49 protein-coding genes and 2 pseudogenes (2 of these 51 running past the window's edge) are annotated in these 57,671 nt (G+C 37.1%); 38 read left to right on the top strand and 13 right to left on the bottom strand.

Translation table 11 applies throughout. From position 1 onward, the window contains the following. Together MPH60_RS13395 and MPH60_RS13390 are read left to right on the top strand one after the other, a co-directional pair. Window positions 1-1,035, top strand: partial view of a processed acidic surface protein gene (locus MPH60_RS13395; RefSeq protein WP_241592919.1) — the 3' portion only. Its footprint begins 375 nt before the window's first position; the window shows 1,035 of its 1,410 coding nt (coding positions 376-1,410); its start codon lies beyond the left edge, outside the window; it ends in the stop codon at window positions 1,033-1,035. A gap of 1 nt (window position 1,036) precedes the next feature. Next, window positions 1,037-1,672 carry a class D sortase gene (locus MPH60_RS13390; protein WP_241592921.1) on the top strand — a complete coding sequence of 212 codons (636 nt, stop codon included), beginning with the start codon at window positions 1,037-1,039 and terminating at the stop codon, window positions 1,670-1,672. Window positions 1,673-1,857: 185 nt separating this feature from the next. On the opposite strand, the gene MPH60_RS13385 is transcribed toward MPH60_RS13390, so the two are convergent. The 3 genes from MPH60_RS13385 to MPH60_RS13375 all read right to left on the bottom strand — a co-directional run bounded on the left by MPH60_RS13385 (window position 1,858) and on the right by MPH60_RS13375 (window position 5,440). After that, window positions 1,858-2,256 carry a DoxX family protein gene (locus MPH60_RS13385; protein WP_241592923.1) on the bottom strand — a complete coding sequence of 133 codons (399 nt, stop codon included), beginning with the start codon at window positions 2,254-2,256 and terminating at the stop codon, window positions 1,858-1,860. 791 nt (window positions 2,257-3,047) lie between these two features. Continuing rightward, window positions 3,048-3,629 carry a YitT family protein gene (locus MPH60_RS13380; protein ID WP_241592925.1) on the bottom strand — a complete coding sequence of 194 codons (582 nt, stop codon included), beginning with the start codon at window positions 3,627-3,629 and terminating at the stop codon, window positions 3,048-3,050. A gap of 320 nt (window positions 3,630-3,949) precedes the next feature. Further along, entirely contained in the window at window positions 3,950-5,440 is a 1,491-nt protein-coding gene (locus MPH60_RS13375; RefSeq protein WP_241592927.1) for a DHA2 family efflux MFS transporter permease subunit, read from the bottom strand. A 519-nt stretch (window positions 5,441-5,959) separates the two neighbouring features. Here MPH60_RS13375 and MPH60_RS13370 point away from each other — a divergent pair. The 5 genes from MPH60_RS13370 to MPH60_RS13350 all read left to right on the top strand — a co-directional run bounded on the left by MPH60_RS13370 (window position 5,960) and on the right by MPH60_RS13350 (window position 10,936). After that, a complete protein-coding gene (locus MPH60_RS13370; protein ID WP_241593032.1) occupies window positions 5,960-6,778 on the top strand; it encodes a TIM barrel protein in 819 nt (272 codons plus the stop codon). A gap of 24 nt (window positions 6,779-6,802) precedes the next feature. Continuing rightward, window positions 6,803-8,146 (top strand): amino acid permease, encoded by a 1,344-nt coding sequence (locus tag MPH60_RS13365; RefSeq protein WP_241592929.1) that lies wholly within the window; start codon window positions 6,803-6,805, stop codon window positions 8,144-8,146. 135 nt (window positions 8,147-8,281) lie between these two features. Further along, window positions 8,282-9,295, top strand: coding sequence for an SIS domain-containing protein (locus tag MPH60_RS13360; RefSeq protein WP_241592930.1), 1,014 nt, complete (start codon window positions 8,282-8,284; stop codon window positions 9,293-9,295). 62 nt (window positions 9,296-9,357) lie between these two features. Continuing rightward, complete coding sequence (gene frlD, locus MPH60_RS13355) at window positions 9,358-10,140, top strand: fructoselysine 6-kinase (protein ID WP_241592932.1); 783 nt, start codon at window positions 9,358-9,360, stop codon at window positions 10,138-10,140. Between the two features lie 67 nt (window positions 10,141-10,207). Then, complete coding sequence (locus tag MPH60_RS13350) at window positions 10,208-10,936, top strand: GntR family transcriptional regulator (RefSeq protein WP_241592934.1); 729 nt, start codon at window positions 10,208-10,210, stop codon at window positions 10,934-10,936. 55 nt (window positions 10,937-10,991) lie between these two features. Here MPH60_RS13350 and MPH60_RS13345 read toward each other — a convergent pair whose 3' ends face one another. Together MPH60_RS13345 and MPH60_RS13340 are read right to left on the bottom strand one after the other, a co-directional pair. After that, window positions 10,992-11,150 carry a hypothetical protein gene (locus MPH60_RS13345; RefSeq protein WP_241592944.1) on the bottom strand — a complete coding sequence of 53 codons (159 nt, stop codon included), beginning with the start codon at window positions 11,148-11,150 and terminating at the stop codon, window positions 10,992-10,994. 42 nt (window positions 11,151-11,192) lie between these two features. After that, entirely contained in the window at window positions 11,193-11,699 is a 507-nt protein-coding gene (locus MPH60_RS13340; RefSeq protein ID WP_336275419.1) for a DinB family protein, read from the bottom strand. 1,541 nt (window positions 11,700-13,240) lie between these two features. On the opposite strand from MPH60_RS13340, the gene MPH60_RS13335 reads away from it, so the two are divergent. The 5 genes from MPH60_RS13335 (at window position 13,241) to MPH60_RS13315 (ending at window position 18,858) form a co-directional block, all read left to right on the top strand. After that, complete coding sequence (locus MPH60_RS13335; RefSeq protein ID WP_241592946.1) at window positions 13,241-13,837, top strand: TetR/AcrR family transcriptional regulator; 597 nt, start codon at window positions 13,241-13,243, stop codon at window positions 13,835-13,837. A gap of 149 nt (window positions 13,838-13,986) precedes the next feature. Continuing rightward, complete coding sequence (locus MPH60_RS13330) at window positions 13,987-14,694, top strand: aspartate/glutamate racemase family protein (protein ID WP_241592948.1); 708 nt, start codon at window positions 13,987-13,989, stop codon at window positions 14,692-14,694. 141 nt (window positions 14,695-14,835) lie between these two features. Further along, the gene (locus MPH60_RS13325) at window positions 14,836-16,155 is read left to right on the top strand and encodes a purine-cytosine permease family protein (RefSeq protein ID WP_241592950.1); all 1,320 of its coding nucleotides are present in this window, start codon (window positions 14,836-14,838) and stop codon (window positions 16,153-16,155) included. 28 nt (window positions 16,156-16,183) lie between these two features. Then, the gene (locus tag MPH60_RS13320) at window positions 16,184-17,278 is read left to right on the top strand and encodes a DUF917 domain-containing protein (protein WP_241592952.1); all 1,095 of its coding nucleotides are present in this window, start codon (window positions 16,184-16,186) and stop codon (window positions 17,276-17,278) included. After that, entirely contained in the window at window positions 17,278-18,858 is a 1,581-nt protein-coding gene (locus MPH60_RS13315) for a hydantoinase/oxoprolinase family protein (RefSeq protein WP_241592954.1), read from the top strand. Before MPH60_RS13320 ends, MPH60_RS13315 begins: the two co-directional genes overlap by 1 nt. Before the next feature lie 136 nt (window positions 18,859-18,994). On the opposite strand, the pseudogene MPH60_RS13310 reads toward MPH60_RS13315, so the two are convergent. Next, a pseudogene (locus MPH60_RS13310) lies at window positions 18,995-19,186 on the bottom strand (aminomethyl-transferring glycine dehydrogenase subunit GcvPB); the annotation flags it as partial. Window positions 19,187-19,637: 451 nt separating this feature from the next. Between MPH60_RS13310 and MPH60_RS13305 the strand changes: the two are divergent. The 10 genes from MPH60_RS13305 (at window position 19,638) to MPH60_RS13260 (ending at window position 28,280) form a co-directional block, all read left to right on the top strand. Continuing rightward, window positions 19,638-20,750 carry an ABC transporter substrate-binding protein gene (locus MPH60_RS13305; protein WP_241592956.1) on the top strand — a complete coding sequence of 371 codons (1,113 nt, stop codon included), beginning with the start codon at window positions 19,638-19,640 and terminating at the stop codon, window positions 20,748-20,750. Next, window positions 20,740-21,573 carry an alkaline phosphatase family protein gene (locus tag MPH60_RS13300; RefSeq protein WP_241592958.1) on the top strand — a complete coding sequence of 278 codons (834 nt, stop codon included), beginning with the start codon at window positions 20,740-20,742 and terminating at the stop codon, window positions 21,571-21,573. The genes MPH60_RS13305 and MPH60_RS13300 overlap by 11 nt, the downstream gene beginning before the upstream one ends. Before the next feature lie 117 nt (window positions 21,574-21,690). After that, window positions 21,691-22,545: an ABC transporter permease gene (locus MPH60_RS13295; RefSeq protein ID WP_241592960.1), complete on the top strand. Its 855-nt coding sequence runs from the start codon at window positions 21,691-21,693 to the stop codon at window positions 22,543-22,545. After that, complete coding sequence (locus MPH60_RS13290; RefSeq protein WP_241592962.1) at window positions 22,542-23,414, top strand: ABC transporter permease; 873 nt, start codon at window positions 22,542-22,544, stop codon at window positions 23,412-23,414. Before MPH60_RS13295 ends, MPH60_RS13290 begins: the two co-directional genes overlap by 4 nt. Then, window positions 23,414-24,427: an ABC transporter ATP-binding protein gene (locus tag MPH60_RS13285; RefSeq protein ID WP_241592964.1), complete on the top strand. Its 1,014-nt coding sequence runs from the start codon at window positions 23,414-23,416 to the stop codon at window positions 24,425-24,427. The genes MPH60_RS13290 and MPH60_RS13285 overlap by 1 nt, the downstream gene beginning before the upstream one ends. Before the next feature lie 26 nt (window positions 24,428-24,453). Beyond that, window positions 24,454-25,236 carry a DeoR/GlpR family DNA-binding transcription regulator gene (locus MPH60_RS13280; RefSeq protein ID WP_241592974.1) on the top strand — a complete coding sequence of 261 codons (783 nt, stop codon included), beginning with the start codon at window positions 24,454-24,456 and terminating at the stop codon, window positions 25,234-25,236. 126 nt (window positions 25,237-25,362) lie between these two features. Continuing rightward, on the top strand, window positions 25,363-26,235 hold the full coding sequence (locus tag MPH60_RS13275; protein WP_241592975.1) for a Cof-type HAD-IIB family hydrolase: 873 nt from the start codon (window positions 25,363-25,365) through the stop codon (window positions 26,233-26,235). 29 nt (window positions 26,236-26,264) lie between these two features. After that, on the top strand, window positions 26,265-26,594 hold the full coding sequence (locus MPH60_RS13270) for a DMT family transporter (RefSeq protein ID WP_241592977.1): 330 nt from the start codon (window positions 26,265-26,267) through the stop codon (window positions 26,592-26,594). 40 nt (window positions 26,595-26,634) lie between these two features. Beyond that, on the top strand, window positions 26,635-26,955 hold the full coding sequence (locus tag MPH60_RS13265; protein ID WP_241592979.1) for a DMT family transporter: 321 nt from the start codon (window positions 26,635-26,637) through the stop codon (window positions 26,953-26,955). 374 nt (window positions 26,956-27,329) lie between these two features. Continuing rightward, window positions 27,330-28,280, top strand: coding sequence for a sugar phosphate isomerase/epimerase family protein (locus MPH60_RS13260; protein WP_241592980.1), 951 nt, complete (start codon window positions 27,330-27,332; stop codon window positions 28,278-28,280). Between the two features lie 290 nt (window positions 28,281-28,570). Here MPH60_RS13260 and mscL read toward each other — a convergent pair whose 3' ends face one another. Next, window positions 28,571-28,969, bottom strand: a complete 399-nt coding sequence (mscL, locus tag MPH60_RS13255; RefSeq protein ID WP_241592981.1) for a large conductance mechanosensitive channel protein MscL — start codon at window positions 28,967-28,969, stop codon at window positions 28,571-28,573. A gap of 546 nt (window positions 28,970-29,515) precedes the next feature. Here mscL and MPH60_RS13250 point away from each other — a divergent pair. Next, window positions 29,516-29,860 carry a hypothetical protein gene (locus MPH60_RS13250; protein ID WP_241592982.1) on the top strand — a complete coding sequence of 115 codons (345 nt, stop codon included), beginning with the start codon at window positions 29,516-29,518 and terminating at the stop codon, window positions 29,858-29,860. 113 nt (window positions 29,861-29,973) lie between these two features. Here MPH60_RS13250 and MPH60_RS13245 read toward each other — a convergent pair whose 3' ends face one another. Further along, the gene (locus tag MPH60_RS13245; RefSeq protein WP_241592983.1) at window positions 29,974-30,795 is read right to left on the bottom strand and encodes a DUF2935 domain-containing protein; all 822 of its coding nucleotides are present in this window, start codon (window positions 30,793-30,795) and stop codon (window positions 29,974-29,976) included. 288 nt (window positions 30,796-31,083) lie between these two features. Further along, entirely contained in the window at window positions 31,084-32,724 is a 1,641-nt protein-coding gene (gene abc-f, locus MPH60_RS13240) for a ribosomal protection-like ABC-F family protein (RefSeq protein ID WP_241592984.1), read from the bottom strand. Window positions 32,725-33,135: 411 nt separating this feature from the next. Here abc-f and MPH60_RS13235 point away from each other — a divergent pair, with 411 nt between their 5' ends. Further along, a complete protein-coding gene (locus tag MPH60_RS13235; protein ID WP_241592986.1) occupies window positions 33,136-33,906 on the top strand; it encodes a GH25 family lysozyme in 771 nt (256 codons plus the stop codon). A gap of 49 nt (window positions 33,907-33,955) precedes the next feature. On the opposite strand, the gene MPH60_RS13230 is transcribed toward MPH60_RS13235, so the two are convergent. Next, entirely contained in the window at window positions 33,956-34,135 is a 180-nt protein-coding gene (locus MPH60_RS13230; protein WP_034313120.1) for an H-type small acid-soluble spore protein, read from the bottom strand. A gap of 232 nt (window positions 34,136-34,367) precedes the next feature. Between MPH60_RS13230 and MPH60_RS27965 the strand changes: the two are divergent. From MPH60_RS27965 to MPH60_RS13205, 5 genes and pseudogenes are all read left to right on the top strand, one after another. Then, window positions 34,368-35,140, top strand: a pseudogene (locus MPH60_RS27965) (penicillin-binding transpeptidase domain-containing protein). A gap of 234 nt (window positions 35,141-35,374) precedes the next feature. After that, window positions 35,375-36,124 carry a TerC family protein gene (locus MPH60_RS13220; protein ID WP_241592988.1) on the top strand — a complete coding sequence of 250 codons (750 nt, stop codon included), beginning with the start codon at window positions 35,375-35,377 and terminating at the stop codon, window positions 36,122-36,124. 522 nt (window positions 36,125-36,646) lie between these two features. Next, window positions 36,647-37,750 carry an endospore germination permease gene (locus MPH60_RS13215; protein ID WP_241592990.1) on the top strand — a complete coding sequence of 368 codons (1,104 nt, stop codon included), beginning with the start codon at window positions 36,647-36,649 and terminating at the stop codon, window positions 37,748-37,750. Then, window positions 37,722-39,233 (top strand): spore germination protein, encoded by a 1,512-nt coding sequence (locus MPH60_RS13210; RefSeq protein ID WP_241592992.1) that lies wholly within the window; start codon window positions 37,722-37,724, stop codon window positions 39,231-39,233. The genes MPH60_RS13215 and MPH60_RS13210 overlap by 29 nt, the downstream gene beginning before the upstream one ends. Continuing rightward, window positions 39,233-40,372 carry a Ger(x)C family spore germination protein gene (locus tag MPH60_RS13205; RefSeq protein ID WP_241592993.1) on the top strand — a complete coding sequence of 380 codons (1,140 nt, stop codon included), beginning with the start codon at window positions 39,233-39,235 and terminating at the stop codon, window positions 40,370-40,372. The genes MPH60_RS13210 and MPH60_RS13205 overlap by 1 nt, the downstream gene beginning before the upstream one ends. 137 nt (window positions 40,373-40,509) lie before the next feature. Here MPH60_RS13205 and MPH60_RS13200 read toward each other — a convergent pair whose 3' ends face one another. Beyond that, window positions 40,510-41,649 (bottom strand): LuxR C-terminal-related transcriptional regulator, encoded by a 1,140-nt coding sequence (locus tag MPH60_RS13200; RefSeq protein ID WP_241592996.1) that lies wholly within the window; start codon window positions 41,647-41,649, stop codon window positions 40,510-40,512. 289 nt (window positions 41,650-41,938) lie between these two features. Between MPH60_RS13200 and MPH60_RS13195 the strand changes: the two genes are divergently transcribed. From MPH60_RS13195 to MPH60_RS13175, 5 genes are all read left to right on the top strand, one after another. After that, entirely contained in the window at window positions 41,939-42,682 is a 744-nt protein-coding gene (locus MPH60_RS13195; RefSeq protein WP_076368734.1) for an SDR family NAD(P)-dependent oxidoreductase, read from the top strand. Window positions 42,683-43,112: 430 nt separating this feature from the next. Further along, window positions 43,113-44,774 (top strand): amidohydrolase, encoded by a 1,662-nt coding sequence (locus tag MPH60_RS13190; protein WP_241592998.1) that lies wholly within the window; start codon window positions 43,113-43,115, stop codon window positions 44,772-44,774. A 174-nt stretch (window positions 44,775-44,948) separates the two neighbouring features. Continuing rightward, window positions 44,949-46,202 (top strand): MFS transporter, encoded by a 1,254-nt coding sequence (locus MPH60_RS13185; RefSeq protein ID WP_241592999.1) that lies wholly within the window; start codon window positions 44,949-44,951, stop codon window positions 46,200-46,202. 387 nt (window positions 46,203-46,589) lie between these two features. Then, complete coding sequence (gene gloA2, locus MPH60_RS13180) at window positions 46,590-46,976, top strand: SMU1112c/YaeR family gloxylase I-like metalloprotein (RefSeq protein WP_241593001.1); 387 nt, start codon at window positions 46,590-46,592, stop codon at window positions 46,974-46,976. A gap of 194 nt (window positions 46,977-47,170) precedes the next feature. Then, window positions 47,171-48,055, top strand: a complete 885-nt coding sequence (locus tag MPH60_RS13175; RefSeq protein ID WP_241593003.1) for a DMT family transporter — start codon at window positions 47,171-47,173, stop codon at window positions 48,053-48,055. Window positions 48,056-48,152: 97 nt separating this feature from the next. Here the strand turns inward: MPH60_RS13175 and MPH60_RS13170 are convergent, their stop codons facing one another. Next, window positions 48,153-48,839 carry an ArsR/SmtB family transcription factor gene (locus MPH60_RS13170; RefSeq protein ID WP_241593006.1) on the bottom strand — a complete coding sequence of 229 codons (687 nt, stop codon included), beginning with the start codon at window positions 48,837-48,839 and terminating at the stop codon, window positions 48,153-48,155. Window positions 48,840-49,557: 718 nt separating this feature from the next. Here MPH60_RS13170 and MPH60_RS13165 point away from each other — a divergent pair. Together MPH60_RS13165 and MPH60_RS13160 are read left to right on the top strand one after the other, a co-directional pair. Next, entirely contained in the window at window positions 49,558-50,322 is a 765-nt protein-coding gene (locus tag MPH60_RS13165) for a hypothetical protein (protein ID WP_241593008.1), read from the top strand. A 537-nt stretch (window positions 50,323-50,859) separates the two neighbouring features. Beyond that, window positions 50,860-52,272, top strand: a complete 1,413-nt coding sequence (locus MPH60_RS13160; RefSeq protein WP_241593010.1) for a DHA2 family efflux MFS transporter permease subunit — start codon at window positions 50,860-50,862, stop codon at window positions 52,270-52,272. Window positions 52,273-52,445: 173 nt separating this feature from the next. On the opposite strand, the gene MPH60_RS13155 is transcribed toward MPH60_RS13160, so the two are convergent. Then, window positions 52,446-52,871 carry a hypothetical protein gene (locus tag MPH60_RS13155; protein WP_241593012.1) on the bottom strand — a complete coding sequence of 142 codons (426 nt, stop codon included), beginning with the start codon at window positions 52,869-52,871 and terminating at the stop codon, window positions 52,446-52,448. Window positions 52,872-53,387: 516 nt separating this feature from the next. On the opposite strand from MPH60_RS13155, the gene MPH60_RS13150 reads away from it, so the two are divergent. Together MPH60_RS13150 and MPH60_RS13145 are read left to right on the top strand one after the other, a co-directional pair. Then, window positions 53,388-55,088: an ATP-binding protein gene (locus tag MPH60_RS13150; RefSeq protein WP_241593014.1), complete on the top strand. Its 1,701-nt coding sequence runs from the start codon at window positions 53,388-53,390 to the stop codon at window positions 55,086-55,088. Between the two features lie 20 nt (window positions 55,089-55,108). Next, window positions 55,109-57,671 carry the 5' portion of an ATP-binding protein gene (locus MPH60_RS13145; protein ID WP_241593023.1) on the top strand. It continues 1,622 nt past the right edge of the window, so only the first 2,563 of its 4,185 coding nucleotides appear in the window; its start codon is at window positions 55,109-55,111; its stop codon lies off the right edge, out of view.

Raw genomic sequence — 57,671 nt, 5'->3', positions numbered from 1 at the left:
GCTGTTTATTTCTATACAGAAGAGGGCGATTTTGAACGCGATCCAAACTTTGATAAAGAATTAATCAGTTATTTAGCCAAGGTTAGCAAGGAAAGAGGCTTCCAAGTAACAAAGGAAGATATCGAAGCGTCATTGGAACTCTATGATTTTAGCCTGGAAGAATTTGAATCTGTCGAAGAGCTTAGCGAATTCCTAGGTGACGTCATAAAGGCAGATCTAAGCAACTTAGACTATTTTAATGAGAATTATGGAATGGATAAACAAGCCTTGCTTCAAATGTTAGAAGAAAATGGTGAAAATATTAACGATTATATATACATAGATAATCTTGAAGAAACTGTTTGGAACCTTACTGGTGGCGGGATTGATGGCGAAGTTGCCGAAGATCTTCTTCCTATTTTCGAGCAGGAACTCGGTCTAACGGAAGAGGAATTACAGCGGCTTGAAGACCACTTGATGTCTTTGGAAGACCATCTTTCCAACCCGGAAACAGTCAAGCAACTTGAAAAATTGGGCAACCGTATGATGGCTTTCGAGGAATTTGATGTAGCAACCGAGCTTACAGCTGAACAGATAGCTGAAATGGCATCAATCTATGAAGAGTTACTTTCTATCTTTAAGCTTAATGTATCCTATTCCCTTGTGAAAAGTGGCTCGGAATCGCCTGTATCCCTTATGGATTTAATGAAATTGGAAGAATTGAAGGGTGCTAACCTGAAAATAATGATATATAATACTGACGGGAAGTTCTTGGCTGATCTTTTAATAACAGGTGAAATGGTCGATTCTGATACTCTTACCAATGCAGGCGGGCAAATAAAGGAATCTGCAAAAGAGGTGCAAAAAACCATTGAAAAGGCACCAGTTGCTAAACCAGTAAAACAAAAGATCAGTACTCAGAATAATTCAGAACATCAAACCGTAAAAGGGGCTAAACTGCCAAATACCGCTTCCGATTATTTGCCAAGTGCCCTTTTAGGACTATTTCTTGTCTTGTTCGGAAGCTTGATGTATCGAAAAATTAGGAAAGCTTAATATGAAACAATTAAAGAAAAAGCGGCTGCTGCTGCTTTCTTGTACAATAGCCATCATTTTATTTGGGATTTGGTTTTCCACATCCAATATGTATAAGTTTGCAAAAGGCTACTTTCTTTACAAGACTCATGCTACAAGTAGCCAAGTAAATGAAACAGTACAGAAAACACCAAGTGATAAACCACCAAGTAATAAAAAAACAAAGAAAGATCTATATCCTGTCCGCCCTGAAACGGGTGAAGAAATCGGCGAGCTGTATATACCCAAACTAAAAACAAAACTCCCTATTTTCCATGGCACAAACGAGGATGAATTGGAAAAAGGCGTTGGTCACTTTGCAGGAAGCGTGCTACCTGGTGAAAATGATAATTCCGTTCTTTCTGGTCATAGAGATACGGTATTCCGTAAACTCGGGCAAGTTGGCGAAGGAGATTTGTTGATAGTAAGAACATCGGCAGGAGAGTTCACATACAAAGTCAACAAAGTTCGAATTGTGGATGAGGATGATCGAACGGTAATCGTACCAAAGCCACGGGCAACACTAACCGTCAGTACTTGTTACCCCTTTGATTATATCGGGTCAGCACCTGAACGCTATATACTTGTCGCTTATTTGACTTCAAAAAAAGTAAGTTAATCTTCTCATTTCTAAAACAAGAGTCCCAATAAGGAAACCCTATTGGGACTCTTTTAATTTTATGTATCACTCCTATTTACTGATGTGCTGTAAATTTGGCCATAAAGAAACTGCACTCCCATTGTTAGATGTGTCTAACAATGGGGGTGCAGTTCATTATCGGTGTTTTTTCATTGCTAATTTATTTATATTGTTTCGATATCCTTATTACTCACTGAAGCGGATTTTAATATTTTATGATGATAAATATAAGAGCCGGCTATCAAAATATATCCGATAATGAAAAGAAGCCATCCACTGGCAGGATCACCCACTGATATACTTGAATACATAGCACCCGTCAAATCAAATACAAAACCTGCATAAGCCCATTCCTTGATTCTCGGAAAGCCAGGAATAAGTATTGCTACGACACCTAATAATTTGGCAATTCCAATAAAGGGTAGGAGGTAGGTGGGATAACCTAAATGATTAAATAAAGCGACTGCATCGGGAACAGACATTATATCCGGAATAGAGCCCAAAACCATTAGTGCCACTAAAAGTCCTGTGAAAATCCAATATATAATTTTTATTTTTTTCATCTATTCTCATTCCCTCCCTAAGATTGACATTCTAATCATATTCCACTTTCCTTTTATTCATGCATTCTATAAAAAATTATTGAGATTCAACAGTAAAATCACGAGTGCAGCACGAAATCACGAGTAAAACAGCTGAATTCACGAGTAAATAGCCAAAACTCACGAGTAAAACAGCAAAATTCACGAGTAAAACGGCAAAACTCACGAGTAAACGGCGCGAAATCACGAGTGCAGCACAAAATCACGAGTAAATAAGCTGAAATCACGAGTAAATAGCCAAAATTCACGAGTAAAACAGCAAAATTCACGAGTAAAACGGCAAAACTCACGAGTAAACGGCGCGAAACCACGAGTGCAGCACAAAATCACGAGTAAAACAGCAAAACTCACGAGTAAATAGCCAAAACTCACGAGTAAACGTGCGACTGTCTGCCAAGCTGCATCAAAGAAGCGTCTTCGGGGACTCGGCTAGTCAGTTTTTCGTCTGGAGTGTCGCAAATTTTTTAATAGGATTTCCTCCATTTGATCTTTTACATCCTTAAGAGAGAGTTGATCACAAAATCATGAATAAGGATTATCGTTTGCCCAATTTTTCTAGCCTACAAGCTACTGCTTGAAGGTAAATTTGGGGTTTTCTTTAATGTAAAAAGGCAGTGGCTGCTTTAACCACTGCCTTTTTGATGAAATTTCAAGAGTATTCCTTGGTTAGCTTTGCTGCTTTTATCCTTGAATGTGTTGGTGGAGAAGAATAGTGTGACATTGTGAACACTGTATTTGACCCTTTTGCAGCTTTATCTTGTAAAAAAGCTTATTGATTTAAAGGAATTGATAAAAATGACGCAAATCCCGACACAGGATATCGTGATGAGGGAATACATTAACTTTAAGTCTTTCAATATAATAATTCCCGCAATTACTATGAGAGAATCAATGATAAAAATAATAATTCCAGGATTAGTTGCTGTAGCTTTAGAGATTAATAGTGCTAGTAAATCCACTCCACCGGGGCTAATATGTTGTCTCAGCATAAAACCTACACCAATCCCAATCGTCATTCCACCGATAATGGCACTTGTTATGATCGGTAGATGAATCAAACCGTTTAGTGGTGTTAACCAATCGATAATGGTTGATGTAAAAGCTAACCCAAGGATGGCATTAAAGAAATAAGATTTATCGTATAGAAGAGATAGAAGGTATATGGGAATATTGATCATGATCATGGTATGTCCAACCTGGATTCCCCACACATATTTGATTAACAAACTTATTCCAAATATCCCGCCATTTATTAGATGAATGGGAACGATAAACAGGTTAATACCAATTCCAATGCAAAAACTTGAAAAAAGCAGAGTCACTAACTTTTTCATTAATACATTCCCCTTGTCCAAATCATTATCTTAAAATATATGAGAGGAATGTAAATATATACTCAGCATATTTAAAGTCCCAGTGCAATTTGTGAATGGCTGGCTTTGTTCTTCACAAGGTATTCAGAAGAGACATGGGCTTACACTGGATCAAAATATAGGCCGGTTCATAGAGGCCAGAAAAAAGTTTGGGCAAAAAAAGAGACACTCATATAAAGTGTCCCTTTTTTTTGTATTTATATGTCTTCATGGGGCAAGTCAGTTTAATAATATAAGAATTTTTTTACCTTGGAAAATAGGTTGAATTTAGCCTTTTTTATTTAAGCTCTTTTTTTTGATAGGCGATTTGTAATGGTATCTTCTTGAGGTGATGTTTGCCGTATATAAAAGGCCAGTATGAATGCAACTATGGTCAAACCTGTTGCGATCATGAATGCATCATCCACTCCCATTACGCTGCCTTGTTTAATGGCCATCGCCATTTGTGATGTATTATTTGGTGATATATTCCTTTGAGATAAGATTTCCTGTACATGTTTCGTTCCCTGGTTTGTCATGATGGACACAAAGAATGCCATGCCAACAGCGCCTGCTACCATTCTCAATGTATTGACCATTGCTGTTCCATATTTGTTTAGGCTAAGTGCCAATTCATTTAATCCAGCTGTGAAGATAGGCATCATCAGTATCGACATTCCGAACATTCTAATCGTATATACCCACACCACATAAGAATAGGACGTATCTGTTTCAAGCCGCGTTAAAAGGTAGGTTGTAATGATAGTGATGGCAAGTCCGCTCACTGCAAGCCATCTTGCACCAAATCGATCAAACAGCTTTCCGGTGATTGGAGACATGATCCCCATTAAAATCCCGCCAGGCAATAGCATGAGACCGGATTCCATCGGAGTAAATCCACGGATATTCTGCATATAGATTGGCATGATGATCATTCCGGAGAACATACCCATAGTTGCGATGATGTTGATGATTGTCGTTAAAGTGAACATCCGATACCGGAAGATTCTAAATTCCAAAATAGGATGAGATACAGTGAATTGCCTCCAGACAAATAAAACTAAACTGATTCCACCGACAAGGAACATCGTCAGTACTTCGGGACTGCCCCACCCCTTGGTGCCGCCTGTAGCAAATCCATATAGAACTCCGCCGAATCCGATAGTGGATAGAATTACTCCTAGTTTATCGAGTTTAGGCCGGCTGGTTTTCCCAACTTTTTTAATGATGAATATGGCAAAGATGAAGTCAAGCAGGGCGAATGGGAAAATGATAAAAAACAGAACCCGCCATGAATAGTTTTGAATAATCCATCCTGATAATGTCGGTCCTACAGCTGGGGCAAAATTCATCGCGATACCAAATATACCCATTGCAAAACCGCGTCTGTTAGGTGGAAATAAAGTGAAAATTACATTTGTAATCAACGGGAACAAAATCCCCGCACCTGCAGCTTGAACCACACGTCCGATCAATAAGACGGAGAAGCTGGGGGCAATTCCACATAAAAATGTTCCTAATGCAAAGAGTCCCATCGAAGCAAGATATAATTGTCTTGTATTGAATCGTTCCATTAAGAAAGCGGTAATCGGGATGACAATCCCATTGACCAATAAGAAGATTGTAGTAAGCCAATTAGCTGTTGCAGCTGATATGTCAAAATGAGTCATTAATTGAGGCAATGCGATATTGATTAAGGTCTGATTTAAGAAAGCGACTAGAGCACCAGCCAGCATCACCGCAAACATGGGGCCTGTACGAATTTTAGTGATGGCTGTTTTTTCGTGATTCATTATTATGGCACGCCCTTTCCGCTAGGAGTACAAATTGTACTGTCTGCTATTTTTAAAGAAACTAATTCGTCTCACGAAGTATTAGTGTAAACTGACCTATATTTTCCAAATAAAACCCCCATTAAGGAGATTCATCTCAATTTACGCTTTTTTTGAGGTGTTTATTCTTTATTAACCACTGACTTGACAATATTTCTGGATACATTCTCATGGAAATCCCCTAGGCTAACATCCATTCTACAGGTATATCATATTTCAAACAATAATCACCAACATAATACTTACAATGTACCAGAGAAATTTTTGCACTAGGTATAAATACTTTAACATTCTATCATTCGTAGTCACTAAAAAATAGTTAATTGATAAAAAGGTGTGATGAACAGTAAAATCATGCCTTTTCCGCATTTTCCGAATGAGTATTTTTTAAATATTCAAAATAATGATTGCAATCAATGTATTGGTTAATTATAATACAAAGCATAACAAATAAAAAGTCGTTTTAAGGGGGTGAAAGAATTGAATATTGCAGGGATGAATATCACTTTTAGGCATTTCCCTTTTCATTATTTTTTGGATTGCATGGACAACCTTGAGATTAAATGCATTGAATTATGGGGTGGGGAGCCGCATTTGTATGTTTATCGCAACATACTAGGAAATATAAGAAGTTTGAGAAGGGAAATTAAATCCAGAAATATGAAAATCATCTGCTATACTCCAGAACAATGTATTTATCCTTATAACATTGCATCCTCGGATGCTCATTGGCGAAAAAAAAGCATTGAATATTTTATGGAAAATCTTTACGCCGCGCTGGAGTTAGATACAAACATGATGCTTATCACTTCTGGAATAGGGGACTTTTCTGTTTCACAAGAGGAATCATGGAAGTATGCAAGTGACTCAATCTTTCAATTAACCAAAGTATCTGAGAAGGAAGGTTTGATTCTTGCTTTAGAGCCATTGACAAAATATGAATCCAATCTAGTAATTGACTCTAAAGGGCTTAAGAAAATGTTAGAGGAAATCCAATCTCCTTCGCTAAAAGGAATGATAGATACAGTTTCCATGCAACTGGCAGGTGAAACACCTGATGAGTACTTTTCCTTTCTTCCCGAATTAAGCCATTTTCACCTAATGGATGGAGATGGTCAATCAGATACGCATTTGGCACTAGATGATGGTGTTTTAAATTGGAGAGAATATTTAGCGAGCCTTAAAAGCCATCGTTACAAAGGAAGTTGTACTCTAGAGATTATGGGATCAAATTATTATCAAAATCCAAGTGATGCGATCATGAAATCTATTGAAAAAGTAAGGGAATTGGGAATTTAATCATCTAATTTGGAGGAACTCTTTATGAGTAATGGCACACTTACACGAAAACTGGGTTTTTGGTCTGCTCTAGCTATTGCTGTTGGAACTACTATAGGATCGGGTATTTTTGTCTCATCTGGTGATGTTGCAAGGGCTGCGGGTACTCCTTCCATTTCTATTCTAGCCTGGATAATAGGCGGTGTGATTGCCATACCGCAAGTAATGGTGCTGGCCGAGTTATCGACAGCATACCCCCAAAATGGAAGCGGTTACGTTTATTTAAATAAAGCTGGGTGGAGGCCCTTGGCATTTTTATATGGATGGGCCACTTTCTGGGCGTTGGATCCTCCTTCCATTTCGATTATGGCGTTAGCGATTGTTTCTTATTTAGCAACCTTTTTCCCATTTTTCTCAGGAGTTGCCGGGAAATTATTGGGCATCGCGATCATCCTGCTCATCACATCGATTCATTATCGAAGTGTTAAAGAAGGAGGGCTGTTCCAAGTCATTATCACGGCTATCAAAATCATTCCTTTCCTGATCGTCATTGTGCTGGGAATCATGTATATGAACCTTGAAAACTTTGCTTATACTCCAGGACCTGGTGCCCAAAAGTCAAGTTTAATAGGCGGTGTATCTGCAACCACATGGGCATATACGGGGATGGCTGCAATTTGTTTCATGGCTGGGGAGTTCAAAAATCCAGGGAAAATACTTCCCCGAGCTCTTATTAGTTCGGTATTCATCGTGTTGGCTCTATATACGCTGCTAGCCATTTGTGTCATCGGCTTGATGCCATTTGAAGAATTAATCAACTCCAATGCTGCTGTTTCTGAAGCTGTAAAATATATTCCGGGATTATCGGATATTGCATCATCATTTGTGGCCATTACGGCGATAATTGTTATCTTGGGTTCGCTGAGCTCTTGCATAATGTTTCAGCCCCGCCTTGAGTATGCAATGGCAAAGGACGGACTATTCTTTCAACGCTTTGCGAAGGTTCATCCTAAATATGAAACTCCAAGCTTCTCCATCATCGTTCAGGTTACGTATGCATGTATTCTTGTGTGCTTCAGTAATTTAACAGTGCTACTTGGCTATTTTACACTGATTCAATTGGTTATTAACATTATGGACTTTGCCGCTGTTTATAAATGTCGTAAAAGGGATGATTATAACCCAATCTATCGTATGCCAATGTGGAGATTAACGACAGTTTTAGCTATTCTTGGAGCATCATGGCTGGCTTGGGGAACATTTACTTGGGCACCTATCCAAGGAGTGGTTGCGGCATTGGTCGTCATCGCAACAGGTCTTCCGGTTTACTATTATTGGGAAAGAAAATATGGATCAAAGAAAAATAATGACAGCGATATCGTGGCATAGCAGAATGTTAAGGAAAGTTAGATCTTCTCTTGAGAAATGCATTTAAATTTATAATAAAACAATTGTACAAATTATTATGTTTAGGTATAATACAAGACATAACAAATAAACGGAGTTACAGGGAGGAAGATGTTGATGCTAAAGTTTGATGAAGAGTTATTTCTTAATCTTGTAGAAAAAGAGGGTCTTGCTTTTAGAGGCCAGATTGAAGAAATCGTAGATGGAATCACAAATAGGGGCTACAGCAATATATTCCTGATCGGTGCTGGTGGCACCATAGCCATGATGTATCCTTATGAGTACATTTTAAAATCAAATTCTACCATCGATGTCCATGCAGAAATTGCTGCTGAGTTCATGGTGATGAATCATAAGCATTTCAGCAAAGATTCAGTCTGTATTTTTACATCTGTATCCGGGACTACTCAAGAAACAGTTGCTGCGGCTGAATATTGTAAAGAAAAAGGCGCTACTACAATCGCTTTAGTTGCAGAGCCAAATACTCCGTTAACACAAGTTGCGGATTACTGTATAACGACAGGTTCTGAAACGCACTCTTTTGATACTTTCTTTATGCTTTTGTACATGGTCGTCTTCCGTTTCATGCATAACAACAATGAATTCCCGCAATATGAACAATTCACGAAGGAGGTTTCTCTACTTCCGCGTGCAATTCTAGATGCCGTTACATCTTTTGACAAAAAAGCAGAGGAATTTGCCATTACACATAAAGACACGGATTACCACATGATGGTCGGTTCTGGTAACCTATGGGGAAACACTTATTCATATGCCATGTGCATTTTAGAGGAAATGCAATGGATCCAGGCGAAATCCATCCACGCGGCAGAGTTTTTCCATGGTACTCTGGAACTTGTTGTTGAAGATACAAGTGTTATTTTACTAAAAGGAGAAGATGAAACTAGACCGCTGATGGACCGTGTAGAGAGATTTGTAGAAAATATCTCGAAAAATTTAACGGTTATTGATACCAAAAGCTTTGAAATGGAAGGTATCAGCGAAGAATTCAGAAAGCACTTTTCTGTTAGTATTAACTGGTCGGTATTAAGTCGAATCAGCGTTTACCTTGAGCGTGAAAGAAATCATCCATTAACACTTAGAAGATACTATCGCCAAATGGAATATTAAGATATGTGGAGCACTACTTAGTAGTGCTCATTTCTTAAGTTTAAAGAAAGCGGGGGAAAAAGATGAGAACGGTTTCAGTCGGAGATAACTGTATGGATGTATATCAAAGGAAAGGGGAGGTCTATCCTGGCGGTAATTCTTTAAATGTGGCTGTCTATTTAAGCGGGTTAGGTGCTGAATCTGCTTATATTGGCTGGGTGGGCTCGGATCGATACAGTGAAAAAATGGTTAAAGCAATTCAGGAAAAAGGCGTTGATATTTCTCATCTTTCGCGGAAAGAAGGAAAAACAGCTGTTACTTTTGTTGAAATGGTAGGAAATGACCGCAGGTTTGGAGAATATGACGAAGGTGTCATGGAACTTTTCTGTTTAACGACGGAAGAACTCCATTACATTCAAACATATCAGCTTGTACATTCAGGGATTTGGGGGCATGCGGATAAATACTATTCCTTTTTTAAAGAAAAAGGAATGCTCACGTCTTTTGATTTCTCAGATCAGCTAGATCATGATCTGGTGAAGACTTTACCTCAGTTTGTTGATTATCCTTTTTTCTCTTATACGAAGGATGACGCTTTTATTCGCCAGTTTTTAAAGGATGTAAAAAGTCAAGGATCTAAAATAGCGGTTGCCACATTAGGTGAAAATGGTTCACTTGCCTATGATGGCAATCAATATTATCAATGCGGTGTCGTTGAAGCGAATGTGGTCGATACGATGGGGGCGGGGGATTCCTTCATTTCCGGTTTTATTTATGGAATATTGAAAGGTCAATCCATCGGCAATTGTTTAGAATTGGGCACTGAGACTGCTGCGAAGACAATTAGATATTTCGGTGCTTGGTGACTGGGCCTGGAAATAATGTATAATAGATAATAAATAATAAATTTTGACGGATAAGGATGAATTTAATATGAATTTAAATCCTTCAACCCCCCAGCCATTATATATGCAAATAAGGCAAATGTTGAAGAATGATATTCAGAACGGTAAATACAAACCAGATGAACAAATTCCAACCGAAGCAGAGCTTTGTGAAACTTATAACGTTAGTCGCATTACCATACGAAAAGCAATAGAGGAATTGGTGAAGGAAGGAACACTGACACGTATTCCGCGCAGGGGTACCTTTGTTGCATCTAATAAGTTCCATAATGAGTTGTTATCCATAAGTGGATTTTCGGAGTTCAGTCATCAGCTTGGGAAGATACCGAATTCCCGGATTTTAAGAAGTGAGGTCATAGCCGCACCAAAAGATGTTGCAGGTCATCTCCTCATTGAAGAAGGTAGCCCCGTTCTTGAACTTGAGCGACTCATGTATGTAGATGAGCGTCCGCTTTTCTACGATACCGCTCATTATTCGTTACTTCGTTTTCCGGATTTAGAAAAGAAGATTGCAAGGGATGAATCGACTTATAAGATCCTTTTGGAAGATTACCATACAGAAATAGTCAGTAACGATAAAATTATCGACGTGATAGGTGCTACAAAAAACTATGCTAAATTTTTAGAATGTGATATTGGCGCGAATTTATTTAGAATTGTGAAGATTGCTTTCGATGCAAACGACCAACCTGTGCATCTCTCGACGTTCATGTGTGAAACCAACAAGGTCAATCTGACTGTTCATCGGGCAAAATAGGTCATGCCAATAATTTGGCATGACCTATTTAATATCTAGTTTTGATTTTTGTGTTTTACTCCTTCAATCTTTCTTCTTCGGTCATTGCATATAAGATATCCTTACAATTAAAACATAAGATTTTCTTGTTATCTAACAGAATGCCGTTCAGAAAACCAGACGTACAATATACATCACGTGCACAGCGAACACAAGGACCAACTAGTTCATCCATCTATCAATCTCCTTAATCAGGAATCGGGTATAGTTTGGTATTCTATTTTGAATAAAGGTAAAGGCCAAAATCTTGCATAACGGAAGTGTGTCCCATTTGCCGCAGCATGGTTGCTATATTGCCACGGTGATATGATCCGTGAGTGACAACGTGTAATACCGATTCGGAAATGGAAGTTTCAAGCAACCCAGCATATGGGTTATCCACGACAATCACCTTTTCCATATCCTCTGTACTCAGAAGTTCTTTGTTTCTATCGTATAGGTCTAAAAATATTTTTTTCATTTCCCCAATACTTTTCGTTTCCACCCCTTCTCTTAATTGATTAGAAGATTCCATTGCTTCATACATACTTTTACCCGAGATAATGTCAAACCACGCATAATCTGTGAGATAAATGTGAGACAACACTTTTGATACCGACGAAAAACCAGTCTGAAATCCCTTATGGTATATGTGCTTTGGAAGTTCATTTAGCCGATCGATGATGACTCCATTTGCCCACGCGTGATAGTTATACATTTCTAATACTGGGTCAGAATGATTCACTTAAAAAACCTCCATGTATACTAGTTTTTTCGTATTGAACAATTTATGCAGGAAGAACAAAAAAATTCAGGTCAATTCAATAAAGTATAAGTATATTCATAAATATATTGTTCTCTCATATATATAACTAATGCCACCTAACCGTTCGTGTGCTCATCGCTAATATAAAAAGGTTTTGAGATGATATGAACTACTTATCAATCTGATTAGAAAAATGAATAGTTAGTGGAGGCCACATTAGAGTATTTTTTCTTGCAGGAAAATAGCTCCCTATATCGAACTGATAGTAAAGGAGATGGTATTTTTATGAATCTAAGGATCAAATATAGGCTTTATATCCATGTAGACGGAAAACTTATTCCAGAACAGTATGACCGATACGAGATACTAAACGTCAGGGAAGGTATTGATCCAAATGATACTAAGGATTACCAAGAGCTTATTAATAAATTGAGTATGTCGATTAATAGGCCCCTAAATGAATTTGAAATAAAAAACTATGAAACAATGTAAGTGCAGTTACTTATTCTAAAATTTTACGAAATTCAAAGTATAAGAGTGAAAATATTTAAAGGGAACTTCTGATTTTAAAAATGTAGCGTGTTAAATGGGCCTCCTCCTTATATTGTTGAAGGTAAATGTAAGGAGAGAGGATTTAAGATCATGCGCATATTCATTAGTCTTAGTAGGCAGGAATAAAGAAAATGGGGATAAATAAAAAAATCTTTGTCTTCCAAAAGCCTTTTAAATGTTTTTCGAAAAAAGTAATTTGTGGTTTAGGAAAATTGTTTAGCAGCGTTTAAAGCTAAAACAGTCCAATTTATTTAACTCTTCCTCGAAGATTTCTGGGCATGGTGGGAAGGAACCTCAAAGAGTATCTTTTGTTTATTTTGGTATAAACCACGATAGAATATGTAATGAATACAACACCTCCTAATGGCTGCGGTGTTAAAGGGATCCGAATCTGGATGATTTAGACAAGAAATTGTGGCCTATTTTTTCCAAAATACTTTAACGAATTATGTGGGTGTATAACTATAATTTTATAAAAGTTTATTAAAATCCATTTTTCATTTTTAAATGATAAATGGATTTTTTATTATGAGCAATAATTTTCGAACCATGAATCGGCTGATCAACAAAAAGTACATACTAGTGCCGATGCTGCCAAAGGATTGATTTCTTTTGACCAGTGCCGAATCTCTTGAGGCATAAGGAAAACCGTAAATCATTCAAAAACGTAGGTTATTAATAGATCTGCTTTAGGCCAAGAATTTAAGGTGAAAGCTGGAATACCACCTGCCGCCTGCTATTATGATAACTTGTCTAGTAATAAAAAATCGAATGTGGGACCTCTTAAATATTTTTTAAAAAAGGCCCCTTGAGAAAAAAATACAATATTTTCCTTGGGTAGGTCGATGAGTTGATTTCTGTATAACTATTATTATCACATTAATGATTATTAAATAATTTCAGAAAATTGTTGTTTTTCTGAAATCTACACTTTATAATTTACCTAATAAACGTTAGGTGGGGATGAATTGAAAAAGCAAGAATTGATAAATGCAGCCCTTTTGCATTATTCACTACATGGATACCAAGGAGCTACCATGAAGAAAATTGCGGATGAAGTGGGAATAAAACCAGCATCCATTTATTTTTTTTATAAAAACAAAGAGGAATTATTTATCGCTGCTTTTCAACATTTACTTGATAACCATTTAGCTGAAATGAAACGAATTTTAGCTGAAACAAGTTCACGATCTGTTGATCAAATTTTTAGTGAAATGCTTCACGGAATCGTTAAGTATCACAAAGATGATGAGCAAGGGACTATGGCGTATATATCGTTGGTTACGTCACCCATTCCGGAAATTAAATTATATTTACAGAAGTATTTGTTGCATTTTAATGATTGGATGGTTAGTTCACTTGAGGATTTATTGAGGCAGAGTTATCCGAGCCTTTCTACTGAAGAGGTGGACCAAATTATAAAGCAATTTGTTCTACTCGGGAATGGATTATTCTGGGGTATAAACTTGTATGAGGGACAAGATTTAATGGAACAAGTTCAGATTGCCGATCGATTCATCAGCTCCATGTTTAGAGATATAGAGAGGAAATATGGACAAAAGTGAATAATCAAAAGTGATCATAACTATGGCACAAATGGATTAGTTGCTAAAAGGGGGTGATATAAATAATAAAAACATGACAAAGAAATAAAGTTGGTTTAGCAGGTCTAATAAAAATAAAGGAGTGTATTCCAATTAAAATTAAAGTAATCATGCCGGTTATATCGGACATTTTTAATGAGGAAATTAGAAGTGAGATTAAATCTTATGTTTCTGAAAGCACTGAAGTAGGAGTTTGCAATCTTGATTATGGACCTGAATCAATTGAAAGCGAATATGATGAAGCACTATGTATACCGAATTTCCTGGAAAAAGCAAAGCAGGCTGAAGAAGAGGGGTATCAGGGTGTAATTAGTGATTGTTTTGGAGATCCAGGTGTGAAGCCTGCAAGAGAAATATTGGATATCCCAGTTGTTGGACCGTGTGAGTCTTCCATGCTTATTGCGAGCTCATTAGCAAAATCCTTTTCTATTGTAACGGTGCTGCCCAATGTTGTGCCCATGATTGAAAACATAAGCAAAACTCTAGGTGTAGATGGGAATGTCGCCTCCATTAGATATGTTAATATTCCTGTTCTGGAAGTTCAGAACAAGGAAAAGTTAAAAAATGCATTGTTTGAAGAAATGGTAAAGGCGATTGAACATGATAATGCCCATGCCTTAGTGTTAGGATGTACAGGCTTCATGGGTGTTGCAGCGGAGCTTCAAGAACGATTAACACAAAAAGGGTATGATGTTCCGGTTATCGATCCCGCATTTGCAGCTACTAAGATGCTTGAAAATTTAATCGCTATGGGGGTTAAACAAAGCCGCTTGACCTATATGACTCCACCTTCTAAAAAGAGAGTCAAAAGTTCATAAACTTTTTAAAGAAGTAGAAAACACCGCAATTTGAATTAACGGAATATTCAGGATATTAGTCATTCAAGATAGCTTTAAAAAGGCAGGGAAATCTCCAAGTTGATCGATAAAGCTGAGGAGTAATTCATAGGGGGTGAATTTATGGAAGATAATACAAAGTTAGGAGACGATTACTCTCTATCTAGAGTTCCGCTAAATGCGAGATTGCCTATGTGGGATATCATGATTGTCAGGGTAGGTGCCCTAGCTACACTTTCTCAATTTATGCTTGGTGCGGCACTAGGATACGGAATGACTTTTTGGCAGGCATTTTGGGCCATGATGTTTGGAAGTGTCATTTTACAAGTTATAAGTTTTTTAATCGGTTATGCCGGTGCACGTGAAGGACTTTCAACCAGTCTTTTGTCGCGTTGGACAGGATTCGGCAGGTATGGTTCGAGTATCATTGGCGCGGTCATCGCTTTTTGTACAATAGGCTGGTTTGGAGTGCAGAACACTGTTTTTGCTAATGGCTTGGTGGAAGCTGCCGACGGTAAATTGACCCTCCCCATTGCAGCTGCCATTACCGGATTGGGCGTAACTGTACTGGTTATATTTGGTTTTAAACTATTGAGCATGACAGCCAAAATTACCGTTCCTGCCTTTCTATTAGTGGTAGGGATTGGCATTTATCAAGTTCTCAGTGATCATTCCATTTTAAGTTTAATGGGCACGCCTCCTCCGGGAGAAAGTCTTTCTCTGGGCGTCGGTGCAACAATGGTTGCTGGCGGATTCATTATTGGTGCCGTAATCACACCTGACTTCAGTCGGTTTGCCAGAAATGGCAAGGATGTTTTTTGGATGACTACCATTGGTACATTAGTGGGTGAACTTGGTGTAGGGATGATCGCTGTGTTAATGGCCCATGCAGCAAAAACGAGCGATGTTGTCAGTATCATGCTACAAACGTCTGGCTGGCTTGGCGCTGCAGTTGTCGTTTTTTCCACAGTGAAAATTAATAATGTAAATTTATATTCCTCTTCTCTTGGTTTTACTAATATTTTCGATTCTGTTTTTAAGGTCAAGATGAATCGAGGACTCGTTACACTTGTAATTGGTGTTATCGGAACTTTGCTTTCCATTATGGGCATTCTCGATAGATTTGTAGACTTCCTTGTTTTACTTGGAATCATGATCCCTCCAATAGCCGGAATTATGGTGGTCGATTATTTCGTGCTGAAAACGTATCGAAAAGCCCTTGATGAAAGCAGAGAGAAAGGAACATTGCCATCTGAGCCTGAAAAATTGAATCCAGTTACATTAGTTGCCTGGGCAGCGGGATTTGCAAGCGGCTATTTTATTACAGTGGGCATACCGTCTATCAATTCCCTTTTAATAAGCGGCATTATCTATTACGCAGGTGTGTTATTAATTAAATCTATCAAAGGGAAAAAAGAGAATAGAGATCATATCGCATCATAATTTTTTGAAAAACGGGGGTTTTGAGAAAATGAGGAAATTAGGTAAACAGGAAATTGAAGATATAGCAGTAGGTGCGGCTTTACTAGGAACAGGTGGAGGAGGCGATCCTTACATTGGTAAGCTAATGGCTTTACAGGCAATTGAAGAATACGGGGAAATCACATTGTTGGATGTGGATGAAGTTCCTGATGACGCATTAGTAGTTCCTGCCGCAATGATGGGAGCACCGACGGTTATGTTGGAAAAAGCTCCAAGTGGTGAAGAAGCAATAGCAGCTTTCGAAAACCTCGAATCTTATTTGGGAAAAAAGATTTTTGCAACGATGCCGATTGAAGCAGGCGGGGTGAATTCGATGGTGCCCCTTGCACTTGCTGCAAAGCTTGGCTTGCCTGTGGTGGATGTTGATGGGATGGGGAGAGCATTCCCTGAATTGCAAATGGTCACTTTTTATTTGGACGGAATTGCTGCTACTCCGATGGTTCTTGCGGATGAGAAGGGCAATACTTCACTGCTCTCAACCATAAACAATGTCTGGACAGAGAGGATTGCCCGTGCCGCAACGATTGAGATGGGCGGTTCCACCATGACAGCGATCTATCCTATGACAGGAAAGAATATAAAGGAAAGCGGAATTAAAAACATACTGACCTTAGAAGAACAAATCGGCAAGACAATCAGGCTTGCAAAGCAAAATAATGCTGATCCAATAAAAGAAGTGTTGAACAAGGCAGACGGGTTTGAATTGTTCCGTGGAAAAGTGAGTGATATCAACCGGAAGACAGAGTCGGGATTTGCTAGAGGTGTGGCAACATTCGAGGGAATCAATGAGTATAAGGGAGAAAAACTCGAGGTGCGATTCCAAAATGAGCATTTAATTGCACAGACAGAAGAACGCTTGCTTTGTGTCACTCCAGATTTGATTGCCGTGCTTGATGCAGAAACAGGCTTACCGATCACTACTGAAGGAATCAGATATGGGGCAAGATGCGTGGTAATCGGAATGCCATGCCATCCCAAGTGGCGAACGGAAAAGGGAATTGAAGCAGTTGGTCCAAAATACTTTGGCTATGAAGTCGGTTATGTTCCCGTTGAAGAACTAATGAAAAAAGGAGGGCTAGTATAATGGGTGTTTATCGAATAGGAATTGATGTCGGGGGAACCCATACAGATGCCGTGCTTTTAGATCAATATAATCAGGTCATTTCGGAAACGAAATCGCCTACAACGGAGGATGTTTCCGTTGGCATCTATACAGCTATGAGAAAAATAATTGATGACGCAAAGGTTCCGCGGGAGCAAATTAAATATGCCATGCTAGGTACGACCCACTGTACAAATGCTATTGTTGAACGAAAGAGATTAAACAATATCGCCATAATCCGTATTGGTGCTCCGGCTACTCTAGCGGTTAAACCGCTGATCGGAGTACCTGATGACCTTCGCGGAGTCCTCGGAAAATACGTATACCTAATCCGCGGCGGACATGAATTTGATGGCCGGGAGATTGTTGAATTAGACGAAGCGCATTTGTATCAAATTGCCGAAGAAATCAACGGGAAAGTGGATTCCATCGCGATAACTTCTGTCTTTTCACCTGTATCGCAAACACACGAACAAAGGGCAAGTGAAATTTTCAAAGAAGTACTCGGAGTAGGAACCTCAATTTCTTTATCCTCGGAAATTGGTTCAGTCGGTTTACTGGAAAGGGAGAATGCGACGATTCTTAATGCTGCTGTCGTAAATGTTGCTAAAACGACTGCGGACGGATTCATCAATGCCCTGAAGAATGAAGGAATTGAGGCAAAAGTATTCTTTTGCCAAAATGACGGGACATTAATGTCCATTGAATATGCAGTCAAATACCCAATCTTCACTGTAGCTTGCGGTCCGACCAACTCATTAAGGGGAGCATCCTATTTGAGTGAATTAACCGATGCAATCGTTTTGGATGTTGGGGGAACAACAACGGATATTGGTGTTCTCGTTCAATCATTTCCGAGGGAATCTTCTTTGGCAGTAGAGATTGGAGGAGCCAGAACAAACTTCCGCATGCCTGACTTAATCTCGATTGGACTTGGAGGAGGCACAATAATCCGCATAGAAGAGAATGGAGAGTTCACGATTGGACCAGACAGTGTCGGTTACCAACTGCCAGAAAAAGCCTTGATTTTCGGAGGTGATACTTTAACAACAACGGATGTTGCTGTGGCTCTTGGAAAAGTGGAACTTGGAGATGCTTCAAAAGTGTCCCACCTTAATAAGGATCTATTGAATAGAGTCTATTTAAATATGGTCAATCTGGTCGAAGAAGCTATCGATAAGATGAAAACAAGTGCTGCACCAGTGCCTGTCATTCTCGTTGGGGGTGGAAGCATCCTTCTGCCTGAGGAATTAAAAGGTGCATCTGAAGTCATACGCCCATTACATTCAGGTGTAGCAAATGCCATTGGGTCGGCTATCTCCCAGGTTAGCGGGCAGATTGAAAAAGTATATGCACTAGCTGAAATAGGAAGGGAAACGGCATTGGAACAGGCAAAGGAAATAGCGATGTCAGAAGCGATCAGCGCAGGAGCCGATCCACAAACGCTTGTTATTGTTGACATAGAAGATGTACCATTAGCTTATATGCCTGGGAATGCAACTCGTATTCGTGTGAAAGCAGCTGGTGATTTAGCCCAGTTTGAATTGAATGAACGGGTATAGGCGAGGAGGCACGGGTGTAAAGAAGCTATTTATTGTGCAGAGGAAGCTTCACTTTAGTTAAATAAGTGGAAAAAGCAAAGCGCTAAGGGTAGTGGAATGGACGAATTGAAACATGTAGGATCTGATACAGCTGCACTAATGTTGACAAATCCGAATACCCTTGGACTTTTTGGATCGTGAACGTTTGAAAACCAGCAACACTTGCACTTGCAGGATTTGTACCGTGCGCGGAGTCTGGAACAAGTACTTTCGTTCTGGTTTCACCTTTTTGGACATGATACGCCTTAGCCATCATTAAACCTGTCCATTCCCCTTGAGCCCATGGAGCTGAATCCCTGTCGTAATTTTTTGATTCCGGTAAAATTTACCTTGCGGAAAACTCCGTCCAGAACAATTATTATTTATAGCCACATTGATAATTCTATCTGTTTAATAAAATCTATGTAAAACTCTCTTGTATCAAGAGAGTTTTTTGCATGAAAAGTTATTTAGCTAACCGGGAGCTTTGTTAACGACGAGCTAAAAAGAGAGGTAAAAGGGTGCTATGTTTGAATAAAAGTTGTTCACATTCTCTTTTATAGACTTGCATATGCTTGATCCTGTTTGCGGACTGTTGCTAATACTTATGAAGATAAAAGCTGATGAATAGGAGAAATAAAGAGCTGATTTACAAACTCTTAACATTGGATTAATGTGGGATTTATATAGAATGATTATGATTAAACCGTAATAAACAGTAATAAACATTAAAGATTCCACACTAAATGGAGGCACTTTTTATGAATCGCACATTCAAGAAGAATTTTTACAAGTCTATTCAAGCTTTGATGTTAGGGGTGAGTGTACTGGGTTTAGCTGCTTGTGGAGCTACTAATGAGGAGGCTGCTCCAGTGGTTAAGGACCCAAGTTCGTTAACCTTGAAAGAAATTGAAACAAAAGCAAAAGAAGAGGGGACAATTAATAGTGTCGGTATGCCCGATTCATGGGCTAACTGGGGAGAAACGTGGAATGAAGTGATGAAAAAGTATACATTGGAACACAATGATACAGATTTGTCCAGTGCCGAAGAGATTGCCAAAATGGAATCTGAAGGAGAGAATGCAACAGCTGATATCGGCGATGTAGGGATTTCCTTTGGGCCAATCGCGGAACAAAAAAAATTAACGATGCCATATAAAACTTCCTATTGGGACGAGGTACCTGAGTGGGCAAAAGATGACAATGGAGATTGGGTTGTTGGCTACCAAGGAACGATTGCATTCTTTACTAATAAAGAATTAGTAGACAACCCGCCAAAATCTTGGGATGACATATTAAAAGGAGATTACAAAGTAACAGTTGGAGATGTTCAGCGTGGTACACAGAATCAAATGGCCGTACTTGCTGCTGCGACCGCTTACGGCGGTGATGAAACAAATCTTCAACCAGGAATTGACTTTTTTGCTAAGCTTGCAAAGCAAGGCCGCCTTAGCTTAACTGATGCCAAGCCGGCTAACATCGAAAAAGGGGAAGTGGAAGTTGCCCTTGTTTGGGATTTCAATGCTCTTGGTTACGCTGACCAAATTAACCGCGATCAATTTGACGTCACCATTCCAAGTGAAGGTTCAGTCGTAAGCGGCTACGCAACTATTATTAACAAATTTGCAAAGCATCCACATGCGGCGATGGCAACCAGAGAATATATCTTAAGCGATGAAGGACAAATTAACTTAGCTAAAGGATTTGCCCGTCCAATTCGCGATGTAGAACTTCCGAAAGAAGTAGCTGGAAAAATGGTTCCAGAAGAACAGTACAAAAATGCAAAACCGATTGAAGATTACAAAGCTTGGGAAGAAACAGCTAAAGATTTACCGCAGCTTTGGCAAGAAGAAGTGTTAGTCCATGTCAAATAAAGTAATAGCAATTGTTGTTGATGGTATGAGATACGATAAAGCATGTGAGGCTTTAGGATTTCTTCAACATTTAGTTGAAACGAATCAGGCATCCCTTTACAAAGTGAAGTCGGAACTCCCTAGTCTTTCCCGTCCATTATATGAAGTGCTGTTAACGGGTACACCGGCATCAGTGAACGGTATTACATCCAATCAAGCGGTCCGGCTATCTGCCGAGAAAAGTCTCTTTCATCTGACGAAAGAGAATGGTCTAAGAAACGGAACGGTATCGTATTACTGGGTAAGCGAACTTTATAATCGTGCTCCATTCCATTTTATTGAAGACCGTGAGCAAGAGGATCCATCCAAGCCAATTCAATATGGAAAATTTTATTGGGATGATGACTATCCAGATAGTCATGTGCTCATGGATGCAGAAGCTTTGCGCAGGAAGTATGACCCGCACTTTTTATATATCCATCCGCTCGGTGTAGATGTAAAAGGAGAAATCTATGGTTCGGAATCAAAAGAATATCGTGAACAGATATTAAAAATGGGAAGCATTTTGGCTCAGCTTCTGCCAATTTGGATCAAAGAAGGCTACCACATTTTAATAACGTCCGATCATGGGATGAGTGAAACTGGCAATCATGGCGGCATAACTGATGGTGAGCGTGATGTACCGCTCTTTATCATTAGTCCAAAAGTTGAGCCTGGCGTTTACAGTGAAGTGGTTCCGCAATTAGCTTTTGCACCGCTCGTTTGTGAACTTTTAAATATTGAGCCGTCCAATAAAATGATGTCCTATCAATTGCCAGGTTTGAAAGGAAAAACTACCCTTTAAAAAAGACTACACTATTCAACATTAAAATGAAGAATGAAGGTTCACTGGAATTGGTTTAACGAAAGTACTGTTAAACCAATTCCCAAATTGTTAGAGAACATAGAGGAGCGAGAAGTCTTGAGAAAAAGAAAAAAACAAAAAATTTACTTATTAGCTCTTTTACTACCATTTATTTTGTTTGTGATTGGATTTGAAATAGGACCATTAGTGGCAATGATTAAAAATAGTTTTTATGCAGACGATGGAATTAAAGTTACCGTTAATCAATATATCACCATATTTAAAAGTGAATTTTACTTACAAGCCATTAAAAATAGCCTTGTCATTTCTTTAATTTCTGCTTTAACTTCAGTGATTATAGCAATCATTGTAGCCTATTCGTTTACAAAGTTCTCACAAAAAATAAAAAATCGCTTACTGATGATTACCAATATGGCGTCGAACTTTGAGGGGATTCCCCTTTCATTTTCATTTATTATTTTACTTGGAAACAATGGATTGTTTACGTTGCTTTTTTCTAAGATTGGTGGGGATGTGTTTGCGGATTTTAATTTATATTCATGGACAGGCCTCATTCTTGTTTATATATATTTTCAAATTCCGCTTGCTATTATGCTCATCTACCCGTCTTATCAAGGAATAAAGAAACAATGGAAAGAAGCCTCTTCATTATTAGGAGGATCAACATTATCATTTTGGCTTCACATTGGGATTCCAGTTCTTTTACCTAGTATTGTAGGTACATTCAGTATTTTGTTTGCTAATTCGATGGGAGCTTACGCTACAGCCTATGCATTAGTGGGCAGCAACTATAACTTATTGTCATTGCAAATTGCCTCACTAGTTGCTAGTGACGTTGCATTAAAGCCACAGCTAGGAAGTGCATTGGGAGTTCTTCTAGCAGCGACCATGATAGGGGCGATGTGGTTCAATGAACGAATGATGCGCCGCATTAGGAGGGATTTACGATGAAATCTTCATTGACTTTTCATAAAGTGATTGTTGGGTTACTAGTTATATATTTATTAATTCCGCTTGTAGGAACATTTTTATTCTCGATTGCCGGTAAATGGGATCATACCATTTTACCTGAGAGTTATACAATGAAATGGTATATTGAATTATTTCAAGATGAACGGTTTTTCGATGCTTTTCGACGAACGCTGTTTTTAATTGTCATGTCTGTAGGTCTTAGTGTTGTTATTATGCTTCCGACTATCTTTATCATCACGGTATATTTCAGTAAATGGGAAGGATTACTTCAAGCAGCAGCTATGCTTCCTTATGGAATTCCTCCCATTGTTGGAGCTGTTGGATTAATCAAGGTATATTCAGATGGACCGATTCAAATTGCCGGAACACCTTGGATTTTAATAGGTGCTTATTTCATAACGATTCTGCCATTTATGTATCAAGGTATTCGTAACAGTCTTCGTACACTTAATGCTGTGCAGCTTGTTGATGCAGCTGAATTACTCGGTGCTACAAAATTCCAGGCGTTTCGCACAGTGGTGTTTCCAAATATTATATCTGGTATTTTAGTTTCAACCTTATTATCAGTCGCTCTTTTATTTAGTGAGTTCGCTTTTGCCAATTTGCTTGTCGGGGGCCGATTTGAAACGCTTCAAATTTATCTTGCCGACAAACTAAACAGCAGTGGTCACTTAACAAGTGCAATTGTTATTACTTATTATTCAATGATTTTACTTTTAACGGGGACTGTATTAAAACTTACGTTTAAAAACGAAAAAACCCCTGTCGGGTCAAATAAGAAGCGAATTCTTTCATTTTTAAAAAAACATAACTGTAATAAAAATACTGCTTTAGAAGGTGAGAAATAATGAGCTATGTAACCATCGATCAAGTGACTAAGGGGTATGAAAGTCAAGTCGTTTTAAATGACATTTCTTTAACATTAAAAAAAGGAGAATTTGCTACACTTCTTGGGCAAAGCGGATGCGGAAAAAGTACATTATTACGTTCCATTGCGGGGCTTGAAGGTGTTGATGTAGGAAGAATCTTAATTGATGGAAAAGATATTACTCATTTATCACCGCGTCAGCGTGAAGTCGGTATGGTGTTTCAGTCTTATGCGCTTTTCCCGAATATGACCGTTTTTGACAATATTGCGTACGGCCTTAAAATGAAGAAGGTAAAAAATATAAAATCAAGAGTGAAAAAGATGATTGATATGGTTGATTTAATAGGAAAAGAAGAGTCTTATCCTCATCAGTTATCTGGCGGACAACAGCAGAGGGTTGCACTTGCCAGAGCGCTTGTCATGGAGCCAAAAGTACTGCTTCTGGATGAGCCGTTAAGCGCATTGGATGCTAAAATTAGAAAAAGTTTGCAAAAAGAATTAAAGAGAATACAGAAGGAATTAGATATTACAACTATTTTTGTTACTCATGATCAGGAAGAAGCAATGACGATGTCTGATCGGATTTTTGTCATGAATAAAGGAAAAGTTGTACAATCCGGTTCTCCATCAGAAATTTATACTTCTCCAGTCAATACATTTGTTGCAAAATTTATCGGAAATTATAATGTTTGTAATATGGAAGTTTTCCATAAACTTGTTCGCAGCACAGAATTAAAAGGGAATGAAGTCGCCATTCGTCCTGAAGTTTTACAATTAGTTTCTGTTGTTGAAGATAGCTCGGATTTACAAGAGAACTGGGGAATTAAAGGGTTTATTAAAGATATTACTATGACAGGGAATGTTTTAAGATATGAAGTAGAAACAGAGGAGTCCGCTTTCCTTGTAGACTATCTTCACCACCGAGGGAAAATGTTTGAGCAAGGAGCACGCGTTCAAATTCTTGTACCGAAGAAAGAATGCATTATTTTATAAATTATTAATGATCGAGGGGGAGAAATATGTCTGTTTTGCCCGAAGAAAGAAAGAATGAAATTTTAAAAGAACTTAACAAAATGGGAAAAGTAAAAGTTATAGAATTAGTTGATCAATTTAATGTTTCAGAGGAAACGATTCGACGCGATTTGATGATATTAGAGGAGAAAGGAATGTTAAAGAGGGTTTACGGTGGAGCGATTAAAACAGTCTTTGAATTTGAGGAGCCTCCATTTACACAGCGTACAACGGTGAATCAAGAAGCGAAAATCAAGGTTGGGAAAAAAGCAGTGGAACTCATTTCCAATGGAGATGTGATTGCCATTGATGTAGGTACAACCATGCTTGAATTTGCCCAGTGTATTGAAAATAAAAAGGACATTACGATTTTAACCAATTCTCTTCCTGTGTCGTCTGTGTTAACCGAATTGCTCAATCAAAATAAGTTTACAGGACAAATTCTATTACTAGGAGGACAAATTGATCCAAAGCATCAATCTATATGCGGGGGTCTCACTGAACAAATGTTAAATCAATTTAATGTTGATAAAGCGTTCATTTCAGCTGGTGGTGTTTCCATTCAAAGTGGGGTTAGTAATTACCATTTACGTGAAACATTAGTTTCACGCAAAATGGTCGAGGTATCAAAGCAAGTTATATTGCTAACGGATTACTCTAAAATTGGTGTTGACACATTTTGTAAAGTTTGTCCTCTAGAAAAAGTCGATGTGATTGTCTGCGAGCAACCATTTCCAGAGGAATGGAGAAATCATTCAATATTAGAGGAAGTCAATTGGATTCAAGCATAGATAATTAAAGGACATATCGAGATGGAAGAAGGAGTACTCTCTTTTTTGATTAGATTTTTTATGATAGCAGGTAAAAAAGCTAGAAAGAGAATTTAATAGATTGAATGAGAAAAGGAGCTATTTAGCATGAGTTTCATTGCGATAGATTTAGATGGAACATTATTAAACGACCAGAATGAAATTAGTGAAGAAAATATAAAGGCGATTCATTATGCCCAAGATAGAGGCTTTGAAGTAGTTATTTCAACAGGACGAGCTTATTTTGACGTTCAAACAATTTGTGAAAAAGCCGGGATTTCTCCATTTGTAATCGGGACAAATGGAGCAACCATTCATTCAAAAAGCGGAAAGTGCATTTCTTCTATTACGATAACTAAAGATCGTGTCGAATCTATTCTCCAGTGGTTAGACGAACGGAATTATTATTACGAAGTGTTTACTGATAAAGCCATTTATACTCTTAATAAGGGAAGAGAACAATTCCATAATGAGATTAAAAGTTTGAAAAGCGCAGATTTAAATACAGATATGAAAGAATTAGTTGAAGTAGCGGAAAGGCAATTTGACCAGTTTGGATATGTTTTAGTTGAAAACTATCATGATATCCTAAAACAGGAGGAAGAATTCCATAACATTTTGGCATGTTCTTTTGATGAAAAGAAATTAGAGGAAGCCTGGAACCAATTCAAAAAGTTTGATGAGTTGATGGTCGTTTCATCTGCTGATCACAACATTGAAATGACTAGTAAAAGAGCTTCAAAAGGAATGGCCCTTGAAAAATTGGCTTTTTTGATGAATGGCTCCTTAGATCAGGCTATGGCAATCGGGGACAGCAACAATGATTTATCCATGTTTCAGAAAGTTGGATACAGCGTATCGATGGGAAACGCAAAAGATGTCATAAAAACTGTTTGTACAACGACAACCCTTAAAAATGATGAAAATGGGGTAGCTTATGCGATTTATCGATATATGGAGAACTTCGTGGTTCAAAAATAAGTGTCAATGCCAAAGGAGAGAGCGATAAAATGGCATGGATATATATCATAATGGCAGGACTTTTGGAAATTGTCTGGGTGATCGGTCTTAAATATTCACACGGATTCACCAAAATTATACCTAGTATAATAACGGTAGTTATTATAATCTTTAGTTTCTTTTTACTTTCAAAAGCTTTACATTCAATACCCTTAGGAACTGGTTACGCCATTTTCACTGGATTGGGAACGGTGGGAACTGTAGTAATTGGGATGCTTTTTTTGGGTGAGACCATTAATCCACTGAAAGTATTTTTTATGGCTTTAATGATATTGGGGATAATTGGAATAAAAGTCAATCCGGCACAACCTAAACATTAAAGGAAATGAACTGATTTATACAAGGTTAGGGGATGATTCAATGGCTTGGTTTTTTCTAATTATTGCCGGATTTGCCGAGATTGGTAGTGTTATAAGCCTGAAACGTGCAGACGGGTTTAAAAAATTGCTACCCTCTGTAGCATGTCTTTTTTTGGGAAGTTTAAGCTTTTATTTTCTATCCTTGTCATTAACTTCACTTCCAGTGGGTACTGCTTATGCAATATGGACCAGTATCGGTACTGTTGGAAGTGTTTTAGCAGGAATGATCTTCTTTAATGAACCCAGAAGTTTAAGATTAAACCTATTCATTATGTGTATCATTGCAGGGGCTATAGGTATCAAAATGACTTCTGGACATTAATCTAAAAAGACCTTTAATTTAAGAAGCTTATAGATGATTCCCGTATGGTGCGGGAGTCATTCTATTTAGGCTTCATTGGTAACGAATTGTATTCTTCTGTATATTCTTCAATTAATTAGTGTAACTCATCAAAATTAATAAAAATGGTATGTTAAGCGGACCGGTAGAAAAAAGTGGTGCAGCAGTTTCTATAGCCTGCTTAGTTGGATATGCCCCTTCTATGTTTGCATTTATTCTATATGGAAGCATGTTAGGTCGATCATCAGCAAACAAAGGGTTTATTATAAGCAGCTTAGTTAAAATCGCAAACAAGAAAAAAGAAACCAACAAAATTTTCAAAAAAAACTTAATGCTTAATTAAAGGTGGGGGAAAAATGAAAATTGGATTAGAAACAGAAAGCTATCACTTGCAATTTATTACAGGTCGAATGGATATTTTCGGTTTTATCAGAAAAACAGCAGAATTGGGATTAGACGGAGTCATGATCAATATTGTTCCATGGCCAGGGTTGCCAGGATGGGGCACTTTAGAATCATTTGAACCGGAATATTTAGAGAGAGTAAGAAAAGAAATTCAAAAGTATGGATTTTTCGCTGAAATAGACACAAATGGAAGCGATCCGGAACATCTAAAAGAGGTCATTGAGGCAGCACATAGAATCGGAGCGGATGTGATTCGCACGTATACATGCTTAGGAGAGTATGATCCGGAAAGATTGAAAAAAGCACCAGGAGATATCAAACAAATTATACCATTATTGGAGAAATACAGGATAAAATTAGCTGTGGAAAATCATGAGGAAGAGTTAACAGATGAGGTTATTCAAATTATTAAGGAAGTCAACAGCCCTTGGGTTAGGGCTCATTGTGATGTGGGCAATGGAATGATGGCATGGGAAGATCCGGTTGAAGCTGTAAGAAAATTAGCACCATATGCATTCACAACTCATTTTAAAGATCATATTATCATTCATGATGGCGAGGATTATAGGGTATGTGGTGTACCAGTAGGGACAGGCAATATTGATACAGAAGAGTGTTTTAAAATACTGGTTGAGAAATCTACCCTAACTAGAATCAACGTTGAAATGTGTTTTCCATATGCTGTAAATTTCAAGAGAGAGCTTGGTGCTGGCGGAGTCTTTGCGGTTGGAGAAGGAGCTTTCAAAGTTGAACAACCTCCTTATGATTTAAGTGTCATTAAACCATTGGATTACTATTATCCTCCAAAAGAACTTTTAGAACAAATGATTGAAGATCAAGAAATTGGTACAGAGCAATCGGTTAAGTATACCCTTGCTTTACGCGATAAATATTGCCGATAAATAATATGTAGAAGCAGGGTTGTTGTATAATTTTGTTGATATAAAGATGTTTAAAATTATTGCAGCAGTTCCAGCTGATACTTGCGATTGAGTTGATAGAGAGCCTCTTTTGATTGCCAACATTACTGTCACTTTGCTTTACGAATTCCAACACACGGTTCTTTAATAAGAGTCTCATGTCTTGTCAAAGTAAGAGATACGTGGTTTATTATGACATTAACCAGCCCCTCTCAATTAAGAGAGGGGCTTTATCTTATTCACAAGTGATTTTTGACTGATTCAGTATATGCTTATGATGTTTCATCCTGCCGTGAATTTTTTTGTAAAAGATCACGGATTTCCTTTAAATATTGCTCAGATGCTGGTATGGCTTCCAATACCTCTTCCTCGTTTGCTTGTTTTTTTCTAATAAGAGTATTCGCTACCTTCATAAACATGAAAATCGCAAATGAAATGATCAAGAAATCAATCACAGCTTGGACAAATTCACCGTATTGAACAACTGCGTTTCCAACTGTGACAGATAATGAAGAAAAATTGACCCCACCTAATAAAATTCCTATTAGCGGCGTGATAATATTATTGACTAGTGATGAAACGATCTTCCCAAAAGCAGCACCCATTACTACAGCTATTGCAAGATCGAGAACGTTTCCTTTGGTAATAAACTCCCTGAATTCCTTTATCATCTTAACTACACCTTTCTTTTTTCAATTGATAAAAGCATATCAGAAACTTGGTGGAAATTGAATAGTGTAAGAGGCATCCATGATTCCAAAGATAGGACCATCCACCCGTTTAATCATTTGAATCCTTAATATAATGCAATGGCGGCACTCCGATCAAAGGAGATAGGACGCTATTTTTCATTCAATAAACATTAAATAGCGTTATATTAGCACGTCATATTGTAGAAGGATTTAAGTATGGTCATGGGTCAAAGTTAAAAAAGTAATTGAAGGCAGGGCGGGAACGACTCAGGCGTTAATTTTGAATGTCTATAAGAAATTAAAGCCGTTTTCACCAACTTGAGGAAGGGTGTGAATATAAACGTATTCGTTTGGCGATAATTATAGTATTGTACTACCCCCTAAGTGGTACTCCTCCATTGTTAAAAGCCCGTCTCTTAATTGAGAGGGCTTTTTTTGTTTTGGGTTTTGTTAAATGATTTTTGTGTTAATAGGAGGATTTTACGTATCATTTGAAGAATGTTTTGACGAATGGGGGTGGAATCATTGCGACAACATATTGAACAGGATTTATCTAAAGAGGATATATTTAGAATGATTGTTATGCACCTTGATGTTTTTCCATTGACTAGTGTAGAGGCTATCAGAGAAGTGATCAGAAGTTCTTTAAATCAAAGAGGCTTGATAGGGGGGATAACAAAACAAACAAGAACTGCTACATATAACCGGAAAATATCAGACGAGGATATCCAATTCATAAATGATTGTATTTGTGACCTTTTAAATAGCCGCGTTATCCAACCTGGTATTAATGAAGATAATCAGGATTTACCATGGATTTCTGTTTCTGATAAAGAGAAACTTAAAACATTGGTGAACTCCCTGTCTTAACTTTTTACATATAAAAGCCCTTCTCTAAATCGAGAGGGGCCTATTTTAGGTTAGCATTTCTTTATCCGATAATTGCCATTTTCTATATCCTTCATACTCAATTAATAGTATTGTTAACCAGTAAGATGGGTTTCAAACATATCGATGATTTCAAGGAAACGTTCGGCCTCACGGAAAACGTGATCAGCCAATAGTGGATGAATGATGCTCTTGATTTTGCATTCTTCGATTAAATCCCTGGCGGTTTTCTTAAAGTCTCGAAGTGATACGACAGAGACACGGTTCTGGTCTAAAAATTGATCCAGAAGAGGGACCGTTTGAGATTGCGGTTTCATGGACTCTAAGTCTACGGCTTGAAAGACTAATTGATCGAAATCATTACTAAAGTTTCGCGCCATATCCACCAGCTTTCTTTCCGATGGATCAAGAAGATGTCCAATGAATTTTGCATGATCCGCCATTATTCTTAAAAAGAAAACATTTTCTTTGATGATGGCATCTGCAAGTGGTTTCAATTTACCCTCATTTAGTTCTTTTAATCGTTTTCTAAAATAATTGGCTTCTCTGCTTGTATGGTCGACTAAAAGTGGGAAGTTGTTTGCACCAGGCAATTTACAGGTGAGTATTAATCCTAATACCTTCCTTTTAAATAAAAATATGCCTGTAGCAGCTTGCTGCACCTCCGAGTTAAATCTCCTGATCTGTTCTGGATCAGCTTGATTTGTAAATGAATGGGATTGCTGTTCTATCCGTTCAAATATAAGATAAAACTGATTAGCTTCCTCAATTAGCTGTGTATCTTCACATCTAAAGCCTAGTCTTAGAAATAATGAGTGTTCCTTCATTATTCTTGACCAAAAACGAATCTCATCTAAAGAGCGTTCAACAAACATTCCAGAGTTTTTCCTCGTATTTTCCTGTGTGTTCTCACTCATAACTAAGCCCCCCTCTTAAAACATAACCATCATTCAATCTTATTAACAAGGGGGCATTAGTATTCTGCTCAATTTGTAAATCAAATCATTTATTATTATCTTTTTAACACCTTAAACCAACTGGTTCTTGATGGCCAAGGTGTGTGAAAAATTCCGGAACGATCGGAGTCTGTACGTTCTTATATATCTTTAATACCTCGGCAGGACTCCAGGGTAATATCTAAAAAAACCCTTAGAATTAATTCATTCTAAGGGTTATCATCCAGCACATTAAGTTACAGTTGATAGTCATTTGTCACCAAGTTCGTTTATTTTTTTCGTAAGCTCATTAAATTTCTTATCGAGTTCTGTGTACGCTTTATCGTTTGGCGTCATAAAGCTAAGCTTTCCCAAAACTTCCTGTCTTTCTGTTTCAAGTGTTAATCGCAGTTCTTCCAAATCATCTCTTTTTGAGGATGATGAATCATACAATTGCTTTTGTATGCGATTATTCGAAATGACAAGTTTGCTGCTTGTCGTTTTTTCGAGAAAATATCGATCATGCGAAACGACGATTAGTGTTCCAGTATACTGTGCTAAGGTTTCTTCAAGTTGTTCCCGTGAAGCTAAGTCCAGATGATTTGTCGGCTCATCCAAAATAAGCACATCTTTTTCTTCTAGTATATATTCCATTAACTTACATTTCACCCGTTCACCCATACTCATATTCTTAATGGGTTCAGTCCAATGAGAAGCCGTGAAGCCTAAATGCTTCATTAAAGTTTGTACATTCCCTCTCGACTCGAATGTATCTTTATGAAAAAGCTGAGCGGGTGTTAGTTCAAGTGGTAAATCAAACACTTCTTGCGTCAAATAGCCTATTTTTGCAGATGGTGAAATCCATACATCGCCCGCAAAAGTTTCATGTCCAACCATTATTTTTAATAATGTCGTCTTTCCGCTGCCGTTGGGGCCTATAATGGAAATCTTCTCACCATGCTGAATCGTGAAATTGACGTTTTTAAACAGTGTTCGCCCGCTAAAAGTCTTAGTTAAATTCTTAACTTCCAAAAAACGTTTTCCCGTCTTGTTTTTTGTTTTAATTGAAAAGCGTATAGTATATTCTGATTCAACAGGTTCGGCTTTTGCTTTTTCAAGCTCTTTTTCAAGACGCTTTTGTTTAGATTTTACCTGTGCATCCATTCGCTTCGCTTTCACGCGATAGTATTCTTTAACTCCTTCCTTCTTCGTCGATTGGGAATGGGCTTTTTTTGACCAAGAAGTGATTTCATTCATTTGTCCCTCGATTCGTTCCACCATTTTTTGCTGTTTTTCATACTCACGTTGTTGTGTAAGTCTTTTCTGTTTGCGAACCTCCATATAACTAGAATAATTCCCTCTGTGCTCAATTAGCTTTTTATCTTCAATCGACCAAATTTTCGTTGCAACAGCATCCAAAAAATAACGATCGTGCGAAACAAAAATAATGGTACCTCTATAATTTTTAAGTTGTTCATTAAGGAATCCTAAACTGGCCTCATCAAGATGATTCGTCGGTTCATCTAATAGTAAAAGGTCTGCACCTCTAGAAAGTCCTTTTGCTAACCGGGCTTTGAGTTTTTCCCCTCCGCTTAATTGTAGGAAGTCATGGCTTGGTACACGCATTTTATCGAGTAATTTAACTTCGGTAGGGGTCTTATCTTCTGCAGAGAGCGACTCGACTTCTTGTTCAACCATAAAAACTTTCAAGTCTTGCTGCAGCCATTGGATTTGTCCATGTGCAGGCTCTAAGTCCTTGTTAATTAATTGCAGCAACGTAGATTTACCGGCACCATTTTTGCCAATGATACCGATGATTTCCCCTTGTTGAACACTAGCATTAACATTTTCAAAAATGTTATGGTCCAATACTTCAAAACTGATATTGGTTAATTTAAATAGTTCTTTCATATAATTATCCCTCTCCTTAAGGGAGAATAAAAAAAATCCTCCCAGTTCATATGGAAGGATTAGCCGTACCTGTGCATTATCAAATAAGAGCTATTTTCATGATAGCTCTACAATTTATAGAAAATGGGCAGACTAATCCTATTTCGTATGATTTGAAATATGTGATTTCAAATTTTAAAAATAAGATTAGTTAATCATCGGCCACCCATCATCCCTTCTGATATTAATAAAATCAGTATAGCATAATATGATCTTTGAAAACAAAAGGAAGCGGCATAATACTAAAAAGATTTATAATTGTTTTAACTCAATCAATTATTTTATTATAAAGTGGGCAATAGGACTGAATAGTTCCTGTGAAAATCATAAACACCTACCACCATAGGGTTGTTCCTTGAGGAGGTCATTAATATGGAATATATAAAGGGAATTGATGTTTCACATTGGCAAGGTGCTATTAATTGGGAGGAAGTTGCAAAGGCGGACGTGAAGTTCGTGTTCATTAAAGCAACAGAGGGAACGAGTTATTCTAAGCTATCCTATTTCAAAGAAAATGCACCACAAGCATTATCAGCGGGATTGAAAGTGGGGGCCTATCATTATGCAAAGTTTGCAACTGTTTCAGAAGCAAAGGCTGAGGCTGCTTATTTTTTAGATTCTATCAGCTCCATTGCTTTAAATTACCCTGTTGTCCTTGATCTGGAGGAAAATAAAAAAAAGGCAAATAAAAAAACGCTGACCGATGCAGCAATCGCTTTTTTGGAGGCTATTGAAGAAGCTGGATATATGGCTATGCTGTATACTGGTAAATATTTTCTCGAAAATACCCTAGATGAATCAAGGTTGACGAACTACGCTTTGTGGATTGCCAGATACAACAGCAAGTTGGGACGTAGCACGGATATTTGGCAGCATTCTGATTCAGGTAAGGTAAGCGGGATCAGCACAAAGGTGGATTTGAATATAGCCTATAGGGATTTTACAAAAACAATAAATACTCTTAGGACGCACAACTCCCGTGCATTAAAAAGGGAAACAACCACAACTTATACTGTAAAAAAAGGCGATACACTTAGCTTCATTGCAAAAAAACATAAAACAACGGTAAAATCTCTTGTTAGCCTTAACGGAATTAAAGACCCCGACAAAATTTATATCGGTCAAAAATTAAGGTTGAAATAAGTAAAGGCTCTTCTCATTACGAGAGGAGCTCAGTTATTAATGGATATTCCTAGATTTCTTTAAGTTCGTCAATTGCTACGTCTGATCTTTCCTCTAATGGGCCTCTTAGATGTACGGTAGCCGTTCTTCCATCTTCATTTAAATTATCAATCCATACTGAAGTGCCATTATATCTCACCTCAATGTCAGATGAAGAAGAAAGAATCTGTTTTACACGCTTAGCATCCATATAAATCCCTCCCTTATTTAGTCTCCCTATTATTTGGGAAAAGCCTTAATTTTATTCATTTGATTAATATTGCAACGAAATCATATAAGGCGCAATGATGTTTAACCTTCCATGTTATCCGCCGTGACTTTTTTTAAAATTAGGCCTGTAAAGATAAGAATTCTTAATCTTAAAAATATTGAGTTTATCTGCTAGAATGGAAAGGATTGTAAATATATTTTTGAGGTGATGAATTTTAAAAAAACGCAGGCTTCTGGCAGCTTTTTTACTACTTATTGGCGCCTCCGTTCTATTTATATATACAGCAGCCAAGTGGGGCCAATGGCCAAAGATAAACAGCTCGACGTCGATGAATTTTTTTGCTGAACGTGAACGTACTTTTATATTACGTGAAGTGAAAAAAGATAAGACTTATATCTATAATAATGAACGGGCCGAACAAAGATTTGCGCCTCAATCAACTTTTTAAGATGCCTAATGCACTTATCGGATTGTCGTTGCTGTCGAGGATGGGATGGCGTGAAAAGGGAAATTGAGATATGGAACAAGGTCATACGCTTGGGTCTGGTTTAAGGAACTCTGTTGTTTGGTATTATTAAGCAATGGCCCGTGACATTGGAAAGGGTCGAATTGAGGAATGGATTCATAAGATTTCTTATGGCAACCAAGATATTAGTGGAGGGATAGGTCAGTTTTGGCTAAGCAGCTCACTCAAAATTTCTCCTATTGAACAAGTGGGTTTATGGCAAATTTATATGGAGAGAATATTCCTATTGATAAGGATGTCATGAAAACCGTTACAAGGATGATGATCAAGACTGAAGAAGACAGTTATACACTTTACGGAAAACAGGGCAGAAGACAAACATTGGCTGGTATGTTGGTTTTATTGAAATGACTTGTTTTGTAACGAATATCTCCGGCACATCGGCTGAAGCAAGGGATATCACAAGGGACATTTTGCAGAAATTTCATTTAATGGCAGAAAAGGTATGGATTTGGTGATTGCCGAAGTGTGAAGATAATATGCCAATGTGAACTACGGCTAAGCAAATAAGAATATATTATAAAGCTAATGGATGCTTTACTATCAATAGCGGAGTTTCTTCGTTCAAATGGAGCTAATGGGAAGGAAGGGTTGAATAAGGAAGTAGATAAGATGGGACAATATTGGAGGAGAAAGTGTTGTTGGGTTTGAAGTCATATACGCATTCTTATACATGCTTTTAGGGGGGTATCATGGAACTATCGTTATTATTGGAATATGGCTGGGTGTTAATTATTCTAATTTTTTTAGAAGGTTTATTATCTGCTGATAATGCATTGGTTTTAGCCATCATGTCAAAGCATTTACCAAAAGAACAGCAAAAAAAAGCGATTAATATTGGGCTGCTTATGGCTTTTATATTTAGGATTGGTGCAATCTTTATCATTTCGTACCTTTTCCATGTTTGGCAAGTTCAAGCAATTGGGGCTGCATATTTGATTTTCATCTCATTAAAGCATTTACTAAAAAAGGACCACGGTGACAAAGAAAAAAAAGGGAAAAGCTACCGTATGACCGTTGCGCAAATTGCATTAGCTGATATTGCTTTTGCTATTGATTCCATTTTAGCTGCAGTCGCTCTTGTCATTGCCTTGCCTGATACACCAATGGGTGATATAGGAGGTATGGATGGGGCAAAATTCATTGTTATTTTATTAGGAGCAATTGCAGGTTTAATCGTCATCCGATTTGCTGCAGGATACTTCGTCAAGATACTGACGGAGCGGCCTAGCCTCGAAACGGCAGCCATGTTGATCGTTGGTTGGGTAGGGGTTAAGTTATTAATGCATACCCTTGCACATCCAGCCGTGCACATTATTTCTCACGATTTTGTTGAAGGACCGATTTGGAATATAATCTTTTGGTCAGTCATGCTACTTATTGCAATAGGCGGATGGTTTTTATCAGGAAAAACAGTGAAAAATGATAAGCAACATGACTAATGGTTTCAGTGTAAAAAAGAGTTGAAATACCTTAACTTTTAGATAGAACCCTTTTGCCTAAAAACTGAGGAGGCCACAATTAGTGGTCTCCTTTATTTATGTTTAACAAATCCTGTTTGTAAATCATGTATGAAATAAATAACCTTGATTGAAGATTTATGGGAAACGTTCAAAAAGAACAGGGGCAGTCCTGCCGAAATGTAAGAATCAATGAAGAACCTACAAAACTAATTCAAACTAGGGGTTACAGTATAAGGGGTAACTTCCAACAGGCACCAGCAAAAAAACAGCTGGTGCCTGTTGGGCGTTCGATGAAACCGTACAAAACTTTTCTGATTTGTATCCAAAAAAATGTCTCTCTAGATTATTCATCGCAAAGCCGATGATAAATGGTAGTTGATTCAGAGGAGCTTATTGACGGGAAGGGACGTTCAAATACCCATCTGCCCCTTATAGAATTGATGCACTGTATGAATAAAAACAAAAATGCCTCCTCATATTAAAAGAGAGGGGATGTGTCACATGATAAAAAGTATATCTACTTTTCAAGCAACAATGGTGCTGATTCTATCTATTGGGTTGATGAACCATGTCATCGTTTTGCCTTCACTGCTTGGGGCTTCCGGAAGAGATTCATGGATCAGTACTTTAGTGACCGGGTTGCTTTTTCTTTTATGGCTTCCCATGGTTTATTGGATCATAAATAAAACAAAACAACAGCATATCATTGGCTGGCTTCATACTCACAGTCACCCGCTCGCCGCATGGTCCATAAAAATCCTTCTTTTCTTCTATATCTTATTAAACTTGTTTGTCACTTTATTTAGCACATTTTCCTGGGTAAACAGTACTTATATGATTCAAACGCCAGAATATATATTATTTATACCTTTCATCATCCTATGTTTTATTGCTGCCGAGGCTGGTATCAAAACAATAGCGATTGCCGGGGGATTGGTTTTGCCCCTTGTTGTGGCACTTGGATTTATGATTATGACGGCAAATATACAGTATAAGGATTACTCCTTGCTTTTCCCAATTTTTGAAAATGGGATTACACCTGTTTGGGACGGGGTCGTAATACTAGGTGGAGGTTTTACAGAGATATTTCTGCTCGTTTTGATTCAACAGTTTGTAAAGACAGAAATAAAGTTCAGGAGTTTACTTTTTTTAAGTTTATTTCTTTTGTTTATCAGTATGGGACCGATAATAGGCTCCATTACAGAGTTTGGTCCGGTGCAGGCAGCTAAAATCAGCAATCCTGCATATGCTCAATGGCGGTTACTAACCATGGGGAAGTATTTGAACCGGCTGGATTTTTTATCAATATACCAATGGCTTTCAGGTGCATTTATCCGTGTTTCTTTATCGATATTCCTCATGGGGGAACTGTTTCAAATTAAATCAAGGAAAATAAAAAATATTGTATTGCTTGCTATATCAGTCTCCTTGATCATTGCGCTGTGTATACCAATCGACATTCCAGCATACAGGGATTTTACGGAACGATATTATTTTAAATTGAGTGTGATTAGCATTTTGGTTATTACGTTTTTCATAAACATGGTCATTTTTTTGAAAGAAAGGGTGAAAAAGAATGGAGCCTCTATTGAACAAGGCAAATAAGGGGAGTTCTTCGGAGGTCCAACTAAAAACGGAGTATTTCAAAAAAGTATTCGGAATGAGCTCGGATGTGAAATTCAAAAAGCATACCATTACATCTGAAGGGAAAACTGATTCGCCCCTTATTTGCACTTTGATTTATTCAGAGGTGTTGGTCGATGTCAAAAAATTGTGGGAAGCAGTAGCACGGCTTGAAGGTCATGTATTCATAAATTCTAAACTGAAGGAAGAAGATGTTATAGAAGATCCGCAAGACGAATTTAAAGTCAGCAGGGTTTTCCCTTCCTCCACTTTAAAAGAAGATATGGAGGAGAACGTATTCTCCGGGATGGTCCTGATGCTATTTGAAGAATTGGAATTATTATTTATGTTTTCCCTTCCAAGCATCCCGAATCGGAGTCCCGAGGAAACAAGTAGTGAAATTTCCATCCGAGGTCCACGTGATGGTTTTATTGAAGATATCTCTGTTAATTTAGGGTTGGTCAGGAAGAGATATAAAACTGCATCACTCGAAAATCAAGAATTTACGATTGGGAAAAGGAGCAAGACAAAAATCAATTTATTATACGTGAAGGATGTTGTAAACCCAGAAACCATTGTAAAAGTAAAAAGGAAAATCTCCTCAATAAACACAGATATTTTGTTGGGAACCACTGAACTTGAAGAATTTTTATCAGGCAGTAAGTTCAACCTGATTCCGTTTTTTGATTATACAGGGAGGCCGGATTATGTTGTAGCCAGTTTAAATAATGGGCGCTTTGCCATTTTAGTGGATGGATCACCAACTGCCTTAATTGGGCCAGGTAATATTACACTCTTGTTAAAAGCTGCGGAAGATCGTCATACTCCATCTTACTATACAAATTTCGAATATTTCTTTCGCATTATCGGACTGTTGGTATCAATATTTCTGCCAGGTTTTTATATAGCACTAATATCATTTCAATTAGACCAGCTCCCCTTCTCATTTTTGGCGACGATAACCGTATCTAGGTTTGGGTTGCCTATATCACCTCAACAAGAGGCTTTCTTGATTTTGGGTTTATTTGAGCTGTTTCGAGAGGCAGGTGTCACACTCCCAAAAGCAATCGGTCAATCACTGGCTGTTGTGGGTGGATTAATCATTGGTGATGCGGCAATTAGAGGCGGGATTACATCCCCGACGATGTTGGTTGTGGCAGGTACTACTGCGGTAGCCACCTATACATTAATCAATCAATCATTAGGTGGAATTGTAAGCATGGCCAGGTTTTATGTATTATTTCTCTCTTCTGTTTTAGGTTTATTCGGATTCTTTCTCGGTGTTTTCTCCATTGTCCTTTATTTATCAAGGCTGCAGATTTATGGTTTACCCTACTTAGCGCCTATTTCACCAATATCCTTGAAAGATCTTCTAGGGGGCGGTGTCTTTGTGAAGCCATATCTCTTTAGAAAGAAACGAGCCGAAACGCTGAAAACAAAGGACAATACAAAAGGAAATCGCTAATGAAAATAATCCTTAGAATTATATTATCTGTATTGAGCCTTGCTCTTTTAAGTGGCTGTTGGGATACCAAGGATATTCAAGATATCCAATATATAAGTGCAATGGGAATAGATTATCAAAATGGTCAGTATGTCATTTATGTGCAGGTGACGTCTTTTGCCGGTGTTGCTAAACAAGAAGGCTTGGAACCAAAACCAACAACAGTTTGGGTCGCCAAAGGGCGAGGGGAAACAATGAACGAGGCCATGAATGACATTTATAAAAGGTCAAACCAGTATATTTATTGGGCTCATGTTAAATTGATCATTTTCTCAGAAAGCTTACTAAAACATGGGTTGGTCAACGTAAACGATCCCATTTTAAGATTTCAGCAAATCCGGGAAACAACTTGGTTATATGGAACTGATGATTCCTTGGAAAAGATCCTCTTTGTCAATAGTCTATTCGGCTCATCCGTTCAAACAAGCATTTTCAATCCGGATGATATTTATAAATTAAGATCCTTTGTCGAACCCATCCGGATCCAAAGATTTTATACGCAAAATTATGAAACAGGAATGACAATAAAACTACCGAAGATTTCGATAAAAAATGAGGTGTGGAAAGCAAAAGAAAAATCACAGAACACCGTAAAGCTATCAGGGTCCTACCTTATTAAAAATAATAAACTAATGGGGGAGATAGCAAATAAACATCTTGGGGGGATGAGGTGGTTAACAAAATCAACGGTAAGGTCCCCAATTGGAATAAAAATCAACAAAAACAAAAATGTTCAAATATCTCTAATGAGGCCAAAATTCAATATAAAGCCTATCTATGTAAATGATACAGTCGAATTCGATATTTCAATTGAAGTCGAAGGTGCAGTAACGGATATGGAAGAAAACATCTCTTTACCCCACCTTAAAGAAAAAATACAGAGGGCATTAGAGAAAGAAATTAGGGATACGTACAAATATGCTCTTGAAAAAAAAATAGACATCTATAATTTAGAAGGAGTTATCTACAGAAAGGATTTAAAAAAATGGAAAGAAGTTTCTAAAAAGGATTTTAGCCTTAATGAAGAATCCATTCGTAATATTCAGGTGGATATTGCTATTAAAAAAACAGGCGATTATAAATATGAGTACATGAATTGATACCTTAGAAAGTGAATCGTGGGCTGCCATGACAGAATCTTTCTTCAAAGTCGTTTCCAATGATTATGATATGGCAGCCCTTGTAAATGAAATTCAACAACTAACTATGTAAGGATTTATTTTAACTTACATACCGATTACTTTAAAAGACCAAAACGAAATCCATAGACTACGACTTGTGTACGATTTTTAGCTTTAAACTTGGTCATTAAGCTGCTTACATAATCTCTAACGGTATGCTCGCTTAATTGCAACAATTCGGCCATTTTTTTATTGTTATAGCCCTCAGCCAGTAAATTTAATATCATGGATTCACGTTCCGTCAATTGTATGTCGGTACCTATTGATACCTCATCATCCTTTCTTGATAAATATAAACCGAGCCGTTTTCCTACCTGTTCAAGTAAAGTCAGTTCATCTATTGAATAATCGAATTCCTCCCCTAATTGATCAAAGGTCAGCCAGCCGAACACTTGCTGGTCATGAACAATCGGTACAAAAATGACAGAAGAAAGATTAAATAGCTGTATATGTTCCTCTTTAATGTAATTATGGGGATTTTTTATAAATACCGGCTTTTTTGAGTTGAATACCATGGATTGTCTGGAGCTGAGCTGCCCCCTCATGCTTTGAACTTTTGGCAGCTCCAATCCAATGGTGCCGTAAAATTGATTGGACCAAGGAATATAAGCATAAAAAACACATCTTTTATAGTTAAAGAACTCTTCGCATTTTTTTAGAATAAAAGCAAAATCCTTAAATCCTGCTGAGTTAATTAAAAGTTCATCTAATTGGTCCAGCAGCTGCAGCCTTTTAAGTTCTGCATTCTCTTGTTTGATTTTGGGATGTTGCTCTGTTCCGTCGAACGTCCACTTGTTATAACTATGGATGAGATGAGAAAACATGGATAATAAGAACATAAGAATGGATAGGGTTTGGGCATGTTTCAGGTTTACCATTAAGGTAACAATGGACTTTTCAAAGATTAATCGGAACATGCTGAAATCATTATCATTTAAAAGGGGTAAATGTAATTGTAGCCAAGTTTCCAAGTGCTCTTCGTATGTGTCTTTTACGTCCTCGATATTTGGAGACGATAAAAATAGCAAAAATGATTCCAGTAATGTTTGTATCATCTTACGTTCAGGTTCTAATAAGTTGGGTTCTAGGTTCAAATAAATATTGATATTTTCTTCAATCTGTTTGTTATGGCTTTTAATGAATAATATGAATTGCTGCAAGGTTATTTCTTCATATGCATGAAAGGGATGAGCCATGTGAATTACTTCTCCTTAAAACAAAATACCCTATAAAAAGGGGGAACTGACCCTATTATTATACAGCACTTTATAGGATAGTAATTCAAATTGTAAGGAGTAAAATAAAAGTATGAACACAGAATGTAGCTATTTGACGGCATCCTATTACAATCAATGATTTCAACATTTTAGTCAGCTTTTTGCTTGTATAAGAATGGTCGTCTAGGGAGAACCTCTAGGGATGGAGATTTCTGGTGCTCAAGGAATCTGTTGCACAGAAAATTAGAAAAGGAGAACTGGTAATATGATGAGACTTGAAAACAAAGTGGCAATCGTAACAGGAGGAGCAAGCGGGATTGGAGCAAGCACGGCTCAATTATTTGCAGAAGAAGGAGCAAAGGTGGTCATTGCCGATTTTGCTGATCATGGACAGGCTGTGTCAGAAGAGTTAAATGGAAAAGGGTATGATACTCTTTTTGTTAAAACTGATGTGACGAATGAAAATGACGTGAAGAATATGATCGAAGAGACAGTTAACAAATATGGAAAACTGGATATCATGTTCGCAAACGCAGGAATTGCAAGAGACGGAAACATTCATGAGTTAAGCTATGAGCAATGGCAAAAAACAATTGATATTAACCTATCCGGTGTCTTCCTATCCGATAAATATGCAATAGAGCAAATGCAAAAACAATCTACAGGCGGCGCCATTGTCAATACAGGCTCCATCCATAGCCATGCAGGGAAACCGGGGGTAACAGCCTATTCTGCTGCGAAAGGCGGGGTCAAACTATTAACACAAACGTTAGGTTCGACTTATGCCAAAGATGGGATTCGCGTTAATGCAGTTTGCCCGGGATATATTGATACACCACTTATTGCCGAAGCACAGGGTGAGATCAGACAAGGTTTGATCGATTTACATCCAATCGGCCGTTTAGGCAGAGCGGAAGAAGTGGCGAAAGCCGTTCTCTTCCTTGCAAGTGACGATGCATCATTTGTTACAGGCACAAGCCTTATTGTCGACGGGGGATATACCGCCGTCTAAGTTTTAAGGATTATTCGCTCGCTCTCAAACAGTCAAATTCGTTTGAGGTACCAATTAATAGAGCTTCTTCTGTAAGATGAGTGGTATTCGTATACCCAAATCATACTGGAGGGCTCTTTTTTTACATATAACGAAAATCTTCTTAGTTACATAATAATCTATCGTTTTATATGTATTATTATTTTTAGAAAATATTGAAAATTATAAATTTAAATGTTTTAATGTTAATATGCCAATTATACTGGTTCGGACGACATGATGTTAACACCACTAGTAAAATGGGGTAAATCTATTGTTTCATGAAAGAAGGGATGTGTCATTCTACTCCTGATTGACTTGTGAATATTTGCCCTATCTGTCAGTAGTGCCAAGTTAGTGCTATGACGAAATGAAGTGGATTTAAAACAAAAAAAGGGAGGGAGTTTATTTTATGATAAAAATCGATCTTTTATTTAAAAATGCAAATGTGCTGACTCTAGATAACAGGAATCGCAGGGCTAGGTCTATTGCTGTAGCAGATGGGAATATTGTCGGGATTTGGGATGAATGTGAGCCACCTAAAAGTGCAGTGGAGATTACAGCAAGTACTGATGTTGTAGATTTAAAGGGATCCACCCTAATTCCAGGCTTTATCGATACTCATAACCATATTTTAATGTATGGATTAACGATGGGACAGGTGAACTGCAGTACACCGCCAAATCAATCCATAAAAGATATTTTAGAGGTAATTGGTGCAAAAGCAAAAGAAACTCCCGATGGCGAATGGGTAAGGGGATATGGCTATGATGATACGCTTTTGTATGAAAAGCGGCATGTTACACGGAGTGATTTAGATAAGGTTTCGCCAAATAACCCTGTAGTCATCACACACACTTCAGGGCACTTATCCGCAGTAAATTCGCTTGCCTTGCAATTCGCAGGTTTAACTGATGATGTTTCTGATCCCCAGGGCGGACATTATGGACGGGATGAGAACGGAAGACTTAATGGGGTGATTTATGAACCAGCGGCAATGGCACCAATAAATGATCACATACCACAAATGACAATAGGGCAACAGGTTGATATGTTAGGAAAGGCTTCAAAAGATTATGTCGCTCAAGGAATTACCACGAATACAGATGCTGCAGTTGGATTTAATAATTTAGAAGATTTAGAGGTTCATCTTAAAGCGGCTGAACAAAAAATTAATCCGATGCGAACGAGACTGATGATCATGCATCAGCAGCTTCGTGAAGGTCAGCCATTTGGGGGTTATTCTCCAGCTCAACTGGACCTGGAACTCAGGGAAAGGTCTGCGGGACGGGTTAAATTAGATAGCGCAAAAATGTTTCAGGACGGCTCTATACAAGGATTAACAGGAGCTTTACGACTTCCATATTATCAAAATCAAGATGTATATGGAGATCTCATTCATCAGCAGGAAGCATTTAATGAAGAAGTATTAGACCTGCACCGACGAGGATTTAGGATCACAACGCATGGAAACGGGGATCGTGCGATCGGCTCGATATTAGCGGCATATGAATATGCGTTATCCAATAGCCCTCGTAAAGAGCATCGCCATAGAATCGAACATGTCCAAACCGCAACCGCCGAGGACATCATGAAGATGAGAGAACTTGATGTAGCCGGATCCTTCTTCATCAATCATGTATATTATTGGGGAGACAGGCATAAACAAATTTTCCTGGGTCCGGAGCGTGGAAGACGTATAAGTCCGTTAGCTGAAGCTGTTGCACACAATTTATTGTTCACCCTGCATTCCGATTGTCCAATTACCCCAATCTCACCCCTATTTTCAGTATGGGCTGCAGTTAATAGAATAACGAGAGAAGGTCATGTTTTAGGCCCAGAACAGCGCATTGATGTAGAAACAGCTTTAAAGTCGATGACTATTTTTGGCGCAAAACTAAATTTTGATGAGTCACGATCAGGCAGCATAGAAATTGGAAAACAAGCAGACTTTACCATTCTCGAGACTGATCCTACAGCTGTTCATCCAGAAGAAATTAGGGACATAGCAATTCTGGCCACCTTCATAGATGGAAGCCCAGTATATGGACAAGAAAAGGTAAAGACTACTTAATTTCTAACCGGAAAAATATACTGCGTCTAATCATAAAAGGAAATCCTATATGTTTGATAAAGGCACCGATTATCTTTGAACCCGCATCCTCGACATTAGAGACACCACGATCCTGTTTCCTTAGGGTTTATAGACTCGTGATGAAATTTAAAGCTAAATTAGGGGGCTATGCTAGTGAACAAATTAGCATTCGGTCAAAATCCAAAAATGATTTTGTTATTACTTTTTGCAGGTAATTTGTTCTCGGCACTGGATCGCTTTGTCATTAATTATGGGATTGTCCATATATCCGATGACCTCCATTTGAGCGCATCCTCCACAGGTCTGATCTTAAGCATCTTCTTTTTAGGATATGCAATTATGCAGATTCCCGGCGGTTGGATGGCCGATCGTTTCGGCGCTAGAATCGTGCTTATTGTCTCTGTCTTTAGTTTTACCATTTTTACCAGTCTGACGGGATTGGCATGGTCTTTTGTATCGTTGTTGGTCATTCGTTTTATGTTCGGATTGGGGGAAGGAAGTTTCTTTCCTGCTGGGGCCAAAATGATAGCAGTATCCATTGCGGAAGAAAAGCGATCCCGGGCAATGTCTTTGTTTCTTTCCGCGCTCACTGTTGCAGGTGTCATTTCACCCATTCTGGCTGCCACTCTGCTTGTTAATATCGGATGGAGGATGATGTTTGGCATTATTGGGATTTTCGGGTTTACGATCGGGTTGCTATATTTGTTCTTATTAAAACCAAGAGTAGAGAGTCAGGGCTCGCGAGAAGAGGATTCCTTAACGGAAGTTCCTGTCAAAGGTTCTTTTATTAAGCTGTTTAAAACCCCCTTGGTCGTTAGTTTGATGGTTGCCTCGTTTGCATATGGCTTCATCAGCTGGGGAGTGATGTCATGGATGCCGACCTACTTGGTGCAGGAACGTGGCCTGAATTTAATTTCCATGGGTCTTTTACAGATGATCCCTGCAATAGCGTCGGTGGCTTTCTATATTTTCGCCGGTTATGTACTGGATAAAGTGAAAGTTGGAAAGGAAAAATGGATAGGGGGCTTTAGTGGATTAGGTCTAGCATTATTCGTGTATCTCATGTTTCATGCAGAAACCGTAACGGGGGTTATCATCTATCAATCCATTATACCTATGTTTTCCGCAGCCTTATCCACTATCATTTTTAGTCTGCCGCTGAAGTATTTACCGGAAGCAATCGGAGGTTCTGCAGTGGGAGTGGTCAATTTAGGGATGCAAGTGGCTGGCTTCATCGCTCCTTTAACGATCGGTTTTGTCATAGACGCTTTCGATGGATCGTTTAATGGGGCTGTTTGGTTATTGGTTTCATTCGGAGTCGTTTGTTTTATCGCTTTTATGACCTTGAAATCGGGTAAGGAAAATTTCAAATCAGAAAATCCACAAGTAATTCCTGCTGTAAAATAGATGGATATAAAGGCAAAAGTGGGCGTTAGAATTTATAAAAGTTTGTTCGAAATGGTATATAGAGAGTAAAATAATTCTGCCAGCTACTATCTTTACAAGCCTGATGTTACTGATTTTCAGTTAACAGGGCTTTTTATTTTTTATACGATATTATTCATCCAGTATGGCCAGGGTATTTTCAAGATTAAAATATACACATTTTTCTAATGTGCTGCAATTCATCTATTTGGAGGATTGTTAAGACCTATATCCGGTGAAAGGGAAATGGATGTACCAGTATCGTGCAGAGGAGTCCAAAGGATGCGCTGAAATCTAAGTTTTTATTAATGTATAACTTTGGTAAAATTAGATTTTAGAACTATCCAACATCTTTTAGGGAGGAAGCAAATGAAGGTAAAAAAAATACATCATGTAGCAATAATTTGTTCCGATTATGAAAAGTCAAAGAATTTCTATGTAAATATTTTAGGCTGTGATATCGAGAAGGAAACATATCGCTCAGAAAGGAAATCATATAAATTGGATCTTATCGTCGGAGGGGAATATCAGCTGGAATTATTCTCATTTCCTGATAGTCCCCATCGTCCTAGTTATCCTGAAGCTAGAGGGCTTAGACACCTTGCTTTTGAAGTGGATGATATTAATCAAGCAATTGAAGATTTAGAAAATGAAAACATTCCAGTCGAACCTATCCGTGTTGATGAGTTAACAGGAAAAAGGTTCACTTTTTTTTGTGATCCGGATGATTTGCCTCTAGAAATATATGAAAAGTAGGATTACAAGCCTAGAATGATGAGAGAGCTTTAAGGCAAGCTAACTTCAAAAATTGAGGCAAACTCTTTCTAGTTGAATATATCGATACTATTAAAGTCATCTCCACTTGCATTCCATATTTCGATAATAACTGAAATGATCACCAGCTATAATAGCTGTAGATCGGTCATTTAAATATGTCAGGAGATAAAAAAATGAATGCTTTCAAATTTACACTGTTGATACTTTTAACGACATTTTTAATGGGTTCTTCTTTTGCAGTAGTTAAAATTGGTCTGCCTTATTCATCCCCCTTATTATTAGCAGCATTACGCTTCACACTTGCCGGGCTCATAATGGCGATGATCGTGATCTTTTTAAAAAGACCGCATCCAAACTCTAAAGGGGATTGGATGAAAATGCTTATTATCGGAACTTTTCAAACAGCCGGAGTAATGGGGTGCATTTTCCTGAGTTTACGCACTATTACAGCAAGTGAATCCTCCATTCTTACATTCACGAACCCGTTACTTGTTGTTGTATTCGGTACGATCTTTTCTCAAACACGCTATAAACTATATCAATGGATTGGAGTTTCATTAGGATTAGTTGGAGTGATGATAACGATGGGGGCACAACTTGAATTTAAGGTTGGCATTCTTTTCGGCATTCTTTCTGCTGTTTTCTGGGCCATTTCCACTTTATTGGCGAAAAAATGGGGAGCGATTTCCGATACATGGGTATTATCTGCCTATCAGATGCTTTTTGGCGGTTTACTGCTTTTACTTGGCAGCTTTATTCTTGAAAAACCATTTTTCGTAATGAATGGCAATTCGTTGTTCATTTTATTATGGTTAAGTATCATGTCATCGATCGTGCAATTTGCTGTTTGGTATTACCTTTTACAAAAGAGTGATCCAGGAAAAACAAGTGCTTTTTTATTTTTGGCACCTTTCTTCGGTGTTTTATCAGGGTGGGCACTATTAGGTGAACCGATTTACACTTCACTGCTAATTGGCGGACTGTTTATTATTATTGGCATTTATCTTGTAAATAGCAATTTCCAAAAGGAAAATAAATTCGTTAAAAGTGCTTTATAGTAAGCGGATTAATTGTTCTAAGCTGCTAAAGACAGAAAATCCCTCATGGGGAAAAAGAAAAGAGCCCTATACTTTTTCCCCATGAGGGATTATTAAATTATACCTCTACACAAAAAACTTCTTTAAATCCTTCTTTCCCTTTAGGTGTTACTTTTACTGCGCGAATGGATGGAACACGGACTATCCAGCCTAAATCAAAAAAATGTGTAAGAAGACCATTCCCTAAAGCTCCACCAAGATGATGGTGACGTTCACTCCAATCTAAACATGAGTGGGAAAATGAACGGCGTTTTTTTCTTAAATCAAGTAAATCGATGCCGAATTCAGAAAAAAAATGATCTCCTTTGGGTGTAACTGTAAACTCTCTCTCTTCTTTTTTCAAATATCCGGCTTTCAACATCGATTCAGTTAATTGGACTCCTAGTTTTCCTGCCAAATGATCATAGCAAGTTCTGGCTTCCTGAAGCATTTTAACTTGGCTTGATTGATTTAACGACTGAACCCGAGGAGGTGGGGAAATGGCAAGAAACGATTCTAAAATATGTGCAATTTCTCCATTTGCTAGCTGATAGTAACGATGTCGACCGTGTTTTTCAACTTTAACAAGGTTACCTTCCACTAATTTAGAAAGGTGAAAGCTGGCGGTTTGAGGTGTTATTACAGCCATCAATGCTAATTCGCCTGCAGTATGAAAACGCCCATCCAGTAAACTTGCAAGTATTGTTGCACGTGACGATTCCCCAAGAAGGGAGGCTATCTCCACCATATTTGGATTTATACTCAAAATAGTTACCAACCTTTCTACCGATTTTTAGTTTGATTAAACTGAACGCAACGTAAATAGCATAAAAAATATGTGAACTTATTTTTCTATTATACAGTACCGCTGTCCTAGTGATATTTTGTATATTCTCGATTCCTGCTTTAAATATTTTTTAAGTCCAGGACATATTTATAGAAAGCTTTATTAAAAAGGAAGTATAAGCAATAAATAAGAAATAATTAACGTGGAAAATAACCGTTCCCTGATAAAGAAACAGCCGAAATAAGGGCTGAAGTTTTAAGGCTGGATATGTTCATTTTAGTATCTACAGGGCATGACCATTCCCCGTTATTCAATATTAGGAGGAACAAGGGATTCTATATATCCCGAGATTTTCTTATCAGGTAAAGAATACCTGTTTACGGAAGGTAAACACATAAGCAATCGATGCGAACCAGTTGTGTGTGCTGTATTACAAAGGTGAACCTCATAAAATTAAGCTTTTAGACCTTAGGATTTGTTAAGACAACAGGAAATCATAAAGAATATGCTTGTGGAAGCTAAACAGAAGAAAGACTGTCTATCCTTTGAATAAGCTTTTTTAATGAAGTATATTCTTTGTAAATTAGGCATACATTCTTACATGTTCACTAACTTAAACGTTCCTTAATAGTCTTGGAATAAATACCGGTGAATAGTCCCTTTTGTCGAATTTAGTAAATAGGAGGGAACGAAGAGTATGAAAATATCTGAGGTTGGATTTAAAGGTCAAGTTTTTGGATTTATAAAGTTCACACCTTTTGTGGAAAGTTTTTTGTCAGGCGATTTATATATGAATAATTTCAAAAAGTATATTGATATAGAAAGTGCTTCAGGAGAAAAAGGTGTAGGCGACAAATTTGAAGCAACACATGTTTTTACGGAATTAACCATGAATTTCTTTACTCAAGATACCCATGAATTGATCATGTCGGGGCGAACTAAAAAAATGAATTTCAGAAAAAATATAAATGAAAAAAGACCATTATATTGCATGTTTGCAATTGTTGGCGATATGTTAAAAGTGGTTAAGGAGGATGAACAATATTACTATACCAAATTTGATTTACCTAATGAACAAATCGATAAAATGATTAGGGAGTTCGGAGATAGCTTGATTTTTGTTACCCCCTCGCAATTTATTGAAAGAATTACTAGAACACTCAATGAAAAAGGTTATGCTTACAGAGGGGGCTTGGTAAAATATGATGATTATAACATCAATTCCTCAGCTAGGATGAGCTCTTATAAAAAACAAGGGACTGATATTTATTTTTGGAAAGATAAATACTTTGAAAATCAATATGAATATCGCATAGTTCTCACAGATCAAGAAGTTGATGAAGCCTTAATTGTGAACATAGGTGATATTTCAGACATTAGTACTATTTTTAATGCAAATGAATTTTTCAGTGATAAATTTGAAATAAGATTACGAAAGAAAGGAAATCTAAGCATCCATTAAATTGGGTGCTTTTTATTTTCAGGATGGATAAAGAAAATATAGAGCTTTTTAAAGAATTAAATAGAACAGTTAAATTAACCGGGAATTCTAGGGTAATCGGATCATAAATGTTCACTAGTATGGGTTTGTCTTTACCGAAGATTGCTTTCATAACATTGGAAAAATATAAAGATGGAGATATGCAGCAAACTCATGCAGGGTTTTGAATAAAGAAGTATAGTGATTATTCTTTTAAAAGAGGGCGACCAAGTCATCCAAGTGACTAGTTCTCCCTCTTTTGAACCTTTTCTATATAAAGAGTTTTTAAACCATTTATGGATCTTTTAAGAGAGCGATTCAATAGAGTCCAAATTCAGCAATAAACGCTCTGAAACTGACGACTTTCTTCTATTGTTATTCATAAAAAACTATGAATATGACGTGATTTAATGCCAACTTTTTTCTTTTATTTTTAACAGCAAATAAGTGGAAATCTTATGTAAATTCGTGTAATCTACAAAAGTATTTTTTTTTCCTAATCGTAAAGGGGGACCTTAATTGAGTTCAACAAAAAGTAAACAGTCAACAATTGTTGCCCTTTTGCTTGCGGGCACATTTATTGCGATCTTGAATCAAACATTAATGATTACCGCGATTCCACCTGTAATGGAGGAAATGAATGTTACGGCAAATAGTGCACAGTGGCTAACAACCGTTTTTATGCTGGTTAATGGGATCATGATCCCTGTTAGCGCGTTTTTATTGGAGCGCTTTACCACCAGACAGCTCTTCCTTTCAGCCATGGGGATTTTTGCAATTGGTACATTGGTGGCGGGGCTAGCTCCTAATTTTGGAATGCTGCTGCTAGGACGGATGATTCAGTCGAGCGGAGCCGGAATCATGCTCCCGTTAATGCAGACAGTCTTCCTAATGATTTTCCCTGTTCATAAACGGGGTGCTGCTATGGGTCTGGTCGGTCTGGTCATTTCCTTCGCGCCGGCTATTGGGCCCGCTTTGTCGGGCTGGGTTACGGAGACCTACTCATGGAGGGTGTTATTCTTTATCATTCTTCCCATTGCTATTATTGATATCATAGTTGCGTTCTTCGCTTTAAAAAATGTAACAGAAGTTACACGGCCAAAAGTGGATGTGCTTTCGATTGTGTTATCTTCCGTAGGTTTCGGCGGGTTATTGTATGGATTTACAGCTGCAGGTAATTATGGCTGGACAGACGAGAGTACCATCATATCGCTAGGCATTGGAACAATTTCACTTGTTTGGTTTATCAAAAGGCAATTGGGATTGAAGCATCCAATGCTGGAGTTCCGTGTGTTCACGTATTCATTATTCCCGATTGCCATTATTATTGGAGCCATTACCTTTATGGGTCTGATAGGTGCCGAAACACTCATCCCGCTATTTATGCAAAACATGCGAGGATTTACTGCGTTTGAAGCTGGATTAGCCATACTCCCTGGAGCGCTTATTACCGGAATAATGTCACCGTTCATTGGACGTATTTTTGACCGGATTGGGGCCAGGTGGCTGGTTATTGGCGGATTACTCCTCATAACCGCTTCCTCCTTTACTTTTATGGATGTTGGTCCTTCAACAAGCTTTACATTTATAATGGTCATGTACAGTATTCGGATGTTCGGATTAGCCATGGTAATGATGCCTGTTTCAACGGCCGCCTTAAACCAGCTGCCTAAACGGTTACTCGCCCATGGTGCAGCAATGGATAATACGATGAAAATGATTGCCGCATCTGTAGGTACTGCCATACTTGTTACTGTTATGACATCAGCTACCGAAAATGCTCAGCAGCGTCCCGAGATCGTCCATCCTGATATGTATGGCGCGCAAATCTCATTTATTGTCATCGCTGTACTTTCGTTAATTAGCTTCCTCATTTCTTTTAAAATAAAGGATCAAAAATCAGCACGAAAAGAGTTCGGAGAGAAGAATTAAAGATTTGAATCCGATTATTTTATAAGCTTGAAAAGAATCACAATATAGATTTTATCTACTTGTGATTCTTTTTTTTACTAAATATCCTATTGGCGTCAGGTTCCTCACCTTATTGAACTTCCTCAGTTTCTCGCCAATACCCGCTTATTCATAGGTTTCATTTTGAATGTAGGTTAACGGAAAATGAAGTAGGTCAGGGACATTAAGGCATCGTGCTGGTAGGTTACTGAACTCTTGCTGGACAATTCTTGGTCACCTTTTTGATATTTATCCCAGTTTACAATTGTGACAATGCTATATTTATTGGTGGATTTTATAGAAACTGAACCCTTTGATTCTAGTAGTTTTAGCCACCGCCATAGTGTCTTTCCAGAAACAATATATTTTTTAGGAACATTGCGATTGTAATCAACTTCTAGTGAAAGACGACCAGTTAGGAATTGTCCGGGTGATAGATTAATTATTTGGTTTTCAATTAAAAGCTCTGCTTGTTGATGATTTGCTTTCATTAAACACAAAAGCCATAGGCGGAGCTTAGGTGGGTCCTGCCAAATTGGACTTTGTAAAATTTCACGATAAAGTTTGATATAACCTTGCATTTTTTTAATTTCCTTTCCTTAATAAAAATTAAATGTGTTGGCCAATTCGGATATCATAATATCTTGGGATTTTTATATTTCTAGAGAAAGGATGAAATTCATTAAAATTTTTAAAAGGAAATCTAAGAGATACAGATGTACTGAAGTCGGTTCAAGATATTCAAGTAACTGAATTTTTGTCAAAACTTTAAAGTATTGAACATTAATTGGTTAGTCCTGTAAAATAAAGGTATTAGATTGAATCAAAACTTATGTTTATAAATATTATGCTTAAATTTTCAAATATTAAATTCGTTAGTACCTTTATTAAATTGTTCACTTATTAGCAAGTATAAGAAATGACTGTATTTCTATATCTGTCTTGCTAGATCAAGAAAATGGGGCTAAGAAGTATTATAGGAAAATATTGATGAATGGTTTAGCAAGTTACATAATGGACGTTGAAATAAATAATAATTAAGAAATTTATTTATTAGGTAATTACATTCTGGAGAAAGCAAATTTAGAGGTGAAAAAATGTCGACACCGGGAATTGGAGATCCATACTGGTACGAATGGTATGTTGGTTTAGAACGAATTATAGAAATGATTAATCCTGACAGTAATATTACATATGTAATTTTTCAATCAGAAGTTCATAATACGATAGATGACGTGGTTGTTGGAATTGGAGATAAGGAAGAAGTATGCTTTCAAGTTAAGCATGAAGTCGGGGATGCAGGGAAGGGAAATCTTACGTTTTCAAAATTAATTGATTCAACCACTAGGGAAAATGGAAGTACCAAAATGAGTTTAATAAAAGCATTAGCTAGTGGTTGGGAAGAAGCTAGAGAAAATGAGAGCAAGGTTATTACACCAGTTTTATATACTAATAGAAAATTAGGGGTAAATAGAACAACAAGGACCTTTGATGGCGAAAGGTATAAAGCTATATCGTTAGAGGAATTTATACAACAAATAAAATTATATGTAGAACAACCCAACTCTATAGAAGAAATTAATAGATTAATTAATGATAGAGATTTAAGAATCCAGTGGAATGAATTTAAAGCATCAATAGGTGAGGATTCCTTAGTAATAGATTTTCTAAAATCAGTTGTAATTAGAAGTAATGAGGGTTCATTAGAAGAATTAGAAGATTCGATGCTAAGATCATTACAGAATGCTTTTAAATGTAATCTACTGGTAGCAAGGGGATTATTTGATAAGCTTTGTTCTAATTTGAGGATTTGGACAACTACTAGAAGGAAAGATAAAGTAAAAGTAACAATTGAAGATGTATTTGATGCTTTATCACTAAATAATGATAAAGAGCATGGGGAGCATGAATTACCTTATCCATTGCCTTTTTTTAAAAGTCGTCAAGAATTCGCCTACAGTGTGATTCAAAATATTAAAGAAAAGGATCAAAAAGTAATATGGATATCCGGTGAACCGGGAAGTGGAAAAACAAGTCTTATAAGTTATTTGCAATTAAATCATAATCTCTTTAAGGCTAGATATCACACGTTTAAACCTATTTCACCTGAACAAAAATTCTACGATGTTGACTCAGGTTTAAGTAAACCTGAGTTCCTATGGAATGACTTATTGATTCAATTAAGAAAATATTTCAAGGGAGAGTTAAACAAATATAATATTCCTGTTACTAATGCGTTATGTTCTGTTGAGCAAATGAGAAAAGAAGTAATTCGTTTAGCGAAACTTTTAGCTGATAAAACTGGTGAAAAGGTTATCATCTGTATAGATGGTATTGATCATGCAGCGAGAGCAAATAATGAGATAACTTTCTTGCATAGCTTATTCAACCCAGATGAAATTCCAGTAGGTGTAGTATTTGTAATTGTAGGACAGCCTGCTCAATTATATGACCAATATCCACTCTGGTTAAAAACTGGAACGGAAAAAGTAGAACATTTGCAGATACCGCCTCTTTTAAAAGTAGATATTGTTGAGTTGTTGAACAAAAAGGAGATAAAACTTGATATTAATATTAATATTTTATCTGAGTTTATTTTTGAAAAAACAAAAGGGAACAATTTATCAGTAGCATTTGCAGTTGAAGAAGCTAAATATTGTAATACAATTGAAGACTTTAAAAGAATTTTAGATGAAAAAAATGTGAGCGGTGATATAACAAATTACTATAGCCATATATGGAAGTTTGTATCCGATTGTTTAAATAAAAAGAACTTGGGATTTCCTTTGATAAAGTAGTAGCAAGTGCGATAATTTTATTGAATGGAAGAGTAAATTCCTATGTTTTAAGTAAAGCCCTAAATGTTAATTTACAAAAAGATGATTGGGATGAATTGCTAGAGTTGCTCTTTCCATTAGTACAGAAAATTAATAACAATGAATATGCATTATTCCATAATGATTTTAGAGTCTTCTTGATGGCTAATAACGGTAGTGGTGCTAAGTATAAAAGTATTGCATTTCAACTAGCTGAATATTTTATGCGAGATAATTATAGTATACAGAGTTTAAACAATTTGATACCGCTATTAATCAGTTCAGATAGGAAGGATTTAATATCAGAAGTTTTTAATGTAGAGTATGTAATACATTCATTGGCCAATGGAATGTCGAGGGGGGCATTGCAAGAATATGCATCCTTGGCTTATCTATCTGCTATTGAATCTAAAGATTGGAAAAAATACAATAGCGTTTACCTTGCTATAAACACAATGTACCAGCATTTTCGTTACTATGAATATTATGAAAAGGAATATAAACTACAGGATAGGTCATATACGAAGACTTTAAATTCCTATGAATTAAAAGCAGATGAGTTAAGGCAAGACAATCTAGGAAACTATAAATTCATGTTGAAATTTTGTATTGATTTATTAACATATAATGATCCTATATCCTACTTTAGAGCAAGCTCTACTTTTAATCTATGGATGAAGGATTTCAGCCCAGCAACTTTTATTAGAGCAATTACCTCAGAAGAGAATAGTGTGATTTGGGATCAAAGTTTGTTAGATGAAATAATAACAAACTGGGCGTATTTGGCTATAAAGTTTAACAAGGACTATGCTAAGATAGATAAATCTAAACAAACAGATGATGAAATACAATTAACTTTATTATTTAATGACACATATTTTGAAAAACTAATTGAAATGAACGAAACTGATAAAGCACTTGAAATTATATATCATGGTGGAGTTTCTTATAGATGTATAGAAAAAAATATAATAAATATCTTATTAAATAATCAGATTGAAAATTACAATAAGATTTTAAATAGAATAGCTGAGGAAAGAGAACTTTCAAATGATGTCTTATTAGCCCATGTTTGCCTAATAATTAATAATCAGATCCCTCCAGTAATAGATTTGAACGAGTTTGAAAATATTAAATATATCACAAATGACACTAGTTTTAGAGCTATTCTTTTATCAATAATTGTAGGTTTCCAAGAATTTAATAAGGATATCACGGCTGGATTAAGTTTTATAAATAATTTGATAAAAGAAAGTGTAAAGAAGAGAGATGAGGATAAGGATTACCAATATCTAAAGAATCTGACTCGCCATGGTTATTTAATAGGTAGAGCTATAAGAGAATTGAATAATAAAAATACAAACACAAACACTAAAAAGCTGCTTATCACAAGTTATAGAGACTTTTTAGGATATAAGACCAAAGGTGTAAGAACTTTTAATTTTAATGAAGGATTTAAAATACTGTTATTTATATCTTTAAATGAAAGGGAGCTTTTAACGTCCATTGAAAATGACTATCTTTATGAGTTATTAAAAACGCATTTATTTGAAAGAAATTTATTAGGAATGCATTATAAGACTATTATATTAGACTTTTTAACTAGGAATGAAAAAACAGAAATTGTAAAAAGATATCTATTAGAACTGTATGGGGAAAATGGTGAAAAACTTTTTCTAGAAAGTAATTACGAAGAAACCCATGAATGCTTCAAAAAATATGGTGAAATTGTAGTTCGGGATTTCATGAATGAGATTGATAAGAAGTTACAATGGGATGTTGTTAGTTATGTAGATCATAAGGAATATGCTTTATGGCCATTACTAAAATATTTTAGGAAGATTATCAAACAGTATCCTTATGAGTGGCAAACTAGAGGTTTAAAGCTATATCAGTTATCTAGTATAGCGGATATAAAAGGGAATAATAGAGCTTCATATGATATACAAAAGGAAATTGCTTCTGCTGCAGTAAAAAGCGGGATTACTGATGTCTGGAAACTAAGACAACAAGATGAAAATTTTCGTTTTTCGCTAAGTATAATATATGATCAGCTATTTGAGTTGGTAGAAAATTCTACTGAGGCTAATGATATAGTTTCTAACTGGATATTGAGCTGCGGAATATTATCTTGGTATAACAAAGAAGATAGGGTAGGGTTAAAAAATATTTATTTGAAATGTGTGAACAAAGGTAAAAAGCTTGGTTTTGAAGAAATTGGTAGTTTATTAGCAGAAATATCACCAGAACATGCAAAGATTGCTCTTTTCCAAGAAAGCAAAAGCAGTAATTATCAAATAAAAACTCGTGATGAATTTAGTGAAAGAAGAAAATTAGAGGAAGAAGATCTAAAATCAAATCTAATTGAAATGAAAACAGACGAAATAATTCATTTTTTAGAATATGAGCAGGATTCATTAATGAGGTGGACCTCTGTTAATATTGCATGGGATATAATTGATAAACGTGGTGAAATCACTAAAAATATAGCTGGAAAATTTATTGGATTTATTTTAACTAGACTAGAAAAATATGCTTGGGAACAGTCTGGATGTAGAAATATTG

This window comes from Peribacillus sp. Aquil_B1, assembly GCF_022603275.1.
In the GTDB taxonomy this organism is placed as follows: domain Bacteria; phylum Bacillota; class Bacilli; order Bacillales; family DSM-1321; genus Peribacillus.
Note: the sequence above shows the minus strand (reverse complement) of the source record. Positions and strands in the feature narration are given on the sequence as shown.

What these genes read in the sequence shown, in the direction of transcription:
- MPH60_RS13390 (WP_241592921.1), top strand. Translation starts at nt 1,037, where the DNA reads ATGAAACAATTAAAGAAAAAGCGGCTGCTGCTGCTTTCTTGTACAATA.
- MPH60_RS13385 (WP_241592923.1), bottom strand. Translation starts at nt 2,256, where the DNA reads ATGAAAAAAATAAAAATTATATATTGGATTTTCACAGGACTTTTAGTG.
- MPH60_RS13380 (WP_241592925.1), bottom strand. Translation starts at nt 3,629, where the DNA reads ATGAAAAAGTTAGTGACTCTGCTTTTTTCAAGTTTTTGCATTGGAATT.
- MPH60_RS13375 (WP_241592927.1), bottom strand. Translation starts at nt 5,440, where the DNA reads ATGAATCACGAAAAAACAGCCATCACTAAAATTCGTACAGGCCCCATG.
- MPH60_RS13365 (WP_241592929.1), top strand. Translation starts at nt 6,803, where the DNA reads ATGAGTAATGGCACACTTACACGAAAACTGGGTTTTTGGTCTGCTCTA.
- MPH60_RS13360 (WP_241592930.1), top strand. Translation starts at nt 8,282, where the DNA reads ATGCTAAAGTTTGATGAAGAGTTATTTCTTAATCTTGTAGAAAAAGAG.
- frlD (WP_241592932.1), top strand. Translation starts at nt 9,358, where the DNA reads ATGAGAACGGTTTCAGTCGGAGATAACTGTATGGATGTATATCAAAGG.
- MPH60_RS13350 (WP_241592934.1), top strand. Translation starts at nt 10,208, where the DNA reads ATGAATTTAAATCCTTCAACCCCCCAGCCATTATATATGCAAATAAGG.
- MPH60_RS13345 (WP_241592944.1), bottom strand. Translation starts at nt 11,150, where the DNA reads ATGGATGAACTAGTTGGTCCTTGTGTTCGCTGTGCACGTGATGTATAT.
- MPH60_RS13330 (WP_241592948.1), top strand. Translation starts at nt 13,987, where the DNA reads ATGCCGGTTATATCGGACATTTTTAATGAGGAAATTAGAAGTGAGATT.
- MPH60_RS13325 (WP_241592950.1), top strand. Translation starts at nt 14,836, where the DNA reads ATGGAAGATAATACAAAGTTAGGAGACGATTACTCTCTATCTAGAGTT.
- MPH60_RS13320 (WP_241592952.1), top strand. Translation starts at nt 16,184, where the DNA reads ATGAGGAAATTAGGTAAACAGGAAATTGAAGATATAGCAGTAGGTGCG.
- MPH60_RS13315 (WP_241592954.1), top strand. Translation starts at nt 17,278, where the DNA reads ATGGGTGTTTATCGAATAGGAATTGATGTCGGGGGAACCCATACAGAT.
- MPH60_RS13305 (WP_241592956.1), top strand. Translation starts at nt 19,638, where the DNA reads ATGAATCGCACATTCAAGAAGAATTTTTACAAGTCTATTCAAGCTTTG.
- MPH60_RS13300 (WP_241592958.1), top strand. Translation starts at nt 20,740, where the DNA reads ATGTCAAATAAAGTAATAGCAATTGTTGTTGATGGTATGAGATACGAT.
- MPH60_RS13290 (WP_241592962.1), top strand. Translation starts at nt 22,542, where the DNA reads ATGAAATCTTCATTGACTTTTCATAAAGTGATTGTTGGGTTACTAGTT.
- MPH60_RS13285 (WP_241592964.1), top strand. Translation starts at nt 23,414, where the DNA reads ATGAGCTATGTAACCATCGATCAAGTGACTAAGGGGTATGAAAGTCAA.
- MPH60_RS13280 (WP_241592974.1), top strand. Translation starts at nt 24,454, where the DNA reads ATGTCTGTTTTGCCCGAAGAAAGAAAGAATGAAATTTTAAAAGAACTT.
- MPH60_RS13275 (WP_241592975.1), top strand. Translation starts at nt 25,363, where the DNA reads ATGAGTTTCATTGCGATAGATTTAGATGGAACATTATTAAACGACCAG.
- MPH60_RS13270 (WP_241592977.1), top strand. Translation starts at nt 26,265, where the DNA reads ATGGCATGGATATATATCATAATGGCAGGACTTTTGGAAATTGTCTGG.
- MPH60_RS13265 (WP_241592979.1), top strand. Translation starts at nt 26,635, where the DNA reads ATGGCTTGGTTTTTTCTAATTATTGCCGGATTTGCCGAGATTGGTAGT.
- MPH60_RS13260 (WP_241592980.1), top strand. Translation starts at nt 27,330, where the DNA reads ATGAAAATTGGATTAGAAACAGAAAGCTATCACTTGCAATTTATTACA.
- mscL (WP_241592981.1), bottom strand. Translation starts at nt 28,969, where the DNA reads ATGATAAAGGAATTCAGGGAGTTTATTACCAAAGGAAACGTTCTCGAT.
- MPH60_RS13245 (WP_241592983.1), bottom strand. Translation starts at nt 30,795, where the DNA reads ATGAGTGAGAACACACAGGAAAATACGAGGAAAAACTCTGGAATGTTT.
- abc-f (WP_241592984.1), bottom strand. Translation starts at nt 32,724, where the DNA reads ATGAAAGAACTATTTAAATTAACCAATATCAGTTTTGAAGTATTGGAC.
- MPH60_RS13235 (WP_241592986.1), top strand. Translation starts at nt 33,136, where the DNA reads ATGGAATATATAAAGGGAATTGATGTTTCACATTGGCAAGGTGCTATT.
- MPH60_RS13230 (WP_034313120.1), bottom strand. Translation starts at nt 34,135, where the DNA reads ATGGATGCTAAGCGTGTAAAACAGATTCTTTCTTCTTCATCTGACATT.
- MPH60_RS13220 (WP_241592988.1), top strand. Translation starts at nt 35,375, where the DNA reads ATGGAACTATCGTTATTATTGGAATATGGCTGGGTGTTAATTATTCTA.
- MPH60_RS13215 (WP_241592990.1), top strand. Translation starts at nt 36,647, where the DNA reads ATGATAAAAAGTATATCTACTTTTCAAGCAACAATGGTGCTGATTCTA.
- MPH60_RS13210 (WP_241592992.1), top strand. Translation starts at nt 37,722, where the DNA reads ATGGAGCCTCTATTGAACAAGGCAAATAAGGGGAGTTCTTCGGAGGTC.
- MPH60_RS13205 (WP_241592993.1), top strand. Translation starts at nt 39,233, where the DNA reads ATGAAAATAATCCTTAGAATTATATTATCTGTATTGAGCCTTGCTCTT.
- MPH60_RS13200 (WP_241592996.1), bottom strand. Translation starts at nt 41,649, where the DNA reads ATGGCTCATCCCTTTCATGCATATGAAGAAATAACCTTGCAGCAATTC.
- MPH60_RS13195 (WP_076368734.1), top strand. Translation starts at nt 41,939, where the DNA reads ATGAGACTTGAAAACAAAGTGGCAATCGTAACAGGAGGAGCAAGCGGG.
- MPH60_RS13190 (WP_241592998.1), top strand. Translation starts at nt 43,113, where the DNA reads ATGATAAAAATCGATCTTTTATTTAAAAATGCAAATGTGCTGACTCTA.
- gloA2 (WP_241593001.1), top strand. Translation starts at nt 46,590, where the DNA reads ATGAAGGTAAAAAAAATACATCATGTAGCAATAATTTGTTCCGATTAT.
- MPH60_RS13175 (WP_241593003.1), top strand. Translation starts at nt 47,171, where the DNA reads ATGAATGCTTTCAAATTTACACTGTTGATACTTTTAACGACATTTTTA.
- MPH60_RS13165 (WP_241593008.1), top strand. Translation starts at nt 49,558, where the DNA reads ATGAAAATATCTGAGGTTGGATTTAAAGGTCAAGTTTTTGGATTTATA.
- MPH60_RS13155 (WP_241593012.1), bottom strand. Translation starts at nt 52,871, where the DNA reads ATGCAAGGTTATATCAAACTTTATCGTGAAATTTTACAAAGTCCAATT.
- MPH60_RS13150 (WP_241593014.1), top strand. Translation starts at nt 53,388, where the DNA reads ATGTCGACACCGGGAATTGGAGATCCATACTGGTACGAATGGTATGTT.